The organism is Mycobacterium sp. NGS49, from assembly GCF_059812565.1.
Window position 1 is genome coordinate 57,672 of record NZ_JCALCX010000009.1, and the last position, 56,202, is coordinate 113,873.

General features: G+C 67.2%; 56 protein-coding genes and 1 pseudogene (1 of these 57 cut by a window edge). 32 read left to right on the forward strand and 25 right to left on the reverse strand.

What is annotated here, in order from left to right:
• Window positions 1-563 carry the 3' portion of a glycosyltransferase gene (locus AC5Y7D_RS11365; RefSeq protein WP_499923967.1) on the forward strand. It extends 730 nt beyond the left edge of the window, so 563 of the gene's 1,293 nt are visible here — the last part of the coding sequence; its start codon lies beyond the left edge, outside the window; its stop codon occupies window positions 561-563.
• On the opposite strand, the gene AC5Y7D_RS11370 is transcribed toward AC5Y7D_RS11365, so the two are convergent.
• The 12 genes and pseudogenes from AC5Y7D_RS11370 to AC5Y7D_RS11425 form a co-directional block, all read right to left on the reverse strand.
• The gene (locus AC5Y7D_RS11370; protein ID WP_499923969.1) at window positions 492-1,079 is read right to left on the reverse strand and encodes a MarR family winged helix-turn-helix transcriptional regulator; all 588 of its coding nucleotides are present in this window, start codon (window positions 1,077-1,079) and stop codon (window positions 492-494) included. The genes AC5Y7D_RS11365 and AC5Y7D_RS11370 overlap by 72 nt on opposite strands.
• 55 nt (window positions 1,080-1,134) lie before the next feature.
• Window positions 1,135-1,440, reverse strand: a pseudogene (locus AC5Y7D_RS11375) (DUF3140 domain-containing protein); the annotation flags it as partial.
• A 53-nt stretch (window positions 1,441-1,493) separates the two neighbouring features.
• A complete protein-coding gene (locus AC5Y7D_RS11380; RefSeq protein ID WP_499924173.1) occupies window positions 1,494-1,691 on the reverse strand; it encodes a hypervirulence associated TUDOR domain-containing protein in 198 nt (65 codons plus the stop codon).
• A gap of 54 nt (window positions 1,692-1,745) precedes the next feature.
• Window positions 1,746-2,114: a DUF2784 domain-containing protein gene (locus tag AC5Y7D_RS11385; RefSeq protein WP_499923972.1), complete on the reverse strand. Its 369-nt coding sequence runs from the start codon at window positions 2,112-2,114 to the stop codon at window positions 1,746-1,748.
• A 39-nt stretch (window positions 2,115-2,153) separates the two neighbouring features.
• Window positions 2,154-3,149, reverse strand: a complete 996-nt coding sequence (locus AC5Y7D_RS11390) for a DUF5914 domain-containing protein (protein WP_499923974.1) — start codon at window positions 3,147-3,149, stop codon at window positions 2,154-2,156.
• Window positions 3,146-4,675, reverse strand: coding sequence for an FAD-dependent oxidoreductase (locus AC5Y7D_RS11395; RefSeq protein ID WP_499923975.1), 1,530 nt, complete (start codon window positions 4,673-4,675; stop codon window positions 3,146-3,148). Before AC5Y7D_RS11395 ends, AC5Y7D_RS11390 begins: the two co-directional genes overlap by 4 nt.
• Entirely contained in the window at window positions 4,672-5,391 is a 720-nt protein-coding gene (locus AC5Y7D_RS11400; protein ID WP_499923979.1) for a class I SAM-dependent methyltransferase, read from the reverse strand. The genes AC5Y7D_RS11395 and AC5Y7D_RS11400 overlap by 4 nt, the downstream gene beginning before the upstream one ends.
• Window positions 5,392-5,393: 2 nt before the next feature.
• On the reverse strand, window positions 5,394-5,705 hold the full coding sequence (locus AC5Y7D_RS11405) for a lycopene cyclase domain-containing protein (protein WP_499923980.1): 312 nt from the start codon (window positions 5,703-5,705) through the stop codon (window positions 5,394-5,396).
• A complete protein-coding gene (locus AC5Y7D_RS11410) occupies window positions 5,702-6,025 on the reverse strand; it encodes a lycopene cyclase domain-containing protein (protein WP_499923983.1) in 324 nt (107 codons plus the stop codon). Before AC5Y7D_RS11410 ends, AC5Y7D_RS11405 begins: the two co-directional genes overlap by 4 nt.
• The gene (locus AC5Y7D_RS11415; RefSeq protein ID WP_499923986.1) at window positions 6,022-6,975 is read right to left on the reverse strand and encodes a phytoene/squalene synthase family protein; all 954 of its coding nucleotides are present in this window, start codon (window positions 6,973-6,975) and stop codon (window positions 6,022-6,024) included. The genes AC5Y7D_RS11410 and AC5Y7D_RS11415 overlap by 4 nt, the downstream gene beginning before the upstream one ends.
• Window positions 6,972-8,492, reverse strand: a complete 1,521-nt coding sequence (gene crtI / locus AC5Y7D_RS11420; protein WP_499923989.1) for a phytoene desaturase family protein — start codon at window positions 8,490-8,492, stop codon at window positions 6,972-6,974. Before crtI ends, AC5Y7D_RS11415 begins: the two co-directional genes overlap by 4 nt.
• 19 nt (window positions 8,493-8,511) lie before the next feature.
• Window positions 8,512-9,573 (reverse strand): polyprenyl synthetase family protein, encoded by a 1,062-nt coding sequence (locus tag AC5Y7D_RS11425; protein ID WP_499924174.1) that lies wholly within the window; start codon window positions 9,571-9,573, stop codon window positions 8,512-8,514.
• 347 nt (window positions 9,574-9,920) lie between these two features.
• On the opposite strand from AC5Y7D_RS11425, the gene AC5Y7D_RS11430 reads away from it, so the two are divergent.
• The 3 genes from AC5Y7D_RS11430 to AC5Y7D_RS11440 are packed head-to-tail and all read left to right on the forward strand — an operon-like array spanning window position 9,921 to window position 11,678.
• Window positions 9,921-10,619, forward strand: a complete 699-nt coding sequence (locus AC5Y7D_RS11430; protein WP_499923990.1) for a phosphodiesterase — start codon at window positions 9,921-9,923, stop codon at window positions 10,617-10,619.
• On the forward strand, window positions 10,612-11,247 hold the full coding sequence (locus AC5Y7D_RS11435) for an NAD-dependent epimerase/dehydratase family protein (protein WP_499923992.1): 636 nt from the start codon (window positions 10,612-10,614) through the stop codon (window positions 11,245-11,247). Before AC5Y7D_RS11430 ends, AC5Y7D_RS11435 begins: the two co-directional genes overlap by 8 nt.
• A 29-nt stretch (window positions 11,248-11,276) precedes the next feature.
• Window positions 11,277-11,678, forward strand: coding sequence for a hypothetical protein (locus AC5Y7D_RS11440; protein WP_499923995.1), 402 nt, complete (start codon window positions 11,277-11,279; stop codon window positions 11,676-11,678).
• Between the two features lie 9 nt (window positions 11,679-11,687).
• Here the strand turns inward: AC5Y7D_RS11440 and AC5Y7D_RS11445 are convergent, their stop codons facing one another.
• Complete coding sequence (locus AC5Y7D_RS11445) at window positions 11,688-13,040, reverse strand: TIGR01777 family oxidoreductase (RefSeq protein ID WP_499923997.1); 1,353 nt, start codon at window positions 13,038-13,040, stop codon at window positions 11,688-11,690.
• Window positions 13,041-13,095: 55 nt separating this feature from the next.
• On the opposite strand from AC5Y7D_RS11445, the gene AC5Y7D_RS11450 reads away from it, so the two are divergent.
• Window positions 13,096-14,058, forward strand: a complete 963-nt coding sequence (locus tag AC5Y7D_RS11450) for an SDR family NAD(P)-dependent oxidoreductase (protein ID WP_499923999.1) — start codon at window positions 13,096-13,098, stop codon at window positions 14,056-14,058.
• Here the strand turns inward: AC5Y7D_RS11450 and AC5Y7D_RS11455 are convergent.
• From AC5Y7D_RS11455 to AC5Y7D_RS11465, 3 genes are all read right to left on the reverse strand, one after another.
• Window positions 14,055-15,299: a glycosyltransferase family 4 protein gene (locus AC5Y7D_RS11455; RefSeq protein ID WP_499924001.1), complete on the reverse strand. Its 1,245-nt coding sequence runs from the start codon at window positions 15,297-15,299 to the stop codon at window positions 14,055-14,057. The genes AC5Y7D_RS11450 and AC5Y7D_RS11455 overlap by 4 nt on opposite strands.
• Window positions 15,300-15,393: 94 nt before the next feature.
• On the reverse strand, window positions 15,394-16,971 hold the full coding sequence (locus AC5Y7D_RS11460) for a 1,4-alpha-glucan branching protein domain-containing protein (RefSeq protein WP_499924003.1): 1,578 nt from the start codon (window positions 16,969-16,971) through the stop codon (window positions 15,394-15,396).
• Complete coding sequence (locus tag AC5Y7D_RS11465; RefSeq protein ID WP_499924005.1) at window positions 16,971-17,774, reverse strand: class I SAM-dependent methyltransferase; 804 nt, start codon at window positions 17,772-17,774, stop codon at window positions 16,971-16,973. Before AC5Y7D_RS11465 ends, AC5Y7D_RS11460 begins: the two co-directional genes overlap by 1 nt.
• 217 nt (window positions 17,775-17,991) lie before the next feature.
• Between AC5Y7D_RS11465 and AC5Y7D_RS11470 the strand changes: the two genes are divergently transcribed.
• The 6 genes from AC5Y7D_RS11470 to AC5Y7D_RS11495 all read left to right on the forward strand — a co-directional run bounded on the left by AC5Y7D_RS11470 (window position 17,992) and on the right by AC5Y7D_RS11495 (window position 22,529).
• Entirely contained in the window at window positions 17,992-18,783 is a 792-nt protein-coding gene (locus AC5Y7D_RS11470) for an electron transfer flavoprotein subunit beta/FixA family protein (protein ID WP_499924007.1), read from the forward strand.
• Window positions 18,784-18,812: 29 nt separating this feature from the next.
• On the forward strand, window positions 18,813-19,769 hold the full coding sequence (locus AC5Y7D_RS11475; protein WP_499924009.1) for an electron transfer flavoprotein subunit alpha/FixB family protein: 957 nt from the start codon (window positions 18,813-18,815) through the stop codon (window positions 19,767-19,769).
• Window positions 19,770-19,899: 130 nt separating this feature from the next.
• Complete coding sequence (locus AC5Y7D_RS11480) at window positions 19,900-20,736, forward strand: GNAT family N-acetyltransferase (RefSeq protein WP_499924011.1); 837 nt, start codon at window positions 19,900-19,902, stop codon at window positions 20,734-20,736.
• Window positions 20,733-21,557, forward strand: coding sequence for a lysophospholipid acyltransferase family protein (locus AC5Y7D_RS11485; protein WP_499924013.1), 825 nt, complete (start codon window positions 20,733-20,735; stop codon window positions 21,555-21,557). The genes AC5Y7D_RS11480 and AC5Y7D_RS11485 overlap by 4 nt, the downstream gene beginning before the upstream one ends.
• Window positions 21,558-21,620: 63 nt before the next feature.
• Window positions 21,621-22,121, forward strand: coding sequence for a DUF427 domain-containing protein (locus AC5Y7D_RS11490; protein ID WP_499924016.1), 501 nt, complete (start codon window positions 21,621-21,623; stop codon window positions 22,119-22,121).
• 24 nt (window positions 22,122-22,145) lie between these two features.
• Entirely contained in the window at window positions 22,146-22,529 is a 384-nt protein-coding gene (locus AC5Y7D_RS11495) for an SRPBCC family protein (RefSeq protein WP_499924018.1), read from the forward strand.
• 3 nt (window positions 22,530-22,532) lie between these two features.
• Here the strand turns inward: AC5Y7D_RS11495 and AC5Y7D_RS11500 are convergent, their stop codons facing one another.
• The gene (locus tag AC5Y7D_RS11500) at window positions 22,533-24,014 is read right to left on the reverse strand and encodes a cryptochrome/photolyase family protein (protein ID WP_499924020.1); all 1,482 of its coding nucleotides are present in this window, start codon (window positions 24,012-24,014) and stop codon (window positions 22,533-22,535) included.
• 142 nt (window positions 24,015-24,156) lie between these two features.
• On the opposite strand from AC5Y7D_RS11500, the gene AC5Y7D_RS11505 reads away from it, so the two are divergent.
• Window positions 24,157-25,338: a cysteine desulfurase family protein gene (locus AC5Y7D_RS11505; protein ID WP_499924021.1), complete on the forward strand. Its 1,182-nt coding sequence runs from the start codon at window positions 24,157-24,159 to the stop codon at window positions 25,336-25,338.
• Entirely contained in the window at window positions 25,335-26,414 is a 1,080-nt protein-coding gene (gene mnmA / locus AC5Y7D_RS11510) for a tRNA 2-thiouridine(34) synthase MnmA (protein ID WP_499924023.1), read from the forward strand. Before AC5Y7D_RS11505 ends, mnmA begins: the two co-directional genes overlap by 4 nt.
• Here the strand turns inward: mnmA and AC5Y7D_RS11515 are convergent.
• Window positions 26,411-27,049 (reverse strand): sensor domain-containing protein, encoded by a 639-nt coding sequence (locus AC5Y7D_RS11515; RefSeq protein WP_499924025.1) that lies wholly within the window; start codon window positions 27,047-27,049, stop codon window positions 26,411-26,413. The two genes, mnmA and AC5Y7D_RS11515, sit on opposite strands and share 4 nt — an antisense overlap.
• A gap of 93 nt (window positions 27,050-27,142) precedes the next feature.
• Between AC5Y7D_RS11515 and AC5Y7D_RS11520 the strand changes: the two genes are divergently transcribed.
• The 9 genes from AC5Y7D_RS11520 to AC5Y7D_RS11560 all read left to right on the forward strand — a co-directional run bounded on the left by AC5Y7D_RS11520 (window position 27,143) and on the right by AC5Y7D_RS11560 (window position 38,922).
• Entirely contained in the window at window positions 27,143-28,156 is a 1,014-nt protein-coding gene (locus AC5Y7D_RS11520; RefSeq protein WP_499924026.1) for a uroporphyrinogen decarboxylase/cobalamine-independent methonine synthase family protein, read from the forward strand.
• Between the two features lie 71 nt (window positions 28,157-28,227).
• Window positions 28,228-28,695 (forward strand): SRPBCC family protein, encoded by a 468-nt coding sequence (locus tag AC5Y7D_RS11525; protein WP_499924028.1) that lies wholly within the window; start codon window positions 28,228-28,230, stop codon window positions 28,693-28,695.
• Entirely contained in the window at window positions 28,692-29,003 is a 312-nt protein-coding gene (locus AC5Y7D_RS11530) for an ArsR/SmtB family transcription factor (protein WP_499924030.1), read from the forward strand. Before AC5Y7D_RS11525 ends, AC5Y7D_RS11530 begins: the two co-directional genes overlap by 4 nt.
• 108 nt (window positions 29,004-29,111) lie before the next feature.
• Window positions 29,112-31,178: an NAD-dependent DNA ligase LigA gene (gene ligA, locus AC5Y7D_RS11535; RefSeq protein WP_499924032.1), complete on the forward strand. Its 2,067-nt coding sequence runs from the start codon at window positions 29,112-29,114 to the stop codon at window positions 31,176-31,178.
• A 97-nt stretch (window positions 31,179-31,275) separates the two neighbouring features.
• Window positions 31,276-31,872 carry a TetR/AcrR family transcriptional regulator gene (locus tag AC5Y7D_RS11540; protein WP_499924176.1) on the forward strand — a complete coding sequence of 199 codons (597 nt, stop codon included), beginning with the start codon at window positions 31,276-31,278 and terminating at the stop codon, window positions 31,870-31,872.
• 143 nt (window positions 31,873-32,015) lie between these two features.
• Window positions 32,016-32,459 carry an MmpS family transport accessory protein gene (locus AC5Y7D_RS11545; protein ID WP_499924034.1) on the forward strand — a complete coding sequence of 148 codons (444 nt, stop codon included), beginning with the start codon at window positions 32,016-32,018 and terminating at the stop codon, window positions 32,457-32,459.
• Window positions 32,456-35,362 carry an MMPL/RND family transporter gene (locus AC5Y7D_RS11550; protein ID WP_499924035.1) on the forward strand — a complete coding sequence of 969 codons (2,907 nt, stop codon included), beginning with the start codon at window positions 32,456-32,458 and terminating at the stop codon, window positions 35,360-35,362. Before AC5Y7D_RS11545 ends, AC5Y7D_RS11550 begins: the two co-directional genes overlap by 4 nt.
• 249 nt (window positions 35,363-35,611) lie before the next feature.
• Window positions 35,612-36,034, forward strand: coding sequence for an MmpS family transport accessory protein (locus tag AC5Y7D_RS11555; RefSeq protein WP_499924036.1), 423 nt, complete (start codon window positions 35,612-35,614; stop codon window positions 36,032-36,034).
• Window positions 36,031-38,922 (forward strand): MMPL/RND family transporter, encoded by a 2,892-nt coding sequence (locus tag AC5Y7D_RS11560; protein WP_499924037.1) that lies wholly within the window; start codon window positions 36,031-36,033, stop codon window positions 38,920-38,922. Before AC5Y7D_RS11555 ends, AC5Y7D_RS11560 begins: the two co-directional genes overlap by 4 nt.
• A 15-nt stretch (window positions 38,923-38,937) precedes the next feature.
• On the opposite strand, the gene AC5Y7D_RS11565 is transcribed toward AC5Y7D_RS11560, so the two are convergent.
• Entirely contained in the window at window positions 38,938-39,594 is a 657-nt protein-coding gene (locus AC5Y7D_RS11565; RefSeq protein WP_499924038.1) for an ACT domain-containing protein, read from the reverse strand.
• Window positions 39,595-39,709: 115 nt separating this feature from the next.
• Here AC5Y7D_RS11565 and gatC point away from each other — a divergent pair, with 115 nt between their 5' ends.
• From gatC to AC5Y7D_RS11595, 6 genes are all read left to right on the forward strand, one after another.
• Window positions 39,710-40,021: an Asp-tRNA(Asn)/Glu-tRNA(Gln) amidotransferase subunit GatC gene (gatC, locus tag AC5Y7D_RS11570; RefSeq protein ID WP_499924039.1), complete on the forward strand. Its 312-nt coding sequence runs from the start codon at window positions 39,710-39,712 to the stop codon at window positions 40,019-40,021.
• On the forward strand, window positions 40,018-41,502 hold the full coding sequence (gatA, locus tag AC5Y7D_RS11575) for an Asp-tRNA(Asn)/Glu-tRNA(Gln) amidotransferase subunit GatA (protein ID WP_499924041.1): 1,485 nt from the start codon (window positions 40,018-40,020) through the stop codon (window positions 41,500-41,502). The genes gatC and gatA overlap by 4 nt, the downstream gene beginning before the upstream one ends.
• Before the next feature lie 122 nt (window positions 41,503-41,624).
• Window positions 41,625-42,656, forward strand: coding sequence for an ATP-dependent 6-phosphofructokinase (locus AC5Y7D_RS11580; RefSeq protein WP_499924042.1), 1,032 nt, complete (start codon window positions 41,625-41,627; stop codon window positions 42,654-42,656).
• 298 nt (window positions 42,657-42,954) lie between these two features.
• Window positions 42,955-43,872 carry a MinD/ParA family ATP-binding protein gene (locus AC5Y7D_RS11585; RefSeq protein ID WP_499924043.1) on the forward strand — a complete coding sequence of 306 codons (918 nt, stop codon included), beginning with the start codon at window positions 42,955-42,957 and terminating at the stop codon, window positions 43,870-43,872.
• Between the two features lie 43 nt (window positions 43,873-43,915).
• A complete protein-coding gene (gatB, locus tag AC5Y7D_RS11590; RefSeq protein ID WP_499924044.1) occupies window positions 43,916-45,424 on the forward strand; it encodes an Asp-tRNA(Asn)/Glu-tRNA(Gln) amidotransferase subunit GatB in 1,509 nt (502 codons plus the stop codon).
• Between the two features lie 233 nt (window positions 45,425-45,657).
• Window positions 45,658-46,191, forward strand: a complete 534-nt coding sequence (locus AC5Y7D_RS11595; protein ID WP_499924177.1) for a flavin reductase family protein — start codon at window positions 45,658-45,660, stop codon at window positions 46,189-46,191.
• A gap of 25 nt (window positions 46,192-46,216) precedes the next feature.
• Here the strand turns inward: AC5Y7D_RS11595 and AC5Y7D_RS11600 are convergent, their stop codons facing one another.
• Complete coding sequence (locus AC5Y7D_RS11600) at window positions 46,217-47,338, reverse strand: PQQ-dependent sugar dehydrogenase (RefSeq protein ID WP_499924046.1); 1,122 nt, start codon at window positions 47,336-47,338, stop codon at window positions 46,217-46,219.
• A 263-nt stretch (window positions 47,339-47,601) separates the two neighbouring features.
• On the opposite strand from AC5Y7D_RS11600, the gene AC5Y7D_RS11605 reads away from it, so the two are divergent.
• Window positions 47,602-48,444 (forward strand): DoxX family protein, encoded by an 843-nt coding sequence (locus AC5Y7D_RS11605; RefSeq protein ID WP_499924047.1) that lies wholly within the window; start codon window positions 47,602-47,604, stop codon window positions 48,442-48,444.
• Window positions 48,445-48,500: 56 nt separating this feature from the next.
• Here the strand turns inward: AC5Y7D_RS11605 and AC5Y7D_RS11610 are convergent, their stop codons facing one another.
• Window positions 48,501-48,839: a PH domain-containing protein gene (locus AC5Y7D_RS11610; RefSeq protein WP_499924049.1), complete on the reverse strand. Its 339-nt coding sequence runs from the start codon at window positions 48,837-48,839 to the stop codon at window positions 48,501-48,503.
• 280 nt (window positions 48,840-49,119) lie between these two features.
• Between AC5Y7D_RS11610 and AC5Y7D_RS11615 the strand changes: the two genes are divergently transcribed.
• From AC5Y7D_RS11615 to ilvC, 3 genes are read left to right on the forward strand one after another with little or no spacing between them, the layout of a single operon-like run.
• The gene (locus AC5Y7D_RS11615; RefSeq protein WP_499924051.1) at window positions 49,120-51,000 is read left to right on the forward strand and encodes an acetolactate synthase large subunit; all 1,881 of its coding nucleotides are present in this window, start codon (window positions 49,120-49,122) and stop codon (window positions 50,998-51,000) included.
• 49 nt (window positions 51,001-51,049) lie between these two features.
• Complete coding sequence (ilvN, locus tag AC5Y7D_RS11620) at window positions 51,050-51,565, forward strand: acetolactate synthase small subunit (protein ID WP_499924053.1); 516 nt, start codon at window positions 51,050-51,052, stop codon at window positions 51,563-51,565.
• A 51-nt stretch (window positions 51,566-51,616) separates the two neighbouring features.
• Entirely contained in the window at window positions 51,617-52,618 is a 1,002-nt protein-coding gene (ilvC, locus tag AC5Y7D_RS11625) for a ketol-acid reductoisomerase (RefSeq protein ID WP_499924179.1), read from the forward strand.
• Between the two features lie 171 nt (window positions 52,619-52,789).
• Here ilvC and wrbA read toward each other — a convergent pair whose 3' ends face one another.
• The 4 genes from wrbA to AC5Y7D_RS11645 form a co-directional block, all read right to left on the reverse strand.
• Window positions 52,790-53,389: an NAD(P)H:quinone oxidoreductase gene (gene wrbA, locus AC5Y7D_RS11630; protein WP_499924054.1), complete on the reverse strand. Its 600-nt coding sequence runs from the start codon at window positions 53,387-53,389 to the stop codon at window positions 52,790-52,792.
• 646 nt (window positions 53,390-54,035) lie between these two features.
• Window positions 54,036-54,455 (reverse strand): hypothetical protein, encoded by a 420-nt coding sequence (locus AC5Y7D_RS11635; RefSeq protein ID WP_499924055.1) that lies wholly within the window; start codon window positions 54,453-54,455, stop codon window positions 54,036-54,038.
• A gap of 73 nt (window positions 54,456-54,528) precedes the next feature.
• Window positions 54,529-55,707, reverse strand: a complete 1,179-nt coding sequence (locus AC5Y7D_RS11640; protein ID WP_499924056.1) for a hypothetical protein — start codon at window positions 55,705-55,707, stop codon at window positions 54,529-54,531.
• Window positions 55,708-55,709: 2 nt separating this feature from the next.
• Window positions 55,710-56,009, reverse strand: coding sequence for a hypothetical protein (locus AC5Y7D_RS11645; RefSeq protein ID WP_499924058.1), 300 nt, complete (start codon window positions 56,007-56,009; stop codon window positions 55,710-55,712).
• Window positions 56,010-56,202: the final 193 nt, after the last annotated feature.

Sequence of the window (56,202 nt, forward strand, 5' to 3'; positions counted from 1 at the left end):
TCGAGGAGCCCATAGTCCTGGTCAGTACGTCCTCGATCGCCCAGGCCGACGCCAAATTGGGTCACATTGCGCTGCGCGCGTTGGCCGACGCGCCCGTGCACGTGGTGGCGACCTTCCCGGCCGGCGTGCCGGCAGGCCTGCCGAAGACGCCGAATGCGACGGTGTGCGAGTTCCTCCACCACGGCCCGGTGCTCGATCGTGCGGTATGCGTGGTGACGCACGGCGGGATGGGGACCACGGTGAAGGCCCTGGACCGCGGGGTACCGGTCTGCGTCGTGCCGTTCGCCCGTGACCAGGGCGAGGTTGCCCGTCGAGTCCAGGTGGCCGGGTGTGGTACCCGACTGCCGCCCAGACGACTCACGCCGGCACGACTACGCACCGCGGTGCTGAAAGCGGCGACGATGGCCGGTGGTGCCCGCCGCGTTGCCGCTGGTTTCGCTGCGACCGGCGGTGTGGCGCGAGGTGCCGACCTGATCGAGCAGCGACTGCTCTCAGCCCCGCTGCGCCTCGGACCGAGCGGCCCGGCGTCGGGTGGTCGAAGCGCCTCGACCGAGTTCCGCTGAGCCATCGTCGTCAGGGGTGTCGTCCGCGGACAGCTCGTCTTCGAACGTCGACATCGCCTCGATCATGCCCATGAACACCCGGTGCGCGGCCAGCAGGTCCTTGTCCGGCATGTCGGCCAGAGCCGCCCTGATATGTGCGCCGAGGGGGCTGAAGAACGTGTGCGCCAGAAGCATGCCGCGGGTTTCGTAGCGCAGCAGCCACTTGCGGCGGTCCTCGGGGTCGGGTTCGCGCCGGATGTGGCCCGCCTCGATCATCCGGTCGACCAGGTAGGTGATGGCCGGGGGTGACACATCCATGCGTTGGCGCAGTTGTGCCAGGGTCAGGGGAGCGCCCGCAGTTTCGGCCACCATGATGTGCAGGAGCGCGTGGAAGTCGTTGTTGCTGACGTCGTTGACGCGGGCGTAGTGCCGGCCGACGCGATCGGAACGGGCGGTGATAGCCCGAATATCGGCCGACAGCTGCTTTTCCAGCTCCGCCCGATTCGGCGCCGGCTCGCTCGCGCCGCGCATGGTCACTTTCCCGCACCCTTCATCAGACATTCAGAGTACGGCGTGCTGTCCCGGAAGTGCGTCAGCCGGTCGCCCGCTTTCCCTTGGTCGGGTCGTGACCCCAGTTCATCAACGAATAACGCCATGCCGTGTCGTCGATATCACCGCTGGGGCGCTGAGCGAGATGCCGCTTGGCGTAACCGGTGACCTTGCGGATGTGGGCGTAGTCGTCGTCGTTCAGGTCGGCGCGTTTGGAGCGCAGGATCGCGACGATGCGCATGCCGCTGGCGTGGCCGGTGGACTCCTTGCCTGCTTCCTGCTGACCCACACTCTGTGACTGCTTTGTCTCGAGCCACTCTTCGAGTTCGCGCGCCGTCATATTGACCTGTTCGTGGAATTCCTGCCAAGTGGTGCGTCGTCACTTGCGGATATGGCCGAGGTTCAGCCGTCCCGGCGCCGCAGCGCGCTCGGCTTGTGCACCGCGTCTTGCCCGGTTTTATCGCTGCGCACCAGATATTGCGGTTCTTCCCGGGAAGCCCGCACGGTACGCCCCGCCGCCTCGGTGTCCTTGGTGATCTTGCGCTCCACCTTGCCCTCGACGGTGTTGCCGTGGCTCTTCCATTCGACGCTGTCGCCCATGCGCAGGTCTTTGTCGGTCAATTGAGTTCGCTTCCCTCGGAGTCGGTTAGCCTCTCAGCCGGGTACCCGTCGCCTCTGGATGATTAACGCGATCCAGGAAAGCGCGGCGGCGGTGAAGGCCGCCGCTTGAGCGGTTCCGGTGCGGTCGGCCGGCAACACAGCGCCGTCGACGTAGCGTCCGATGAATCCCTTGTCCGGTAAGGGACCCATGCCGGCTCGGGCGCGCGCCCATTCTTCCAGTGCAGTCAGCGGGCACCGAAGCTCCAGCGTCACGACGCCGACACCCCAGGACACGGCGAGCAGGTGCAGCCAGAAGGTGCGCCGCCAGCGCAACGCCAGAAACCCACCGCTCGGCAGGTAGGCGAGATAGCCGAAGTGCGCGGCCACCGTCGCGGCGACCACCGCGAAATATCTTCTCTTCATCGCCGATTCAGCCTAGTGGAAATCAGGCCGATGCGATGCTCAGCCGCCGCTGCGCAATCGGTAGCGGCGTTCTGCGTAGGCCAGGTCGTCGCGCCAGAGCCGGTTGGCCGCGTAGCGCATCAGCGGCGTCACCACAGGCGCCACCTTCAGCGCCGCTTTGAACCCGGGGCGCTGCGAGTGCGCAACGACCGCTTCGATCACCGCGACGCGGGGGGCCCCGTCGGGTCCGGGACCGATTGGGGTGGCATGGGTTTCGACGACGCTGCCGGCCCCCTCGCCCTCGACGATGCGCATCACGATGGTCCTTGCTTCGGGGCAGCTGAATTCGGCGATAGTGGGCACACCGAAGCGGCCGATCCGGAAGGTGACCGAAACGACGAATCGGTCGTCTTCCTCGGTCGGGGTGGTAAGGACCTCGAGTTGGGTGAACGAGTAGGGGTGGAACCAGTTGCCGTGCCACGGGTCGAGGCGGTTGGCGATCACGTCCTGCGGTTCACATGTTCCGACGACGCGGGCGACCGCGGCGATCGTGGTTCCGCCGGGCCGATCCGGGATCACCGGCACGTCCAGTGGGATGTCGCCGCCGACGGTATCCAGCCGCACCCAGGCCAGCACCCCGTCGTCGTAGCTGGGCAACGGAGCCCAGCCCAACTTGCAGGCGCCGCCGTCCAGGGCCAGCCCGTGCCAGCGACAGAACAACACACCGTCGGACACCGTGCCGGTAGCCAGATCTGCACCCAGATGCGGGCAACTGGCCGGGCCCACCGTCAATCGGCCGATCCGGTCGCGCCAGGCGACGAGCTCCACACCGGCAACGCGGGTTCCATGGGGGCGATCGGGCCGTACGTCGCGACTCGCCGCCAGCACGTACCAGTTTCCGGTGCGGCGGCGTTGCGAGCGGTCCAACGCGGCGTTGATGATTGCCGGCTGAGCCTGACCGTAGGTGGGACGTTGCTCAGTCCACACCGCACGCGGGACCAGTTGCAGTGGCCAGTCTTTGGGCCAACGATCACGGAACTGATCGCTGACGCTCATGAGCGCCCCCGAATCTGTTTCTCCGCCAGTGACCTCAACAGCGTAGAACGGCCGCGAGTGGGAACGGTGTACAGGTCATGACCGGATACGCCCCATCGTGCGAGCAGCTGGTTGGCGGCCACCCATCCGGTGGTGGCGGCGCGCTCCATCAACGCGACCGGCAGATCCACCCGAATCCCGTCGCCGGCCAGCACCAGCCCGGGGTGCGGCGTCGCGACGGTGGGGCGCCGGGTGTAGGTCCCCGGTGTGAACAACGGGCAGTCGCTGCGCCGCAGTACGCTCTGGTGAATCACCTTCGCGGCTGCCGTTTCCGGGTAGAGCTTGTGCAGTTGCTCGATCGCTGCGTCGCTGGGTGTGGCGGAGTCCATTGCGTAGGAGTGCAATTCGACGACCGAGCCGCCGGTGCGGCGGGCCCAGGCGGCCGCCTCGCTCTCGTACCGCTCGAGCACGCTGATGTTGTCTAGGGGCGGATGGCCCGCGGTGCCCAGGAACGGCGGCCGGTCTGGGTTCACCGGCCGGTCCAGCCAAAGTCGATGGACCACAAACGAGGGTGCGCTGCGCAGCCGCCGGATCTGTGCCCGCCACAGGTCGTTGCCCAGACCGGCGGAGGCGGCCAGGATCTGTTGCAGACCGTTGAAGTGGACCGCCAGCACCACCGCGTCGGCGTCCATCGCATCGTCGCCGGTTTGCACGCGCAACCCTGAGTCAGCGGTATCGACGCGCTGCACCGGTGTGCCGAGCCGGAAGCGGACCCCGAGGTCACTCAGGTAGTCCCGCAACGGATTCCACAGGCTGACGTCGAAATTCGCGTTCGCGACGTCGAAGATCAGTCCCTCGCTGGAGCCCAGGAAGTAGATGTGGAACATCGCCGCCAATTCCCCGGCCGAGAGCTGCGTCGGTTCGGCGAAGAAGCTGCGGGAGAACACCTCGAATGCGAGGTGACGCGCCGACTCGGGGAAATTGATGCTCTTGAGGAAGGTCTCGGCGTCCATGTGATCCAGCTGGTGATAGATCTCGGGCACCGATACCGCGGCCAGCGGAGCGCTGGCCCGCGCGTCGATGCGGACCAGGTCGGAGAGCCGGAACGTGGGGCTGCGCAACGCGAACACCAGCGCGTTCCAGGGCGGGGTGCGGGGTAGGCCGCGGAAGGTGTCGCGCCGCCCCGCACCGTCGATCAGGGGGTAGTCGTCGACGGGTGTCAGCATGCGCAGTTGCGGATCGACCCGGCTCAACAATGCCCGCAGGTTGTAGTACTGGCGGAAGAAGGCGTGGAAGCCCCGGTTCATCGCGACGTCGGCGCCGTCCTGCTGCTCGGTCCAGCCGCCCACCCGTCCGCCCAGATAGGGTTCCTTCTCCACCACCTCGACGTCGACACCGCGCTCGGCGAGCCCGGTGGCGGCCGCCAGGCCGGCAATCCCCGCCCCGACGACTACGACACGGGGGCGCGAGGACAGCGAGCGCGCATCGCCCAGCCCGGGCGTTGCCCGGTGACGCTCGCGGCGACGGTCGGTCCGGGGGTCGGTCACAGCGGCACCTTCCCGATAAAGGTATGGACGATGTTGCGTTCCCAGCCTGGCATGGTTTCGCTGCGGACTGTGGTGAAACCGGCCTCGGACATCCGCCGCCGGAAGCGCTGCGCCCCGTCGAAGCTCAGAACGCTGCGCCACAAGTGCCGATACAGGGTGGTGCTGCGGGTGCGCCACCACCCAGAGGGAATGATGATGGCCCAGCACACAGCATGCCAGATGCGTTGAGCCGCAGCGGAATCGCGCACCGAGTACTCGTGTACCGCGAGCGTTCCACCGGGCCGGAGGAGTTGCCGGAAGGTGCGCAGTTGGCTGTCCGGGTCGGCCAGGTTGCGCAGCAGGTAGGCGGCCAGAATGCCGTCGAACGGCCCGGCGATGCCATGCTCGCTCAGTTCTTCGATGGGGGTGTGGACGAAGCGTACTGACGACGGCCAGGGCTTGGCCCGCGCCGCTTCCAACATGCCGCGGGATGCGTCGACTGCCACGATCTCGGCTTCGGGGGCAGCTGCCAGTAGCGCGGCCGTCGACGCTCCGGTTCCGCACCCTGCATCGAGCAACCGCAGCCCGCGCCCGTTTCGCGGCAGGCTCATGCGCTGCACCGAACGCCGCAGATTCGCGTGATAGCCGGGGTTGGCACCCACCAGCCGGTCGTATGCGTCCGCGCCGACGTCGAACGCATCCGGCACATCGCCTCGAGCAAGACCCGCTTTATCCATGATCACCGCCGTACACGTTGATACTCCCACAACAACAGCACTCCGGTGACCAGCGCGAAACCGAACAGGAAGTCCTCGACCGGGATGTCGAACGGAAATCGCAGGCCGCTGGTCTGCCGCTCGTCGTAGATGACCACCGGGGCGCTGAGCTTGGTCAGCCAGCCGTCGACCGGAACCTGGAATCCCAGCACGATCAGCATCGACAACCAGTAGGCCAGCTTGCGGAACAAACCGGTGTGCAACACCGTGAACTCGAGTGCGCCTACCGCCAGCACCGACACCACGGCCGGAACGGTGTAACCCAGTCCGGTCATCGACGTCTGCTCCAGTCGAGGATGGTGCTCACGGCGCTGTAGGTGAGCAGGCCGCACACGGGAATCACCAGGAAGAACAGCACCTCCTCGATTGGTATGCGAGGGGGCAACTCGATGCCGGTGATGTATTTGCCGTTGTACCACCATATTCCGGCCGCGATCGCGATGGCATCCCACACCAGGAACACCGCCGCGAAGGGCACCACCGCACGGAGCAGTCGGCCGGGCTGGCGGTACACGCCCTTTCCGAACACTTCCAGCGGCAGGGTGATCAGCAGGCACAGTCCCAGCACGACCAGATACTGCCAGTGATCGCTCACGCCGCACCGGACCGCCGGCCGTCGGGCAGTGAGCGGCGGATCCGCCAGGCCTCGAACAGGGCACCGCCGGCGACCTTAAGACGGCGCGCCTTGCCGACGGTGGCGCGGTGGCTGAATACCGCGAAGTCGCTGTCCTCGATGCGGTCCAGGATTTCGGAGTAGAGCGTCAGCGCCGTTGTCACACACGGGCGCGAACGCGGCGCCAGCAACGGAATGCCCTCAGCGGCGAACCGGTAGATCTCCCGGGTGATCTTGTGCTGCTCCGCCAGTGCGTCGCGTACCCGGGCGTCGGTGCGGCGGTGCATGTGGCACCAAAGCATCAACTCACGGTCCACACCGTGTGCGGCGAGTTCGTCGGCCGGCAGATAGATCCGGTCGCGCATCAGGTCTTCGTCGACATCCCGCAGGAAGTTGGTCAACTGGAACGCGCGGCCGAGCGCTTCGGCGTAGGGCGCCGCCTGGTCGGTGTCGGTCACCGTTCCCAGTACCGGAAGAACTTGCAGCCCAATGACTTCGGCGGAACCGCGCATATAGCGGTTGAGCGCTGCGCGGTCCGGATAGTCGGTGACGGTGAGGTCCATGCGCATGGAGTCGAGGAAGTCAACGAACAGCTCGGCCGGAATCTGGTACCGGGACACCGTGTGGTGGACCGCTGCCAGCACCGGCTCGTCGCCCTGCTCTGCACCGGCGAAGAAGCGGTCGGAGAACAGCTGCAGCCGCTCGCCGCGCGCCGCGGCATCCAGAGTGGGATTGAACTCGTCGAGAATGTCGTCGGCCAGCCGGGCGAAGGCATACAGCGCATGCACCGCCGGTCGCTGGTCGGGAGCCAGCAACCGGGTCGCCAGGAAATAGGTGCGGCCGTTCTGCGCGGCAATCTTGCGGCAACGGCGGTATGCGGCACGCATTCCTGGATCGGTGATTCCGGCCGCGTCGAGCTCGGTACGGATCATGGCAGCGGGGCTTTCAAATCCACCCGAACCGCGGACCGGTCCGGGGTGCCGGTGATGCGGTCGGCCGCCAGCCGGCCGGAGATCAGGGTGGTCGGCACACCCACGCCGGGCGTGGTGGACGAACCGGCCAACACCGCGTTTTCGATGCCGCGCACCATGTTCGCTGGACGGAACGGGCCGGTCTGGGCAAAGTTGTGCGCCAACGCGAACGGGGTGCCCGCGGCCATACCCGCCCGCGCCCAGTCGGCGGGTGTGTCGATGTGCAGCACCTCGGCGTCGTCGCGCAGGCCGGGCAACAGTCGCTGTTCCACCGCTTCGAGCATGCTGTCAGCATAGGGTCCGGTGGTATTCGACCAGTCGATGCGACCGCGGTCCAGGTTGGGCGCCGGTGCCAGCACGAACAACAGATCACGTCCCGCCGGGGCGAGACCCGGATCGGTGGCCGTCGGACGGGTCACCAGCAACGATGGATCCTGCATGAGTTGGCCGTCGCGGATGATGTCGGTGAACGTCTGGTCCCAGGCGTCGCCGAAGAGAATGGTGTGGTGTGGCGGGGGCGGCTCGACGGCACGACATCCCACGTGCATCACGACGGCCGACGGTGCTGCGCGAAACGACAACAGCCGCTTGGGCCGGCGGCCCAGCAGTTCGTAGGTCAGGGGCAACTCTGTGCTCAGCACCACCGCATCACAGGCGATGCGCTCGCCGGCGGCGGTGATCACCGCGTTGACGCGGTCACCACTGCGCTCCAGCGAAGTGACCGTCGACCCGTAACGGAACCGTACCCCGGCGTCCTCGGCCGATGCGGCGAGCGCGTCGGGCAGTGCCCGCACGCCGCCACGGGGAAAGAAGACGCCCGAGACGGTGTCCATGTAGGCGATCACTGCGTACACGGCCAGTGCGTCCTGCGGCGCCACACCGGCGTAGAGCGCCTGGAAGGTGAACACTCTACGCAGTCTCGGGTCGCTGATGTAGCGCTTGACCATCGTTTCCCAGCGGCGGAACCCGCCGAGCCCGGCGAGCCGGGCCAACTGCGGGGTCAGCATGGACAGCGGGGAATCGAAGTTCGAAGCGATGAAGCCCTCGAACTCGGTGCGGTACAGCCGCTCCAGCCAGTCCCGCAGTCCGCGGTAACCGGCGGCCGCCTGCGGGCCGGCGAACTCCCGGACCGCCTCGGCCATCCGCTCGGCGTCGGTGTGTACGTCGATGCCGGCGCCGTCGGCGAACATGGCCCGATAAGCCGGGTCCACCGGCAACAGGTCCAGTCGCTGGGACAGGGAGTCGCCGACGGCGGCGAACGCCTCGTCGATGAGGTCGGGCATGGTGAGCACCGTCGGCCCGGTGTCGATCCGGTAGCCGCCGATGTCACGGCGCCCCGCGCGTCCGCCCGGCCAGTCCTCCCGTTCGACCACCGTGACTTCTCGCCCCCGGCCGGCCAGATGCAGCGCCGCCGACAGTCCGGCGAAACCCGCACCCACCACGACGACCCGGTCGGTCCGACCATTCACCGTACGCATCAAAACCACTCCTGTGCGATCATGCGGCCCGCTTGGTGCAGACGCCGGCCATGGTGGCCAGCGCACCGTTGATCGGCCCGTCGATTCCGCTGCTGTCCAACGCTTTTTGCGCGATCGCGACGCGATCTGCGATGAGTTCTTCGATCCGCTGCACCGCTCCGGTCGCGAAAATCAAGGCGCGCCAATGGTCGAGGTCGGCATCGGTGAGGTGGTCCCGGTCGACCAACTCGGCGAACTGTCGCCGGGTGGAGGTGTCAGCCAGTTCATAAGCCGCCACCATAACGCTGGTGGCCTTGCGCTCCAGCAGATCGCCGCCATTGGGCTTGCCCGTGGTGTTCGGCGACCCGAAGATCCCCAGGATGTCGTCACGCAGCTGGAAGGCTTCACCGACAGCGCTGCCGTACTCGCCCAGCCGCGCCAACGTGTGCTCACTGCAGCCGGCCATGGCGGCGCCGATCTCCAGTGGGCGGCGCACCGTGTAGTTGCCCGACTTCAGCCGGGCCACGTTGAGCACCGCGTCCAGCGTGGGTGGTTTGCGGAGATTCAGGGTCAGGTCGGCGAACTGGCCGACGGCCAGCTCGGTGCGCATCGCGTCGTAGCGGGGCCAGGCACGTTGCAGCTGATGACGGCTCAGGCCGCAGTCGCGCAGCATCTGCTCGGCCCAGATCAGGCACAGGTCGCCGAGCAGGACTGCGGCCGACTCGCCGAACCGGCGCGAGGAGCCGGACAGTCCGCGCTGGCTGTGCCACCGGGCGAATTGGATATGCGCGGCCGGCAGCCCGCGCCGCGATGGCGAATCGTCCATGACATCGTCCTGCAGCAGCGCGAAAGCGTGCAGCAACTCCAGGCTGGCGGTCGCCGACAAGGCCGCGTCGCTGGCCGGTGCACCGCACAGCCAGCCCAGGTACATGAACGCCGAGCGCAGGCACTTGCCGCCTTTGACGAAATCCAGGAGGACCTCACCTGCCGCGTCCACTCCGCAGTCGCCCAGCGTGTCTTCGCACCGGGCCGCGACGAACGTCTCCACCTCGTCCAACACGGCACGGCGCAGGCTCGCTCGCCACGCATCGAATTGGTCCATAGCGGTCAGTCCCGTTGCTCCGTTGCGGGTGACCTCGGCGAGGGCCACCCTGGGAAACTCCCGGACATCTCCCACGGATCCCACGGCTACTCCCTCATAACGGCCGTCAGCCGCTGATACCGGACGGCTCAGATCCACGCGCTGGTACCCCCTTGACGAGAAGCCGAAACCACCCTTCGGCGGCGGCCGGTTCGGATAATTTTCTTCAATTTTTTAACCGTTAACTTACTGAAAGAATCTGGAGTGCGCCAGTCGTGCGGATCGACCGTCGACTATTGAGCACACGTAGCAGAGCCCGATCCGGTTCAAGCAGGTTTTCGTCTGCAAAGAAAGGGAACCCGCCGCCGGTGAACGTTTCCGATCTCGTCGCCCTGCCGTTCCAATGGGGATCCGCCGTCCGCGGCAAGAGGTTTCTCCATCCGCTTGGTGTCATCGCCGAGGGTTCCCTGCGACGAATCGCTCCGGCGGGTGAGGGCCTGCCGGTTCCCGACTCCGACGCCGTCGTGCGATTCTCCAAGGCAACCGGTACCCCCGGACGAACACCCGACCTCATCGGGCTGGCCATCCGAATCGAATCCGGCGCGCAGCCGTGGGACATCCTGCTGGTGTCCGCCGGATCCGGAGTACTGACCCGGGTCCTGGCGCTCCGACCGGTCACATCCTGGTCGGGGCAGACGATGACCACGTTGATGCCGCTCGGTTTCGCAGGGCAGAGGTGGTGGCTGCGGGCACGAATCGTCAGCGAGATCGACGGAGCCGGGGTATCGCTGGAGGATGTTCGCCAGCGCATCGAGAGCGGCGGCGTGGACATCGTGCTCGACCAGGCGTGTGGTAGCTCCCCCTTCGCGGAGCTGGCCCGGATCACGGTGACCAGAGTCGTCGATTTAGAACCGGGACAAGACATTTCATTTGACCCCGTACTGAACACCGCACCCGGGGTGAAGCTCCATCCGGGCTGGCTGGCCGATTTGCGGGCGAGCGCCTATGCGCGCAGCCGGGACGGCCGGGAGGCCGGCGGATCAGCAGGGACGACCGGCGTTGACTAGGCGGATAGCCGTCACCGGGGCCAGCGGCAATGTGGGCACAGCGCTGCTGGGTGCCCTCGCGCACGCCGATGCCGAGGTCGTCGGCATCGCGCGACGGCAGCCCTCATCGAAGGATGTGTACCGGCGCGTCGAGTGGCATCAGCTCGATGTAGCCGACGACGACGCTGGAGCAAAGCTGTACAAGATTTTTCGCGACGTCGACTGCGTGGTGCACCTGGCCTGGGGGTTTCAGCCCACCCGCAATGCGCGGTATCTGTACCAGGTCGGTGTGAGCGGGACATCCGCCGTGCTGGCCGGGGCGCACCGCGCGGGGGTGTCCCACCTGGTCCACATGTCCTCGTTGGGCACGTATGCGCCGGGCCGCTACGGGCAGAAGGTGGACGAGTCGTGGTCGACCGCCGGTCTGCGCACGTCGACCTACAGCCGGGCCAAAGCCGCCGCGGAGCAGCTCCTCGACGAATACGAGGCCACCCGGACCGATGGAGTCGGCATCACTCGCCTGCGTCCCGGTTTGATCCTGCAACGCAATGCCGCCGCCGGGTTGCGGCGCTACACCCTGCCGGCCTACATCAGTCCCTCGTGGCTGCGCCGGCTTCCGCTGCTGCCGCTGGACCGGTCGTGTCCATGATTCACGCCGATGACGTGGCGGACGCTTGCGTGAGAGCGATCGAGAGGCGCGCGTTAGGACCGTTCAACCTCGCCGCCGAGCCGCCGGTGACCCGCGACGACATCGCTGCGGCCTTGGGCGCCATGCCCGTTCACGTGCCCGCCGGCCTACTCGGTCCACTGGTGCAGGCATCATGGCGGGCCCGGCTGCAGCCGATCGACCGCGGCTGGTTCGACATGGCGTTCGCTGCGCCGCTGTTGAGCACCGAGCGGGCACGTCGCGAATTGGATTGGTCGCCGCAGTGGTCGGCGCTGGAAGCGTTTGCCGACTTGATCGACGGGCTGCTACACGACAAGGGCAAGCCGAGCCCCGTCCTGTGGCCGCGGTCGTTGCGCACCGCGCTGATGCGCGACGTGTCCCACGGGCCCGTCACCACCCGGCGGGTGCCCTAGCCGGCGCGTCTAGCCCGGGCTGCGTCCGAGCAGGTGGCGCAGCGCGGAGTCCAGGTCGGGCTGGCGGAACGGGTGCTCGGCCCGCCGCAGTCGGGCGGGGTCGACCCGCTGACTGGCCAACGCGACTTCCTGCGCGCCCTGCGCGCCCAGCAGCACTCGGGGTCCCAGCGGCGGCACCGGCAGGATGGCCGGCCGATGCAACACATGCGCCAGGGTGCGGGTGTAGTCGGAATTGCGAACAGGTTGTGGCGCAACGGCATTGATCGGCCCGGCCAGCTCGGCATCCCACCACCCGCGGTGATAGACGTCGATCAGGTCGTCGATTCCGATCCACGAGAACCATTGCCGGCCGTTGCCGAGCCGGCCGCCCAGCCCGGCGCTGAACAGCGGCCGCATCAGCTGCAAGGTGCCGCCGGCGGGGGACTGGACGATACCCGTGCGCACCTTGACCACCCGGGCGCCGGCCTGCTCGGCGGGAGCCGTCGCCTCCTCCCAGTCGGCCACGACGTCGGCGAGGAATCCGTCGCCGCGCTCGGTGTCTTCGGTGAGAATCTCATCGCCCCGGTCATACCCGTAGATGCCGATCGCCGAGGCGGAGAGCAGCACCGGCGTGCCGGTGCGTGCCACCAGCTCGGCCAGCCGCCGGGTGGGTCCGATTCGGCTGTCGCGGATGGCTTTACGGTGTTTCTCGGTGAATCGACCGGCGATGGAGGCGCCCGCGAGATGAATCACCGCGTCCACGCCGGCCAGCAGCTCCGGATCTGGGTCATCGGGATTCCACTGCCGTTGGTCGGCGCCGTGCGGGGCGCCGCGGACCAGCCGGATGACACGGTGGCCCCCGGTGCTCAGGAACGCCGCCAGCGCGGTGCCGACCAGTCCCGACGAGCCGGTCACGGCGACGGTCGAGGGCGTCAGACCCGCTCGGGCGGCGCGTGCGTGTGCCGCCAGGTCGTCGGCCAGCTGCCGGTGCCGGTAGACGAACATGGCGCGCAGGGCGCGGCCGGGCACCGGAGTATCCACCCGGTCGATGACGCGGGTGCGGTCTTCGCCTACTTCTTCGAAGTCGTGGGTGTGCCGCCAGTGCCCGATGATCCGTGGCGGCAGGGACGCCAGGCCATCGCTGCTGAGAACATCGACGAAACGCGCCGGCGGGTCATAGGAATCGGGCTGATGCTGGGCCACCCACCGCAGGCCGCCGGGCAGGCCCAGAATGGCGCGGCCGTCCTTGACCGAGTCGGCCTCGCACACCAGCCGCATCGGCGACCAGGGCGGCGAGAGCCGGGTGAAGGCACCTGGCCGGGTGTGCCAGGCGAATACCTGGTCGCGGGGTGCATCGATCACGCTCGAGTAGGTCAGGCCCATCCTTGTGACGTTACCGACCCTTCGCCGGGCTTGCCGATACGGCATTGTGGTCGGCATGGGTGTTCGCGACGGGATCGTTTCGCTGCTCGACGCCGTGCTGGACCGTGCGGTGGTTCCCGGCTATACGCGGATCGGGTACCGGCTCAGGACGTTCGATTGGGCCGATGATCCGCCGGCCGGTGCGTTGCGTGGTCGCACGGCGCTGGTCACCGGCGCCAATCGCGGCATCGGCAAGGCCATTGCCGCCGCATTGGCGGGTCTGGACGCGACCGTTCTGCTGACGGTGCGCGATCGGGCCAAGGGTGAACAGGCCCGCGCAGAGATCATTGCCGAGCACCCGGACGCCGACATCCGGGTCGAGGTGTGTGACATGTCGAACCTGGCCGCCGTGCGCGACTTCGCCGCCGACCTGGCTGGGCGGATGGCCGGGCTGGACGTGCTGATCCACAACGCGGGGTTACTGCCCGCCCAGCGTGTCGAGACGAGCGAGGGGCACGAGGTCACGCTAACCACCCACGTGCTGGGCCCGCTGCTGCTGACCGAAGGCCTGCTGCCGTCGCTGCGCGCGTCCAGCGATCCGCGGGTGATCCTGATGTCCTCTGGGGGGATGTACACCCAACAGTTGCCGGTCGACGACCCCGAATACCGCACGGGTCGCTACCGCGGCGCCATCGCCTATGCCCGCAGCAAGCGGGTGCAGGTGGCGTTCACGCCTATCCTGGCCCGCCGCTGGGCGGGCGTCCGCGTCTACTCCATGCATCCCGGCTGGGCCGACACACCCGGAGTGGCGTCCTCGCTGCCCGGTTTCCGGCTGGTCACCGGACCGTTGCTGCGCACCGCTGCCGAAGGCGCCGACACCGCCGTCTGGCTCGCCGCCACCCGACCCGCACCGCCGACGGGGTTGTTCTGGCACGACCGGCGACCGCGGCCGCAGCACTACCTGCCGACCACCCGCTACAACGATGCCGATCTGCAGCGCATGTGGCGTTACTGCACTGACGCGGTCGGCCTGGACTAACGATCGGGCAGAGCGTGCTCGACGACGGGCCGCCGCGGCTGGGGCTGCCGCTCGCGGCGCTTGGCGGCCACGTACACCTGCGCCGTCTCGTGGGCCACGGTCCGCCAGTCGAAGTCAGAGGTCAGTCGCTGCCGGGCGGCGCGGGCCCGGTGCTGCGCGGCGGCCGGGTCGTCGAGCACGCTGCGCACCGCCGCGGCCAGTGCGGCCACGTCGCGCGGGGGGAACGACATGCCGGTGACGCCGTTGATCACCGCCTCGCCCAGACCGCCGGTGTTGGACGTCACCAGCGGGATGCCGGCCGCGGCGGCCTCCAGCGCGGCGAGCCCGAACGGTTCGTAGTGGCTGGGCAGTACCGCGGCGTCGGCCCGGTGCAAAGCGGCCAGCAATTCCTCGTGATGGAGGTGCCCGGTGAATCGGGTTGCCTTGCGCACCTTGTGTTTACGGGCCTGCTCGACGAGCCAGTCCTGTTGGGTGCCGTCACCGGCGATGGTCAGGGTGGTTCCCGGGTGGGTGCGCCTGATCCGCGGTAACGCGGCGATCGCGTCGTGTACGCCCTTCTCGTATTCCAGGCGCCCGACGTAGAGCAATTCGGCGGGTCCGGTCCGCGGACGGCGCGGGCCGAACGGCCAGCGCGCCGCGTCGATGCCGTTGCGGATCACCGTGGTCTCGGACAGGCCGGGACCGAAGAGTTCGGTGATCTCGTCGCGCATCGAGGCCGAACACGTGATGAGCGAATCCGATTCGCGCACCAGCCACGACTCGACCGCGTGCACCTGCCGGCTGATCGCCCCGCTGACCCAGCCGGAGTGCCGGCCCGCCTCCGTCGCGTGAATCGTGGAAACGATTGGCACGTCGTAGAATTCGGCAAGCGCCAGGGCCGGATGTGCCACCAGCCAATCGTGTGCGTGCACGACATCGGGGCGCCACCGCCGTTGGCTGCCGAGACTTTTCACCGACAGGCCGGCCCGGATCATGGCGTGGCCCATGGCCAGCGTCCAGGCCATCATGTCCGTGCCGAAGGTGAACTCGTGCGGGTCCTGGGCGGCGGCGATCACCCGCACGCCGTCGTGGACTTCGTCCGTTGTCGGATGAGTACTCGGGTCGGTACCGGTGGGCCGGCGGGACAGGACGACTACTTCGTGACCGGCCTCGGCCAACGCGGTCGACAGGTGGTGGACATGCCGGCCCAGGCCACCGATGACCACCGGCGGGTATTCCCACGAGATCATCAGGATTTTCATGCGCGTGCCCTTTTCCGGCGCGAGCGACCGCAAAATGCCGTTCGTCGCGGCGTGTCGGCGGCAACACGCGCGCACTCGCGGCGCAGGAGGGCCGTCACTTCGGGAGCCTCCGGGCGTCCAGGGCGCCGAACAGGCCGTCGGCCCGGTTCCAGCCCTGCGCCAGCCGCTGGGCGGTGTCGCGCCGGCCCGACGCCAGTGCGCCGGCAATCTCCCGGGTGGCGTGGGCATGCAGATGGGCGCGGTAACGCGCATAGTCGGCCGCGGAGTCCTTGCTCACCATGAACGGCCAGTCGCTGGACACCGTCAGCAGCGTCTCCCGCAGGATCTGGTCGGCAACGTGATCGCGCGGCATGGGTCCGTCCAGTGATGCAGTCTGGGCCAGCGCCTTATCGACGATGGTCAGGGCCGTGTCGACCACCTCGGTGTTGAGCTGGACCAGATCGGCCACCTGCTCGCCGTTCCATACCTGCCAGTCCTTGCCCGAACCCCAGGAGCCGGGGGGCAGTTCGACCGCGGAACCGACGAATCCGGCCGTCATCGCATCGCTGAGCGTCCCCACCTGAACGCCCGCCTCCGGAAGGGCGCGCAGTACGCGGGACAGCCAGGTCGGGCCCTCGTACCACCAGTGGCCGAACAGTTCGGTGTCGAACGCGGCGACTACGTGGGCGGGCCGGCCGATCCGCTCGGACTCCGACAGCAGCCGGTTGCGCACCACGTCGACGAAGTCGGCGACATGGACGTCGACCGCGTGATCGGCGCGCTCGGGATCGTAGGGCGCCTTACTCTCCGAGGCCACATTGCGACCGGTGACCCGGGCCGGCTTCAGCCCGGTCAGGTGGTCATAGGTGTGGAAGTCGCGGTAGGCGACGTGGCCGGGATAGCCGGACTTCGGCGACCACACCCGGTAACTCACCTGTAGGTCGCGCCCGAAGGCGATGACATCGCTGGTGCCGACCGGGCGGCCGAGCGCCGTATCGCCGTGCAGTGAGGGGCCGTCGACCATGAAGTGGCTCACACCTGCGGCGGCATAGTCGTGCTCCATGCCGGGGGCATAGGCACATTCCGGCGCCCAGATCCCGGTCGGCCGGCGGGCAAGCCGCAGCCTGGCGTCGGCCAGGCCTTCGCGCAGGGCGAACTCCCGTAGCCGCGGAGCGAGCAGCGGCTGGAACGGGTGGGCCAGCGGACCCCCGAGCAGCTCGACGGTGCCGGTGTCGATCAGGCCGCGCAGCAGCGGGCTGCCGCCGTGGCGCCACCTCGTCGCGAAGTCGGCGAGCGCCTGATCGGCTTCCTCGCATTCGCGAATACCGTAGGCGCGCAATGCTTCCGGGGTGCAGGACGGGTAGTCGGCCGATTTGGAGCGCGGCGCCGACCGCACGCTGGCGGCTTCGGCCGCGCGCAACCGCCAGTTGGCCAGCCAGTGGTGCATGCCGTCCAGGCAGTACGGGTCGTCGAGCTGGGCGTTGACCACCGGCGTCATGCCAAGGGTGATCAGGCCGCCGCGATCCTCGTCGGCCAGCGCGCTAAGCACCCGAAACAGCGGCAGGTAGGCGGCCGCCCAGGACTGGTAGAGCCATTCCTCTCCGACCGGCCACCGGCCGTGATGGGCCAGCCAGGGCAGGTGCGTGTGCAGCACCAGGGTGAACATGCCGGGTACCCGGTGGGGTGAGGTCATCAACGGCGTACCGCGATTGCGACCAGATCCAGGCTGTCGTCGATCTCACGGACGGCCCTGTCGACGAGGTCGAAATCGGTGGTGGCCACCGCCGCGACGTCCGCCACCAACTCCGGTGACCACGGCGCATCGGCCACCGCCCGTTCGATCTGCGCATCGATGATCGAACCACCGTGCCGCGCATCCATCTCCCGCAGCCGCGGGCCGTGAAACAGCCCGCTCATCGACACGTCGCGAAAACCGCCGTTGACCAGCAACTCGGTGAGTTCGTCGGCGTCGAGCTCGCGCGTGTGGAAGGGGTTGATCGGGGTGTCGCGGCCCGGCGAGAAGGTAATCCGGTTAGGAGTCGACACCATCAGCAGGCCCGCCGGACGCAGCACCCGGGCGCACTCGCCGATGAACCGGCTCTGGTCCCACAGATGCTCGATGACCTGGAAGTTCACCACGACATCGACCGAGGCGTCGGGCAGCGGCAACTCGGTCAGGTTCGCGCGCATCACCTCTACCCGGGGATAGCGGTTGCGGACGTGGACCGCGGCGGACTCGTCGTAGTCGACGGCGACCACCCGGCGTGCGACGCCGGCGAGCAGATCCGCGCCGTAGCCTTCGCCGCAGCCGGCCTCCAGTACGTCGCGGCCGGCGCAGCGCGGCGCCAGCCGCTCGTAGACCACCTCGTGGCGGCGGAACCAGTAATTCTCGATGTCCAGGCCCGGGATGGTGCGCTCGCCCGTCAGCGCCAAGCCCGGATCGGCCGCTTCGGCGTGGTCGATCCGGTCCGGAGTATTGGGGACGATGGCACTCATTGTTAAGGCAGGCTAATGCCTGTCCCCGGATTCGCGAACCGGACGGTGAATCGAGGGGGAAGCCGCGGCGAATCGTCCCAGTACGACCCGCTATGGTGTGGGGGCAGACCGCAGTAAGTTACCGACTAGTAACATGGCGTATGCGGTCGCGAAACGCGTGACCGAGGTCCTGCAGCCGACCGCTGCCGGACTCCTTCGAGGAGGACGAACCACACTCATGACGAACATCGTGGTCCTGATCAAGCAGGTTCCGGACACCTGGTCGGAGCGCAAGCTCTCCGACGGCGACTGGACGCTCGACCGCGAGGCCGCCGACGCGGTCCTGGACGAGATCAACGAGCGCGCCGTGGAAGAAGCGCTGCAGATCCGGGAACGGGAGGGCGGCGAAGGGTCGGTCACCGTGCTGACCGCCGGCCCCGAGCGTGCCACCGAGGCGATCCGCAAGGCTCTGTCCATGGGCGCCGACAAGGCCGTCCATCTCAAGGACGACGGCCTGCACGGCTCGTGCGTGGTGCAGACCGCGTGGGCGCTGGCCCGCGCGCTGGGCACCATCGAAGGCACGGAGCTGGTGGTCGCCGGAAACGAGTCCACCGATGGCTCGGGTGGCGCAGTACCGGCCATCATCGCCGAGTACCTGGGCCTGCCGCAGCTCACCCACGTGCGCAAGCTGTCCGTCGAGGGCGGCAAGATCACGGCCGAGCGCGAAACCGACGACGGGCTGTTCAGCCTCGAGGCCGCGCTGCCCGCGGTGGTCAGCGTCAACGAGAAGATCAACGAGCCGCGCTTCCCGTCCTTCAAAGGCATCATGGCCGCGAAGAAGAAGGAAGTCACCGTCCTGACACTGGCCGAGATCGGCGTCGAGCCCGACGAGGTAGGCCTGGCCAACGCGGGTTCGTCGGTGCTGTCGTCCACCCCGAAGCCGCCGAAGACCGCAGGCGAGAAGGTCACCGACGAGGGCGAGGGCGGCAGCGAGATCGTCAAGTACCTGGTCGGCCAGAAGATCATCTGAGCCCAACTCAACGTAGAGAGCGAATAACCATGGCTGAAGTTCTGGTGCTCGTCGAGCACGCCGAAGGGGCCCTGAAGAAGGTCACTTCCGAATTGATCACCGCGGCCCGCGCGCTTGGCGAGCCGGCCGCCGTCGTCATCGGTGCGCCCGGCACCGCCGCACCGCTGGTGGACGGCCTCAAAGAGGCCGGCGCCGAGAAGATTTACGTCGCCGAGTCCGACGTGGCGGAGAATTACTTGATCACCCCGTACGTCGACGTCCTGGCCTCGCTGGCCGAGTCCAACGCGCCCGCCGCGGTGCTGCTGGCAGCCAACGCCGACGGCAAGGAGATCGCGGGCCGGCTGGCCGCGCGGATCGGTTCCGGCCTGCTGGTGGACGTGGTCGAGGTGCGCGAAGGCAACAAGGCCCTGCACTCCATCTTCGGTGGTGCTTACACCGTGGAGTCGCAGGTCAACGGGGACACCCCGGTGATCACCGTGCGCGGTGGTGCCATCGACGCCGAGCCGAAGGCCGGCGCCGGTGAGCAGGTCAACGTCGAGGTCCCGGCCCCGGCGGAGAACGCGACGAAGATCACCTCCCGCGAGCCGGCGGTGGCCGGCGACCGCCCTGAGCTGACGGAGGCCGCCGTGGTGGTTTCCGGTGGCCGCGGTGTGGGCAGCGCGGAGAACTTCAGCGTGGTCGAGGAGCTGGCCGACTCACTGGGCGGCGCTGTCGGCGCCTCGCGTGCCGCCGTCGACTCCGGCTACTACCCGGGGCAGTTCCAAGTGGGGCAGACCGGCAAGACCGTTTCGCCGCAGTTGTACATCGCGCTGGGCATTTCCGGGGCGATCCAGCACCGCGCGGGCATGCAGACGTCCAAGACCATCGTCGCGGTCAACAAGGACGAGGAAGCGCCGATCTTCGAGATCGCCGACTACGGCGTGGTCGGCGACCTGTTCAAGGTCACCCCGCAGGTCACTGAGGGCGTCAAGGCCCGTAAGGGCTGATCGACCGGTATACGCGGAAGCCCCCGCCGGGTGCGGGGGCTTTTGCGTTGCCGAACGCTTCATCTGGCGTGCATCGACACGTCAGCGGGCCGATGCCGGTTAGCTGAACGCCTGCTCCATGTTGGGTGCCATGAGCATCGCATCCGTTCTCATACCCAGCGACAAGCCCCGCGGCCCGGCGACACGGTCGTCGTCCGGGCCGCACTATTCCCTGTTGCTGTCCACCGATCCCACCCTCATCGAGGCCGCCCAGCGCCTGCGCTACGACGTGTTCACCAGTACCCCCGGCTTCACCCTGCCCAGCGGCGTCGACGGCCGTGATGTCGACCGGTTCGACGAGTACTGCGACCACCTCCTGGTCCGTGACGACGACACCGGCGAGTTGGTCGGCTGCTACCGCATGCTGCCGCCTTCCGGCGCCATCGCTGCGGGAGGCCTTTACACGGCAACGGAATTCGACGTCCGGGCCTTCGACGCGCTGCGGCCGTCGCTGGTGGAGATGGGACGCGCCGTGGTGCGCGACGGCCACCGCAACGGCGGGGTGGTGCTGCTGATGTGGGCGGGCATCCTGGCCTACCTGGACCGCTGCGACTACGACTATGTGACCGGCTGCGTCTCGGTGCCGATCGAGACGGACGGTGACGCGCCGGGCAGCCAGATCCGGGGCGTGCGGGACTTCGTGCTCGCACGCCATCCGGCGCGGTATCGGGTGCGGCCGTATCGGCCGGTGTGCGTCGACGGCAGGTCGCTCGACGACATCGCGCCGCCGGGCCGCCCCGCCGTTCCGCCTTTGATGCGGGGGTACCTGCGGCTAGGCGCCCGGGCGTGCGGTGAGCCGGCCCACGACCCGGATTTCGGTGTCGGCGACTTCTGCGTGCTGTTGGGCAAGGGCGATGCCGACACCCGCTACCTCAAGCGGCTGCGAGCGGTGTCGGCGGCCTCTGAGCTGGGCGGCGCGGGCCGGTGAACACGCCGGGCGGGCACTCCTGGCTGCCCCGCGCGTCGTGCGGCGTCGGCTGCCTCGACGAAGTAGCGGCGGCGCGGCTGCTGGTGAGGTTGCGGGCGGCACTGCGCATCGCGCTCGTCCTGCTGCTGGCGCCGGGCCTGCCGTTGCTCGGCATACCGCTGCCGGGCAGCACGCATGTCCAACGCGTCTACTGCCGGTTGATGCTGCGCTGTCTGGGAGTGCGAATATCAGTGTCGGGCAACCCGATTCGCAATCTGAGCGGCGTGCTGGTGGTCAGCAGTCACGTGTCGTGGCTGGATGTCTTCGCGATCGGCGCGGTGTTGCCCGGGTCGTTCGTCGCCCGGGCCGACATGTTCACCGGCCCCGCCAGTGGCATCGTCGCACGGATCCTGAAGATCATCCCGATCGAGCGGACCAGTCTGCGGCGGTTGCCCGCCGTGGTGGACGCGGTCGCCGGGCGGTTGCGGGCCGGACAGACGGTGGTGGCGTTTCCGGAGGGCACCACCTGGTGCGGCGCGGCGTTCGGCAGCTTCTACCCGGCCATGTTCCAGGCCGCGATCGACGCGGGACGTCCGGTGCAGCCGTTGCGGCTCACCTATCACCACGTCGACGGGCGGATGTCGACGGCACCGGCCTACGTCGGCCGGGACACCTTGCCGCGCTCGGTGTACCGGGTGGTCTGCGCTCGGCGCACCGTGGCCCGGGTCCGCGTCGAGTCGCTGCAGCTACCGGGCGCCGACCGGCGCGCGCTGGCCCGCCGGTGCCAGTCCGCGGTCCGCTCGGGCGCACCGGCGAAGCCGGATCACGCACTGGTGGCCTGAAAGCTCCTGCGCGCCTCGTGGACAATGCATCTCGGGGGGCGTCAACCGAGCGCGGAGGTACCCATGAGTCGTTGGCCGAAGCCGGATGTTGCGGGCCCGGGACAGGAATCCGTCTGGGACTATCCCCGCCCGCCGCGGCTGGAAGACTTCGCCGGTTCGATCACCATCGAGTTGGGCGGTCAGCAGATCGCGTCGACGCAGCACGCCTGGCGGGTGCTGGAGACCAGTCATCCACCGACGTACTACCTGCCGCGGGAGGCGTTCATCGAGGGTGTGCTGCGGCCCGCGGCCGGCTCCTCCTGGTGCGAGTGGAAAGGCCAGGCGAGCTACTTCGACCTGGTGACGGCGGCGCGGGTGGCCGCTCGCGCCGCATGGACCTACGAGCGGCCGAGCGCGGGGTTTGCGGCGATCGCGAACGCGATCGCGGTGATGGCCGCCCAAGTGGACCGTTGCACGGTCAACGGGGAAGAGGTGATCGCACAGCCCGGCGGGTTCTACGGGGGCTGGATCACCAGCTGGATCGTGGGCCCCTTCAAAGGCGTCCCCGGCTCGATGGGTTGGTAGGGCCCGAATGGGAAACCTAGGTCGATGACGCTCAGTGTGCACCGGGTGATCGCCGCAACCCCACAGGCGGCATGGGATGTGCTGGTCGACTTGGACGCCTGGCCCCGCTGGGGGCCTTCGATCAAGCAGGCCGAACTGGATCAGCCCGGCCGGCGCTTGGTCGCCGGCGCGACGGGCACTGTTCAGACCGCGCTACTGGTGCGGGTGCCGTTCGTGGTCACCGAGTTCGACCCGGGCAGATGTTGGGCCTGGAAAGTGGCCGGGATCCCCGCAACCTGGCACCGGGTGGAGCCCGACGACGGCGGTGCGCGCATCACCCTCGGGGTGCCGTGGTGGGCGCCACCCTATCTGGCCGTGTGCGAGATCGCGTTGCGCCGGATGGAGAAGCTGCTGGTGGAGGACGCGTAGGGGTTAGGGCGGGCTGTCAGCGAGGCGGCGCTGCTGCGCCACCACCTCGTCGAGATCGGTCAGGCGCCGCATCCCCGCCATCGGTTGCGCCATCCGCCGGTTGCGCCCCAGCGCTTCGGTGTTGCGCGCCAGAAACCACCAGTAGCCGCCGGTGAACGGGCAGGCATGCTCCCCGACCCGTTTGCCGGGCTGGTACCGGCAGGGACCGCAATAGTCGCTCATGCGGTTGATGTAGGCGCCGCCCGCCGCATAGGGCTTGGTCGCCATCAACCCGCCGTCGGCGTGCTGGGACATGCCGACCACATTGGCGACCATCACCCAGTCATAGCCGTCGACGAAGGACCGGTGGAACCAGTCGGTGACGGCGGCCGGGTCCCAACCGCGTTGCAGCGCAAAGTTGGACAGCACCATCAGGCGCGGAATGTGATGAACCCAGCCGTGATCGCGCACCTGGGCCAGCACGTCCTTGAGGCAGTTGGCCTCCACCGCATCGGCGTCGAGCTCCGCGAACCAGTCCGGCAGGCCGGCCTTGGCGTGTAAAGCGTTGCGGTGACGGTAGTTTCGACCGAAGTGCCAATACACGTGCCAGATGTAGTCGCGCCAGCCGATCAGTTGGCGGATGTAGCCCTCCACGCTGCCGATCGACGCAGCGCCGCTGCGGTAGGCGTCTTCGGCGGCGTAGGCGCAATCCAGCGGATCCAGCAGACCCAGGTTCATCGGCGCTGAAAGCGTGCTGTGGGCCATGAACCGGTCACCGGTGAGCATGGCGTCTTCGTGAGGGCCGAAGTGCGGCAGCCGGTCCCGGAGGAAAACATTCAGCGCCTGCTGCGCCTCCGCCGCGGTGACGGCGAACTCACGCGGCCCGTCGCGTCCGACGAACGACACCGCGCCGTCGCGCTGCCAGCGGTCCAGATCGGCGCGTACCTCTTCGTCGATCTGGTCCTCCTGAGGCCGCCAGGGTGGCGGAACACCCAGCGTGGCGGCACCTTTGGGGGCGGGTTCGCGGTTGTCCGCGTCGAAGTTCCACCGGCCCCCGACGGGCTGGTCACCGTCCATCAGCAGGTCGAACCGGCGGCGTGCCGCCCGGTAGAAATTCTCCAGGAGCAGGGTCCGCTGTGACGTTGCCCACTCGTCGAACTGCGCCTGAGTCGTACCGAATCCCCTGGCCGGCAGCACCTCGACCGACGGCAGTGACCGCACGAAACGGTCGGCCGCCCACGACGTGGGCCGGCACACGCTGAGCGGCTCCCTGATCCGCTCTAGTGCCTCCCGGTAGGTGCGCGTCTGCAAGAACACAGCCTGTTCACCGAGCTCGGCCGCGCGGTGGCGCAATGCCGACAGCACCAGATGAGCCTTGCGCCGGTGAAATCGGCGACGTTCGAACACGGCTTGAGACTCGATCAGCAACACCGGTTGGGCCGGATCGTCCAGGAAGTGGGGGCCGAGTTGATCGGCGAAGCACCACCTCCGGACGTCGGCGCTCATGCGGCTTGCGGCTGGGTCGGCGGCGCGATCAACTGTCCCCCTGTGGCATTACTGAACACTCTGTTCATTACGTTAACAGCTGCCGGACCCGGCCGTTCCGGCCGGAATCGCCGCCGGAGGGGCCGGTATCGTGGGGCGGGTCATGGTCTACCTCGATCACGCCGCCACCACCCCGATGCACCCCGCCGCCATCGAGGCGATGATGCCTGTGCTCGGCACCGTGGGCAATGCGTCGTCGCTGCACACCACCGGGCGCACGGCGCGCCGGCGCATCGAGGAATCCCGCGAGCTGATCGCCGACAAGCTGGGCGCGCGTCCCTCGGAGGTCATCTTCACCGCGGGCGGCACCGAAAGCGACAACCTGGCCGTCAAGGGCCTGTACTGGGCCCGGCGCGACGAGAGCCCGGGCCGTCGCCGCATCGTCACCAGCGAGGTGGAACACCACGCCGTGCTGGACAGCGTCAACTGGCTTGTGGAGCATGAAGGCGCCGAAGTCACCTGGTTGCCCACCGAAGCCGACGGCTCGGTGTCGGCCGCCGCGCTGCGCGAGGCGCTCGCCGGTGGCGACGACGTGGCACTGGTATCGGTGATGTGGGCCAACAACGAGGTCGGCACCATCATGCCGATCGCCGAACTGGCGGCCGTCGCCGCCGAGTTCGGCGTACCTATGCACAGCGATGCCGTGCAGGCGGTGGGCCAGCTGCCGGTGCACTTCGGAGCCAGCGGGCTCTGCGCAATGAGCGTGGCAGCGCACAAGTTCGGCGGCCCACCCGGGGTGGGCGCGTTGTTGCTGCGTCGCAGTGTCGCCTGCGTGCCGCTGCTGCACGGGGGCGGCCAGGAGCGTGACATCCGTTCCGGCACACCGGATGTCGCCAGCGCCGTGGGCATGGCCGCGGCGGCCGGGATTGCGGTCGACGGGCTGGACGCCAACAGCGCGCGGCTGCGTGACCTGCGCGACCGGCTGGTCGAGGGCGTGCTCGCACAGATCGAGGACGTGCGGGTCAACGGTGCCCACGACCCGCGGCGGCTGCCGGGCAACGCGCACTTCACCTTCCGCGGCTGCGAAGGCGACGCACTGTTGATGCTGTTGGACGCCAACGGAATCGAGTGTTCCACCGGGTCGGCGTGCACCGCGGGGGTGGCCCAGCCGTCGCATGTGTTGATTGCGATGGGGGCCGATGCGGCGAGCGCCCGCGGCTCCTTGCGGCTGTCGTTCGGGCACAACAGCGTCGATGCGGACGTCGATGCCGCGCTGCAGGTGTTGCCCGGTGCGGTGGCCCGGGCACGGCGGGCCGCGCTGGCCGCAGCTGGTTCGGCCCAGTGAAAGTTCTGGCCGCAATGAGCGGTGGTGTGGACTCGTCGGTGGCCGCGGCGCGCATGGTCGATGCCGGACACGACGTGGTGGGCGTGCACCTGGCCCTGTCGAGCTCGCCCGGCACACTGCGCACCGGGTCACGGGGCTGCTGCTCCAAGGAGGACGCCGCCGACGCGCGACGCGTCGCCGATGTGCTCGGAATCCCCTTCTATGTCTGGGATTTCGCCGAACAATTCCAAGCGGCCGTGATCGACGATTTCGTTTCGTCCTATGCCCGCGGGGAAACGCCGAATCCCTGTGTCCGGTGCAATCAGCAGATCAAGTTCTCCGCCCTGTCGGCGCGCGCGCTGGCGTTGGGTTTCGACCAGGTGGTGACCGGGCACTATGCGCGGCTGTGCGGCGGACGGCTGCGCCGTGCCGTCGACCGGGACAAGGATCAGTCCTACGTACTGGCGGTGCTGACCGCCGAGCAGCTGCGACACGCCGCCTTTCCGATCGGTGACACCGCCAAACCGCAGATCCGCGCCGAGGCCGCGAGGCGCGGCCTGGCCGTCGCGGAAAAGCCGGACAGTCATGACATCTGCTTCATTCCGTCCGGCAACACGCAGGCGTTTCTCGGCGCGCGGATCGGTGTTCGGCCCGGGGCGGTGGTCGATAACAGCGGCGCGGTGCTCGCTGAACACGACGGGGTGCACGGGTTCACCATCGGCCAGCGCAAGGGGCTGGGCATCGCGGGACCGGGGCCGGACGGCCGCCCCCGATATGTGACTGCGATCGACGCCGACACCGCGACCGTGCATGTCGGGAGTCTGGCCGAACTCGACGTCCATGCACTGATCGGCCGGGCGCCGGTGTTCACGGCCGGAGCCGCGCCGTCTGGTCCGATCGAATGCGCCGTACAAGTGCGCGCGCACGGCGAAACAGCCGATGCTGTCGCCGAATTGGTCGACGGCGAGCTGGTGGTTCAGTTGCGGAGCCCGCTTCGCGGCGTGGCGCGCGGTCAGACGCTGGTGCTTTACCGCTCCGATCCCGAGGGCGATGAGGTGATCGGCAGCGCGACCATCGCCGGCACCGGGCAGGCCTAGCCGCCCGGCACATTGGCGGCGATGTTTGTCATCACCATGTCCGACACCGATTCCGGAAAGCCGCAGAAGGTGACCTCCAATAGGGCCACCGACAGCACGCGGTAGTCGCGGCCGCACGAACCAGGGCGCATGTGCAGCGAGTCGCCGTCGGCGTCCCACGAGTTGACGAACAGCCAGCCCATTGCACTGTCCGCGCACCCCTTGACGGTGGACACCAGTCCGTCGAAGGCACGCCGGGCGGTGCCGGCGTCGGGATAGCTGGCGGCACCCTCCGAGATCAGCCGGCCGTCGGGGGGGTCCTGGAACGTGGTCTTGTGGAAGGCCTTGACCTCGGGGCCGAAAGTCGCCGTCTCGGCGAACACGAACCGGCATTCCGCCGGAGCGGTCGCGACCAGCTCCTCGATGTCGACCGGGTACCTGCCGTCCATCGAGGGAATGATCGTCAGATGTTCGCCCGCGCCGGTGATGGCCCGCATCCGAGATTGGTCCAACAGCACCGCCCCTGCGTCGAGCACCCCCAGCGGAACAGCGCCGAAAGCCGGCAACGCTTCGCCGTTCACCACCCGCGTGCACGCCGTCAGCAGCATCGCGATACACGTCATCGAGATGCCGGAAAGCCGTCTCATTCTCGCCATCCGCCGCCCTTCTGGCTCGAACTTACCCGTGTGCAACAGCGCTAAACACCCCTGGCCGGCGGCGGTTCGGGGGAGGTCGAATACGGTTGCCCGATGAGTGTTTTCGCACGGGGTACCGGCACCGGCTCCTGGCCGGGTACCTCGGCGCGGCAGGCCGCCGAGGTCGTGGTCGGCGAATTGGCCGGCGCGCTGGCCCATCTCGTCGAGTTGCCGGCCAGGGGAGTGGGCGCCGACCTGCTCGGGCGGGCCGCCGCTCTGCTGGTCGACGTGGCCCTGGACACGGTGCCGCGTGGCTACCGCATCGTCTCCCGGCCCGGTGCGGTCACCCGCCGGGCCGTCAGCATGCTCGACGAGGACATGGACGCGCTGGAGGAGGCCTGGGAGACGGCTGGGCTGCGCGGCGGCGACCGGGTGGTCAAGGTGCAGGCGCCCGGGCCGGTGACTCTGGCGGCGGGCCTGGAGATGAGCAATGGCCACCGGGCCATCACCGATGCCGGGGCGGTGCGTGACTTGGCCGTATCGCTGGCCGAAGGCGTCGCCGCTCACCGTGCGGCGCTGTCCCGCCGGCTGGACACACCGGTGGTGGTGCAGTTCGACGAGCCGACGCTGCCTGCCGCGCTGGGCGGCCGGCTTACCGGGGTCACCGCACTGAGCCCGGTGCCGCCGCTCGACGAGGCGGTTGCCGAGGCGCTGCTGACCACCTGCGTCGAAGGGGTCGGCAGTGACGTCCTGCTGCACAGCTGCGCTCCCGACCTCCCGTGGAACATGCTGCAGCGCACCGGAATCGATGCGGTTTCGGTGGACGTCAAGGTGCTGCGGGCCGCGGAGTTGGACGGCGTCGCGGCATTCGTCGAGCCGGGCCGCGCCATTGTGCTGGGCGTGGTCGAGAGCAGCGTTCCGGAGCGCCGGCCGTCCGTCGAAGAGGTGGCCACCAGGGTGGTCGCGGTGACCGACCGCCTCGGTTTCGGGCGGTCGCCGCTGAGCGGGCGCGTCGGCGTCAGCCCGGCATGCGGGTTGGCGGGTGCGACGCCGCAGTGGGCCCGCACCGCAATCGGGCTCGCCCGCGATGCCGCGGAGGCTTTCGCCCGGGATCCTGACGCGATCTGAGCCATATGCAACCTTTTGGTTGCGTTTCCGATCGAATCGTGGTGAGCTGATAGGCAACCAGGAGGTTGCGCATGAGCATCGATCGGATCGAGAAGCAGGTGGTGCTGCGGGCGCCACTGCAGCGGGTGTGGGCGGCGATCAGCGACTCCGAACAGTTCGGACGCTGGTTCGGCGCCCGCTTCGACGGGCAGTTCGTCGAGGGCCAAGCCGTCACGGCGACCATCACGCCGACCGAAATCGACCCAGAGGTCGCCAAACGTCAGGAGCCTCATGCCGGCGCCACGAGTCGCTGGCAGACCGTCGCCGTGGAGCCGCCCCGGCGGTTCGCCTACCGCTGGACAGTCGATCCTGAGAGTGAAGACGTCACCACGCTGGTGGAGTTCACCCTCGCCGAGGTTGCCGACGGAGTCCTGCTCACCATCGTCGAATCGGGCTTCGATGCGATACCCGAGGCGCGCCGCCGTTCCTTCTTCGAGGACAACTCCGAGGGCTGGGCGATGCAAACGGACCTGGTGCGCCGCTTCGTGGAACACGCGTGAGTCCGGTCGCGCAGCTGTTCGACGCCCTCGGCGACAGCAACCGGCTGCGCATTGTGGTGCGGCTGTGCGAGGTGGGCCCGAGCTCGACAACCCAAGTGACACAGGTCATTCCGGTCACCCGACAGGCGGCCAGCAAGCACCTGCAACTGCTGGAGTCCGCGGGCGTGGTCACCAGCAGCCGGCGTGGCCGGGAACGCGTATGGACGGTGCGGACGGAGCCGCTGGCCCAGGCCGGCGACTACCTCGCCCAGTTGTCGCGCCGGTGGGACGCGGCGGTGGACCGGCTGCGCGCCTACGTGGAGGAGTAAGGCCCTTGGTTGCGCCGAGATTGCCGGGAGGGCTGTGATTTCCACCTCGGTGCGACCCTGGCGGCAATCTCGGCGAGGGGTGTCACCGCGTGACGATAGCCTGCCAGAGTGACGTCTCCCGAGGTGCTCCGCGAGTGGCAAGACCTGGCCGAGGAGGTACGCGAGCACCAGTTCCGCTATTACGTGCGTGATGCGCCGGTCATCACCGACACGGAATTCGACCGGCTGCTGCGCCGGCTGGAGGCACTGGAGGCCGAGTACCCCGAGCTGCGCACGCCTGACTCGCCCACCCAGCTGGTCGGCGGCGCCGGGTTCGCGACGGAATTCGAGGCGACCGACCACCTCGAGCGAATGCTCAGCCTGGACAACGCGTTCAGCGCCGAGGAACTGGGCGCCTGGGCGGCCAGGGTGCACGCGGAGGTGGGTGACGATGCCCATTACCTGTGCGAGCTCAAGATCGACGGCGTCGCATTGTCCTTGGTCTACCGGGACGGACGACTGGCCCGGGCGGCGACCCGCGGCGACGGGCGCACCGGCGAGGACGTCACGCTCAACGCCCGCACCATCGACGACGTGCCGCTGCGACTGACCGCCAGCGACGAGTACCCGGTACCCGACGTCCTCGAGGTGCGCGGCGAGGTGTTCTTCCGGGTCGAGGATTTCGCGGCCCTCAACGCGAGCCTGGTCGAGGAGGGCAAGGCGCCGTTCGCCAACCCGCGCAACAGCGCCGCCGGCTCGCTGCGCCAGAAGGACCCGGCCGTCACCGCCCGCCGCAGGCTGCGGATGATCTGCCACGGGCTGGGGCACACCGAAGGTTTCCGGCCGGTCAGCCAGCACGCCGCGTACCTCGCGCTCAAGGACTGGGGATTGCCGGTCTCCGAACACACCAGCCTGGTCAACGGCCTGGCCGCCGTGCAGGACCGCATCGAGTACTGGGGCGAACACCGCCATGAGGTGGACCACGAGATCGACGGCGTGGTCGTCAAGGTCGACGAAACGGCGTTGCAGCGACGGCTGGGATCCACTTCGCGGGCCCCGCGCTGGGCGATCGCCTACAAATATCCGCCCGAGGAAGCCCAGACGAAGCTGCTCGACATCCGGGTCAACGTCGGCCGCACCGGACGGGTCACCCCATTCGCCTTCATGACGCCGGTCAAGGTGGCCGGCTCGACGGTCGGTCAGGCCACGCTGCACAACGCCTCGGAGGTCAAGCGCAAAGGCGTGTTGATCGGCGACACCGTGGTGATCCGTAAGGCCGGCGACGTGATCCCCGAGGTGCTGGGACCGGTGGTGGACCTGCGTGACGGTTCGGAACACGAATTCGTCATGCCCACCACATGTCCCGAATGCGGCACGCCGCTCGCGCCGGAGAAGGAGGGCGACGCCGACATCCGCTGCCCCAACTCGCGGGGCTGCCCGGCGCAGTTGCGCGAGCGGGTTTTCCATGTGGCCAGCCGCAACGCCCTGGACATCGAGGTGCTCGGCTACGAGGCCGGCGCCGCGCTGTTGCAGTCCGGTGCGATCGCCGACGAAGGCGACCTGTTCGGTCTCAGCGAGGAGGCGCTGCTGCGCACCGAGTTGTTCCGGACCAAGGCCGGCGATCTGTCGGCCAACGGCCGACGACTGCTGGCCAATCTGGACAAGGCCAAGACCGCGCCGCTGTGGCGGGTGCTGGTCGCATTGTCGATCCGCCACGTCGGGCCCACGGCGGCGCGCGCGCTGGCGGCCGCCTTCGGCAGCCTCGACGCGATCGCCGAGGCGACCACCGAGCAGCTGGCCGCCGTCGAAGGGGTGGGCACCACGATCGCGGCCGCGGTCACCGACTGGTTCACCGTGGACTGGCACCGCGACATCGTCGACAAATGGCGCGCGGCGGGTGTCCGGATGGCCGACGAACGCGACGAAAGCGTGCCCCGCACCCTGGCCGGGCTGAGCATCGTGGTGACTGGCTCGCTGACCGGGTTCTCGCGCGACGACGCCAAGGAAGCGATCGTCAGCCGTGGCGGCAAGGCCGCCGGGTCGGTGTCGAAGAAGACCTCGTTCGTGGTGGTCGGCGACTCGCCCGGCTCGAAGTACGACAAGGCCGTCGAACTCGGCGTACCGATACTCGACGAGGACGGGTTCCGGAAACTACTAGCCGAGGGCCCGGTCACCGACGTGGAGGCAGGAGACTGAGCCATTGCTGTGCTGCCTCTGCCCAGACGGCGAGGGGCAGTAGCTTTGCAACTTCGGTACACCAGTGCAGGCCGATCCGGAGCTTATCGTGGACGCTATGAAAGAGCCTGGCGAGCGGGACATCGCGGATCCGCAATGGTCGCCCCGCGAGGCCGAGTTGCTTGCGGTAACGTTGCGGCTCCTGCACGAACTGGGCTATGACCGCTTGACGGTGGACGCTGTCGCCAACACCGCTCGCGCCAGCAAGGCCACCGTGTATCGCCGCTGGCCGTCGAAAGCCGAGTTGGTTCTGGCAGCCTTCATCGAGGGAATCCGGCAGGTGGCGGTCGCGCCGGATACCGGCACACTGCGTGGCGATCTGCTGTGGCTTGGTCAGATCATCTCCCACCAAACGCAGGCCAACGCCGGTGCCATGCGCGCGGTTATTGCCGAGGCGGCGCACAACCCCGCGCTCAACGACGCTATTCAGCGCCAGTTCATCGGACAACGCAAAGCTGTCATCGGGCAGATTCTTCAGCAGGCGATCGACCGGGGCGAGATCGAGGCGGCTGCCATCGCCGACGATCTGTGGGACCTGTTGCCGGGGTATCTGATCTACCGGTCCATCGTTCCTGCCCGCCCACCGACCGATGACACGGTTCAAGCGTTCGTCGACTGTTTCCTCCTACCGGGACTCACCCGATCCGTGAGGTGACCTACCTGGTCTCGCAATGCACCTGACCGGCGCAGGTGAGATTTCTCTGCACGACGATCAACAGTACGGTACGGTACCGTACTATCAGCGGTACGGGTCCGCTGCGCGCGTCGCGCTCCTACTGATCGTCGAAAGGCCAATGAGTGAAGGGAATTTCAATTTGGTCTGTCGTCAGCCGGGGGTGGATGGTGATCGTCGCATCAGCCGTGGTCATGGCGGCGGGCTTCGCCATCTACCGGCTGCACGGGATCTTCGGCTCTTCCGGCGACAATTCGGTCGCCGGTATCTCCAATGAGATAGTGCCGTTCAACCCCAAGCAAGTGGTGCTGGAGGTATTCGGCACTCCGGGCGCCGTGGCGACCATCGACTATCTCGACGTCGATTCTCAGCCACAGCAAGTCGTGAACGCGCGTCTGCCTTGGTCGTTCACGATTACCACGACTCAACCAGCCGTTCTCGGAAGTGTTGTGGCACAGGGTAATGGCGCCACACTTGGCTGCCGAATCACCGTCAACGGTGCAGTCAAGGACGAACGTACGGTCAACACCTTGGATGCCTACACCTACTGTCTGGAAAAGTCCGGATGAGCGTCACCGACTGCTCGCGGCCCCGGATACCGCAGCTCATCCGCAGACTCTCGGTTCCGATCTTGCTGTTCTGGGTGGCGCTGGCGGCCCTGACGAACATCGCAGTGCCGCGCTTGGAGAAGGTTGCCGAGCGCTACAACGTGGCACTGAGTTCACCCGATGCACCCGCTCTGCAGGCGACGATGCGCATCGGGCAAGTGTTCAGAGAATTTGACACCGACAGCACCGCGATGGTGGTCGTGGAAGGCCATGATCCCCTCGGCGCCGACGCTCACCGCTACTACGACACCCTGATCCACAAGCTAGAGCAGGACCATCAGCACGTCGAGCACGTGCAGGACTTCTGGGGCGACACCCTGACCGCCGCGGGCGCGCAGAGCGCCGACGGAAAGGCCGCATATGTCCAGCTGAACCTGAAGGGTAATCAGGGCTCGGGGGCGGCCAACGAGTCGGTCCGGGCTGTCCGCCAGATTGTGGAGAAAACGCCGCCGCCGCCGGGGGTCGGGGCGTACGTCACCGGGGCGGCGCCGCTCATGGCGGATCAGTTCGACGTCGGCAGCAAAGGGACCATCAGGGTCACTCTGATCACGATCGGGGTGATCGCGGTCATGCTGCTTTTCGTTTACCGTTCGTTCTTCACCATGTTCCTGATGCTGTTGACGGTCATCGTCGAGATGGCCTCAGCCCGCGGATTCGTCGCATTTCTCGGAAACGCGGGGATGCTCGGGTTGTCGACCTACGCGACCAATCTGCTCACGCTGCTGGTCATCGCTGCGGGTACCGACTACGCAATATTCGTCGTCGGACGTTATCAGGAAGCCCGTGCCGCCGGTCAGGATCGGGAAGCCGCCTACTACGACATGTTTCACGGGACAGCCCATATTGTCCTGGGGTCAGGCCTGACCGTGGCGGGCGCCGTATGCTGTCTGATCTTCACCCGACTTCCTTACTTCCAGAGTCTGGGCATTCCGGCAGCGTTGGGTGTTCTTGTGACTCTCGCTGCCGCGCTGACGCTGGCGCCGGCCGTCCTCACTCTCGGTGCCCGAGCGGGAGCCTTCGAACCCAAGCGGAAGCCCAACGCTCGCGGATGGCGTCGGATCGGCACCGCGATCGTCCGCTGGCCCGGTCCGGTTCTCGTGGTGGCGGGTTCGGTGGCAATGGTCGGATTGCTCGCGTTGCCCGGGTATCGAACCAGCTATGACTCGAGCCCCTACCTGCCTGCCGGCGTCGCGTCCAACGTCGGTTACGCAGCCGCCGACCGGCACTTCTCCCGCTCCAGGCTGGAGCCCGAACTGCTGATGATCGAGGCGGATCACGACTTGCGTAATCCTGCCGACATGCTGGTGCTGGACAGGCTGGCCAAGGCCGTCTTTCACGTACCCGGCATCGCACAGGTACAGACGGTTACCCGGCCGCTGGGAGATCCGCTTGCCCACAGTTCGCTGGCTTTTCAGATCAGCTCCCAGAGTGCCAACCAGATTCAGAACCTGCCCTATCAACGCGATCGCGCGAACGACTTGCTCAGGCAAGCTTCCGAAGTGTCGAAATCGATCGATATTCTCAAGCAGCAGTACGTCCTTCAGCAGGAACTGGCTGCAACCACTCACAACGAGGCCGAAGCGTTTCACGCCACGGTCGTCACTCTCAATGGCCTGCGCGACAAGATCGCGAACTTCGATGATTTCTTCAGGCCGATTCGTAGCTACTTCTATTGGGAAAGACATTGCAGCGACATCCCGAGCTGCTATGCACTGCGGTCGGTCTTTGATGCGCTTGACAGTATCGACCAGTTGGCGTCGAAGTTCGCCGAACTCACGGCCATCTTGGACAGAATGGACGCGCTTCAGCCGAAGCTGGTGGAACTGATACCGGACCAAATCGCCAGTCAACAGGCGAATCATGATCTGGTCTTGGCGAACTACGCCACCATGTCGGGCATTTACGCGCAGACAGCAGCAGCAATCGAAAACGCGACGGCGCTGGGCCACGCCTTCGACGTCGCCAAGAACGACGACACCTTCTATCTGCCTCCGGACGTGTTCAACAGCGACGACTTCAAGCGCGGTCTGAAGAAGTTCATGTCGCCGGACGGCAGGGCCGCTCGCCTGATCATCACCCATCAAACCGATCCCGCTACGCCGGAGGGCATCTCGCATATCGAGCCGATCAAGAAGGCGGCGCAGGAAGCGGTCAAGGGCACGCCGTTGAGTAGCGCCAAGTTCTATCTCGGGGGGACCGCGACCACCTATAAAGACATTCAAGACGGGGCCAAGTACGACCTGATGATCGCCGCCGTCGCGGCGTTGAGCCTGATTCTGTTGATCATGGTGATATTGACCCGAAGCCTGGTCGCCGCGCTCGTGATCGTCGGCACCGTGGCCCTGTCGCTGGGCGCCTCGTTCGGGCTGTCGGTGCTGGTATGGCAGTACTTGTTCGGGATCAAGCTGTACTGGGTAGTGCTTGCGCTGGCGGTGATCCTGTTGTTGGCGGTGGGCTCCGACTACAACCTGCTACTGATCTCGCGATTCCGCGAGGAGATCCGCGCCGGGTTGAAGACGGGCGTCATCCGCGCGATGGCCGGCACCGGGTCGGTGGTCACCTCCGCCGGCCTCGTCTTCGCGATTACCATGTGTGCGTTCGTGTTCAGCGGTTTTCAGGTACTCGGTCAGATTGGGACCACCATCGGCATCGGGCTGTTGTTCGACACCCTGATCGTGCGTTCGTTCCTGACGCCGTCCGTCGCGACGTTGCTTGGGCGGTGGTTCTGGTGGCCCCAACGGATACGACCCCGGCCGGCCAGCGTGATGCTGCGACCATATGGGCCGCGGTCGGCCGTCAGGCAGTTGCTGCTGTGGGAAGACGACGATCCGGCGGTGCTGCAGACATCCGGCCGGCACGGCTGAACAGGCTGTACCGAACAACTGCCGACTCGCGGTCAGGCAGCTGGTCCGCGCCGCTGATGTTTGCACGCCACATCGCCGAGTTCGGCGTTCAGCGATGACCGCCGGAAAGTGTACGCTCACGTCTATTGTGTAGTGCGCACCGGTGTCGTACTGTCGTAGCCAACGACCACACAGGGCGTGCTGTCCGGGCGTCAGGGTAACGTCTGATCATCGAAAGGTCAACGGGTGGAAGCATTTTCACTCTCAAATATGGTCAGGCGAGGGTGGATGATCCTGGTGGCGGTGGCCGTCGTCGCGGCCGCCGGATTTGCTATCTACCGACTGCACGGCATGTTCGACACCGGCAAACGGGCCGCGGCCGTTCAGGGCGTTTCCAACGAAATCGTTCCGTTCAATCCCAAGCACGTGGTTCTCGAGGTTTTCGGTGCCGCCGGCGCCGTGGCGACCATCAACTACCTGGACGTCAACGCCCAACCACAGCAGGTCGTCGACGCACCGCTGCCGTGGTCGTTCACCATCACCACCACCGAGCCGGCCGTCCTGGGAAACGTTGTGGCACAAGGTAACGGCGCCACACTGGGCTGCCGGATCGTTGTCAATGGCGAAGTCAAGGACGAACGCACGACCAACACGCCTTACGCCTACACCTTCTGTTTGGACAAATCCGGATGAGCAACGAGCAACTGCCCCGAATTCCGCACACCATCCGCCGGCTTTCGGTGCCGATCCTGCTGTTCTGGGTAGTGCTGGCCGGGGTCTCCAACGCACTGGTGCCGCAACTGGAAGAGGTGGGCAAGACCCACAACGTCGCGCTGATCATGGCGGACGCGCCGTCGCTGCAGGCGACCAAGCGCATCGGCCAGAAGTTCCGGGAGTTCGACACCGACAGCACGGCCATGGTCGTCCTGGAGGGCGATCAGCCGCTCGGCGCCGACGCGCACCGCTATTACGACACGTTGATCCACAAGCTCGAAGGTGACCGCAAGCACGTCGAGCACGTCCAGGACTTCTGGGGCGACACGCTGACCGCCGCCGGATCGCAGAGTACCGACGGCAAGGCCGCCTATGTGCAGCTCAACCTCGCCGGCAATCAGGGCTCGGCCCTGGCCAACGAATCCGTCGTCGCGGTAAGGGAAATCGTCGAACACACGCCGCCCCCGACCGGGGTCAAGGCCTACGTCACCGGCGCTGCTCCACTGATCGCCGATCAGTTCGACGTGGGCAGTAAGGGGACGGCGAAGGTCACCGGCATCACCGTCGGCGTGATCGCGCTGATGCTGCTCTTCGTGTACCGGTCGTTTCTGACCATGCTGCTGGTATTGGTGACGGTCCTGATCGAGATGGCCGCCGCCCGCGGCATCGTCGCCTTCCTCGGCAACGCCGGCGTCATCGGATTGTCGACCTATGCGACGAACCTGCTCACCCTGTTGGTGATCGCTGCCGGGACCGACTACGCGATCTTCGTCGTCGGACGGTACCAGGAAGCCCGCAGCGCGGGTGAGGATCGAGATACGGCTTACTACACCATGTTTCGCGGGACGGCCCACATCGTGCTGGGTTCGGGCCTGACCGTTGCCGGTGCGGTGGCCTGTTTGAGCTTCACCCGGCTGCCGTACTTCCAGAGTCTGGGTATCCCGGCCGCGCTGGGCATCCTCGTCGCCCTGGTCGCCGCGCTCACCCTGGCACCGGCCGTGCTCACCCTCGGTGCGCTGGTCGGCATCTTCGAACCCAAACGCGCGATGCGGACCCGCGGCTGGCGGCGCATCGGGACGGCCATCGTGCGCTGGCCGGGGCCTGTGCTGACGGTGGCGTGCGCCCTGGCCTTCATCGGCCTGCTCACCCTTCCCGGATACAAGACGAGTTACGACACCCGCCCCTACATGCCCGAGAGCGCGGCGGCCAACGTCGGATACGCCGCTGCCGAGCGGCACTTCTCCCGGGCCCGGCTGGAGCCCGAACTGCTGATGCTCGAGAGCGATCACGACATGCGCAACCCGGCCGACATGCTGATCCTGGACCGGGTCGCCAAGGCGGTGTTTCACCTACCCGGCATCGCGCAGGTGCAGTCCATCACCAGGCCGCTGGGCACGCCGCTGAATCACACCTCGCTTGCCTTTCAGATCAGCGCGCAGAGCGCCAACCAGACCGAAAACCTGACATATCAACGGGATCGCGCCGACGACATTCTCAGACAGGCCGGCGAGCTGTCGAACTCCATCAACATTCTGCGCCAGCAGTACACCCTGCAGCAGGAACTGGCGGCGACCACCCACAGCGAGGCGCAGAGCTTCCGCGACACCATCGCCACCATCAACGACCTGCGCGACAAGATCGCCAACTTCGACGACTTCTTCCGCCCGATCCGCAGCTACTTCTACTGGGAGAAGCACTGTTTCGACATTCCCGCCTGCTTCGCGATCCGGTCGGTCCTCGACGCGCTGGACGGGATCGACCAACTCAGCGCCCGATTCGAAGACCTCACCGCCACGCTGGACAAGCTCGACGCGCTGCAACCCAAACTGGTGGCGCTGATACCGGAACAGATCGCCAGCCAGGAAACCAATCGCGACCTGACGATGGCCAATTACGCCACCCTGTCCGGAATCTACGCGCAGACCGCCGCGGCGATCGAGAACTCGACGGCGCTGGGTCGTGCGTTCGACACCGCCAAGAACGACGACACCTTCTACCTGCCGCCGGAGGTTTTCAACAATCCCGACTTCAAACGAGGCCTCAAGCTGTTCCTCTCACCCGACGGCAAGGCCGCCCGGATGATCATCACCCACGAAGGCGATCCCGCCACGCCAGAGGGCATTTCCCATATCGAGCCGATCCGAAAGGCCGCGCACGAAGCCGTGAAGGGCACGCCGATGGCGGAGGCGAAGTTCTATCTCGGCGGCACCGCCGCCACCTATCAGGACATCCAGGACGGCGCCAAGTACGACCTGATGATCGCCGGGATCGCGGCGCTGAGCCTGATTCTGCTGATCATGATGATGTTGACCCGCAGCCTGGTGGCAGCGCTGGTCATCGTCGGCACGGTGGCACTGTCGCTGGGCGCGTCCTTCGGGTTGTCGGTGTTGATGTGGCAGTACATCTTCGGGATCAAGTTGTACTGGGTGGTGCTGGCGCTGGCCGTGATCCTGCTCCTGGCCGTCGGATCGGACTACAACCTGTTATTGATCTCCCGGTTCCGTGAAGAGGTCGGCGCCGGCCTCAACACCGGCATCATCCGGGCGATGGCCGGATCCGGCTCCGTGGTGACCTCGGCGGGCCTCGTCTTCGCCGTCACCATGTGCGCGTTCTTATTCAGCGGTTTCCAGGTGCTCGGTCAGATCGGGACGACCATCGGGCTGGGTCTGTTGTTCGACACGCTGATCGTGCGTTCATTCATGACGCCGTCGATCGCTGCGCTGCTCGGACGCTGGTTCTGGTGGCCGCAACGGGTGCGCCCGCGTCCCGCCAGCGCGATGCTGCGACCGTACGGGCCACGTCCGGCGGTGCGGCAACTGCTGCTGTGGGAGGACGACGATCCCGTGGTGAAACCTGCACCGCGCTAGTTTGTCGGTGACCCCTCAGCGCAGCAGGGTGGCGACGATGCCCGCCAGGTAACCGAGGCGAGCGACCTCCGAGGGCCGGAACTCCGGACCGGGCCGCCCGAGCACCACCGCGGTGTGCGGGTCGCCCAGCGGGGCCGCGACCATGGTGGTGTTCATGTCGCGCCAGGCCCGCGGAACCCATTCGGCGTTGCCGTCCAGCGTCGACGCCTTCTCGATCGGCAGCCAGGGCGCCGAATCTGCCCGGGTTTCCGGTGCCCCCGCACTGCCGGCGAGCCGGTGCAGCGTGCCCTGCGTGTCACGCAGCACCGTGCACCAGCTCACCCGCAGGATTCTGGGCGCCTGGTCCACCAGAACCTGCAGCCTGGACGCGTTGTCGCCGGCTGCGGAGACGCGGTCGAGCAACTCCAGCTCGCGGTGTGCCTCGAGCAGACCGGTGTGCGGGCGCACGCTGTCCACCCGGACCCCGGGCAGGGATTCCGCCGCGGTGATCAGCGTGTCCGGCATCGCACCCGGGGGGAGTTCGATCACCAGGTCGTCGATCGCGTAACCGGAACTGCGCTCCACGACGTCCAGCGAGAGGATGTCGGCCCCCACCGAGCCGAGCGCGACCGCGAGTGACCCCAGACTGCCTGGTCGGTCGACCAACTCGATGCGCAACAGATATGAAGGCACGGCCAACACTGTTGCACAGGCACGCACGGGCGGCATTTCGGCCGCGGCCGTCGGGCGCCCCCTGCGGCGAACGCGCCAGTAGCGGCACGCCCGCGGCGGGATAGGCTTTGCGCTCGTGTCCCAGATCTCCCGCGACGAGGTGGCCCACCTGGCCCGGCTGGCCCGGCTGGCATTGACCGAGACCGAGTTGGACAGCTTCGCCGGCCAGCTCGACGCCATCTTGACCCATGTCAGCCAGATCCAGGCCGTCGACGTCACCGGCGTCGAGGCCACCGACAATCCCCTCAAGTCCATCTTCAAAGACGTCGACGTGACTCGCCCGGACGAGATACAGCCCTGCCTGAGCCAGCAGCAGGCGCTCGCCGCCGCCCCGGAGGCGGTCGAGGGCCGCTTCGCCGTCCCGCAGATCCTGGGGGAGAGTCAGTGACGGACATCATCCGACTCGACGCGGCCACCCTGGCCGCCAAGATCGCCGGCAAAGAGTTGTCTTCGGTTGAAGTCACCCAGGCCTGCCTGGACCAGATCCAGGCGACCGACGACCGTTACGGCGCCTTCCTGTATGTGGCCGCTGAACAGGCTTTGTCTGCGGCCGCGGCGGTGGACCGGGCGGTGGCGGCCGGCGAACAGCTCCCGTCTGCGCTGGCCGGGGTGCCGCTGGCGCTCAAGGACGTGTTCACCACGGCCGACATGCCGACGACCTGCGGCTCCAAGATCCTGGAGGGCTGGCAGTCGCCCTACGACGCCACCCTGACCGCGCGGCTGCGGGCGGCCGGCATCCCGATTCTGGGCAAGACGAACATGGACGAGTTCGCCATGGGCTCCTCGACGGAGAACTCCGCGTACGGTCCGACCCGAAACCCGTGGGACGTCGAACGCGTCCCCGGCGGCTCCGGGGGCGGCAGTGCCGCGGCCCTGGCCGCTTTCCAGGCGCCGCTGGCCATCGGCTCCGACACCGGCGGCTCGATCCGGCAGCCCGCGGCACTGACGGCCACCGTCGGCGTCAAACCCACCTACGGCACGGTGTCCCGGTACGGGCTGATCGCCTGCGCGTCATCGCTGGACCAGGGCGGGCCGTGCGCGCGCACCGTACTGGATACCGCTCTGCTGCATCAGGTGATCGCCGGACACGACCCGCGCGACTCCACCTCGCTCGACGCGCCGATACCCGACGTGGTGGGTGCGGCAAGAGCGGGTGCTTCTGGTGACCTGTCCGGCGTGCGAGTCGGGGTGGTGCGCCAATTGCATACCGGCGAGGGCTACCAGCCGGGGGTACTGGCCTCGTTCGAAGCCGCCGTCGAGCAACTGAAGGCACTGGGCGCGCAGGTGAGCGAGGTCGACTGTCCGCACTTCGACTACTCACTGCCCGCCTACTACCTGATCCTGCCCTCGGAGGTGTCCAGCAACCTGGCCCGCTTCGATGCGATGCGGTACGGATTGCGGGTCGGCGATGACGGCACCCACAGCGCCGAAGAGGTGATGGCCATGACGCGGGCGGCCGGCTTCGGGCCGGAGGTGAAGCGCCGCATCATGATCGGCACCTACGCCCTGTCGGCGGGTTACTACGACGCCTACTACAACCAGGCGCAGAAGGTGCGTACCCTGATCGCCCGGGATCTCGACGAGGCTTATCGGTCGGTCGATGTACTGGTGTCGCCGGCCACCCCGACCACCGCCTTCCGGCTGGGGGAGAAGGTGGACGACCCGCTGGCGATGTACCTGTTCGACCTGTGCACGCTGCCGCTGAACCTGGCCGGTCATTGCGGCATGTCGGTCCCGGCCGGGCTGGCCCCGGACGACGGGCTGCCCGTGGGCCTGCAGATCATGGCGCCCGCGCTGGCCGACGACCGCCTCTACCGGGTGGGTGCCGCCTACGAGGCGGCCCGCGGCGCCTTGCCGACCGCAATCTGAGTTCCGCGAGCAGTTCCGCGCGGAGGTCCGCGAGCAGTCGCAAAATCGCATGAAACCCTGGGTTTCTATGCGATTTTGTGTCTGCTCGCGCCGGGGGCCAGGCCACAGGGCAAGATGAGAACATGCGGATCGGAGTTCTCACAGGCGGTGGTGACTGTCCCGGCCTCAACGCCGTGATCCGGGCGGTCGTGCGTACCTGCGATGCCCGTTACGGCTCGTCGGTGGTCGGGTTTCAGGACGGGTGGCGTGGGCTGCTGGAGAACCGACGCATGCAGCTGAAAAACGACGATCGCAACGACCGGTTGCTGAGCAAGGGCGGGACGATGCTCGGGACCGCGCGCGTGCACCCGGACAAGCTCAAGGCGGGACTCGATCAGATCAAGCAGACCCTCGACGACAACGGCATCGACGTCCTGATCCCGATCGGCGGCGAGGGCACCCTGACCGCCGCGCACTGGCTCTCCGAAGAGAACGTTCCGGTGGTCGGAGTGCCCAAGACCATCGACAACGACATCGACTGCACGGACGTGACTTTCGGGCACGACACCGCCTTGACAGTGGCCACCGACGCCATCGACCGCCTGCACAGCACCGCCGAATCCCACCAGCGGGTCATGCTGGTCGAGGTGATGGGCCGCCATGCCGGCTGGATCGCGCTCAACGCGGGCCTGGCCTCCGGCGCGCACATGACACTGATCCCCGAGCAGCCCTTCGACGTGGAGGAGGTGTGTCGGCTCGTCAAACGTCGCTTCCAGCGCGGAGATTCGCACTTCATCTGCGTGGTCGCCGAAGGGGCCAAGCCCGTTGCGGGCTCGATTGCGCTGCGCGAAGGCGGACTTGACGAGTTCGGCCACGAGAAGTTCACCGGTGTCGCCGCCCAGCTGGGCGCCGAGGTGGAGAAGCGCATCAACAAGGACGTGCGGGTCACCGTGCTGGGCCACGTCCAGCGAGGCGGTTCCCCGACGGCCTACGACCGGGTGCTGGCCACCCGTTTCGGGGTCAATGCCGCCGACGCCGCGCACGCCGGGGAGTACGGCCAGATGGTTTCGCTGCGCGGCCAGGACATCGGGCGGGTGGCGCTGGCCGACGCCGTGCGCCAACTCAAGCTGGTGCCGGAGAGCCGCTACGACGACGCCGCCGCGTTCTTCGGCTGATGTGTTGGCCAACCGGTAGCCCAGGCTTCACCGGTTGGCAGGTTTTTCGTTTCTAGGAATCGGCTATACGTGGAGCATGTACAACCGCGGTCCGTATCGCGGAGTCATGGAACGGCCCGTCCCGCCGATCCGGACGCAGGATAGTCCGGATCAACCTTGGCGGGTGAGCCCCCAAAGTGGGGCCGCCACGGTGCCTCAGCCGCTCCGCCCGGATATCTCCGCCACCCGGCACAAACCCAGCCGACCCCCCGTCGAACCGCCCACTGCGGCAGGGCCCGCGATCAGAGTCGCGTACCCGGTGAGCCGTGAGCGCGTCCCCGGCGGGATGGCGCTGGACGCGATCGAACCAGAGGCTCCGGACCCCCCGGACTGGCGGCAACTCGTGCACCGCTATACCGGGCTTGACCTGGGTCCGAGCCGACGGGCCGCACACGAGGAGGCCCTGCGCGAGGTGATCCGCACCCCGGTGGGCGGAGCGTATTCCATCGCCGTGCTGAATCTCAAAGGCGGTGTCGGCAAGACCGCGGTGGTCGAAGCGCTCGGGTCGACGTTCGCCAGTATTCGCTCCGACCGGGTCATCGCCGTCGACATCGACGCCGGCGACCTGGCGGACCGACACGGTCGCCGCAACGCCCTGAGCTTGGCCGACCTGTTGGCCGACCGATCGGTCGCCCGTTACGCCGACGTGCGGGCCCACACGTACAAGAACAGTTCAGGGCTGGAAGTGCTGGGACCGCCGGACTACGCCAACAGCTGCTGGAGCATCAGTCGCCCGGATTTCGTCAAGGCGTTCTCGATTCTGCGAAACCACTACTCGCTGGTGCTGGTTGACTGCCCCAAGACCCTGAAATCCGGTGTGATGGAGGCGGTGCTGCCGGAATCGCGCGCCCTAGTGGTGGTCACCAGCACCACGATAGATGCCATGCAGAAGACTCAAGTCACGCTGGAGTGGTTGCGCCACAACGGATATCGAAAGTTGTTGGAGTCCACCGTGCTGGCGGTCAACCACGTCGAGCGGACCAAGCTGAGCGCCTTGGCCAGCAAGCACCTCGAAGACTTGTCGGCCCGCGTCTCAGCCACCGTGACGCTGCCCTTCGACCGGCATGTGCGGCACGGGACAGAGATCGGGCTGGATCGGCTGAGCAAGCAGAGCAGGCGCGCCTACCTGGAGATGGCGGCCGCGCTGGCCCGCACCATCCCCAACCGGCAGCCCTGACGGCCTGAGCCCGCCGCCGACTGCACCACTAGGATCGATGCCTATGACGGTTGCTGGGGTTGACCTGCTCGAATATGACGAGGTCATCGAACGTTTCGATCCGGTGCTCGGACTCGAAGTCCATGTAGAGCTGTCTACGGCCACCAAGATGTTCTGCGGCTGCTCGACCACGTTCGGCGCCGAGCCCAACACCCAGGTGTGTCCGGTCTGCCTGGGCCTGCCCGGCTCGCTGCCGGTGCTCAACCGGGTCGCGGTCGAGTCGGCGATCCGCATCGGCCTGGCGCTGAACTGCGAAATCGTGGAATGGTGCCGATTCGCCCGGAAGAACTACTTCTACCCGGACATGCCCAAGAACTACCAGATCTCGCAATACGACGAGCCGATCGCCATCAACGGTTATCTCGAGGCGCCGCTGGAGGACGGCACCACCTGGCGAGTGGAGATCGAGCGCGCGCACATGGAAGAGGACACCGGCAAGCTCACCCATATCGGCAGCGAAACCGGCCGCATCCACGGCGCGACGACATCGCTGATCGACTACAACCGTGCCGGGGTGCCCCTGATCGAGATCGTCACCAAACCCATCGTGGGCGCCGGTGCGCGCGCACCTCAGATTGCCCGCGCCTACGTGACGGCATTGCGAGACTTGTTGCGCGCGCTTGATGTGTCCGACGTGCGGATGGATCAGGGATCGATGCGCTGCGACGCAAACGTATCGCTCATGCCCGCCGGGACAACCGAATTCGGTACCCGAACGGAGACCAAGAACGTCAACTCGCTCAAGAGCGTGGAGGTCGCGGTCCGTTACGAGATGCAGCGCCAGGCTGCGGTGCTGGTGGCCGGAGGCCAGATCATCCAGGAGACCAGGCACTTCCACGAAGCCGGCTACACCAGCCCCGGCCGGGCCAAGGAGACGGCGCAGGACTACCGGTATTTTCCCGAGCCCGACCTCGAACCCGTCGCGCCCAGCCGCGAGCTGGTCGAGCGGCTACGCGAGAGTATTCCCGAGCTACCGTGGTTGAGTCGCAAGAGGATCCAGGAAGAATGGGGTTTCTCCGACGAGGTGATGCGCGACCTCGTCAACGCCGGAGCGGTCGAATTGATCGCCGAAACCGTCAAGCACGGAGCGGCGAGCAAAGAGGCGCGCTCGTGGTGGGGGAACTTCCTGCTACAGAAGGCCAACGAGGCCGGCATCGGGCTGGACGCCCTGGCCATTACCCCGGCGCAGGTCGCCGAGGTGATCGCCTTGGTGGACCAGGGGAAGCTGTCGAACAAGCTGGCACGCGAGGTCGTCGAAGGTGTGCTGGCCGGCGAGGGTGAGCCGGAGGCGGTGATGACCGCGCGCGGGCTGGCGCTGGTGCGCGATGATTCGCTCACCCAGGCCGCGGTCGACGAGGCACTGGCGGCCAATCCCGATGTGGCGGAAAAGATCCGCGGCGGCAAGGTGGCCGCCGCGGGCGCGATCGTGGGTGCGGTGATGAAGGCCACCCGCGGGCAGGCCGACGCGGCGCGAGTTCGCGAACTTGTCCTGGCGGCTTGCGGTCAGAGCTGACCGGCGACCTCTCGGCTGACCTGGCGGCGAGATGGCCGCGACGGTCGTGGTTCAGCCGAGATCGCGACCTCCATGGCAATCACGGCGCGGTTGAGTGCGCCGCCGCCCAACAGCCGTGGGTGGTCGACGACGCCGGCGCGTAGGACTTCCGTAGGAAAAGGCCCCGAAAGAGTCCGCAACGGGCGCGTCGGACCCATCATGGTGGGGTGATCGGTGAACCGTTCAACGACCTGATGTCGATGCTGGACTCCCCGGTGTTCCTGGTGACCACCCAGGCCGACGGTATCCCGTCGGGCTGCCTGGCCGCCTCCGGCGCCCAAACCAGCGTGCAACCCCCCAGTTTCATGGTCGGTCTTCCGCTGGGTAGCGGCACCCACGAGGTGGGCAGTCGATCCGACTACCTGGCGGTACACGTTCTGCCGCGCAGCCAGCTCATCCTGGCCGAACTGTTCGGCAGCCAAACCGACAATCTGTTCGCACGCTGCTCCTGGCGCGCCGGTCCCCTGGGGATGCCGATCCTCGACGACGCCGCCGCCTGGTTCGTCGGCAGGACCGTGAGCCGAAGTCCCGTCGGCGACCACGCGGCCTACCTGCTGGAGCCGGTCGCCACCTGGGCCCCCGAGAATGCCGACGAACTGCTCTACCTGTCCGATCTCGACGACGAGTACGAGCCGGGCCAGGAAGCACCGCAGCGCCTGTACACCGGTGAACGGCCGCAGGCTAAGCCCAGCTACGGCATGAGGTTCACCCTCGACGCCCCGTTCTAGGGGCTGGCGGGCGAGCGGAGCCGGCTCAGGTCTTGTCGTCGTTGTTGCGCGGGAACCCGCCGCCCTGCGGGAACAACGGGAACACCACATCGTCGAGCTTCTCGGCATCACCCGCGGTCTTGTTCACCGTGGCACCCCAGACGTTGCCGTCCGGAGACATCCGCAGCGCCCAGGCGTGCGCGTGGGTGTCCTTGCGAACGACGTCGGGCTCACCGGTGACCGCGCCGGTCTTGGGTGCGAGCCGCACCGCCACCGTCAGCTTGGTGTTGATGAGGTTCACCAGCACCGTGCCGTCCATGGCGGCGCACCCGGCCACGCCGGGCTTGTCCGGCCAGGTCCACACCGTGGACACTTCGGACTTCTTGGTGATGCGCTGTAACCGGTCGGCGCCCGGCGTGCGGTCGGCGACGTACAAGGACCCGTCTACAGGATCGATGCACAGGCCACCGCCCGAGCCGATGCCCGACAATGCTGTCGTCGGCGGCGCCTGGCCGAGCGTGGTCGGCTGCTCGATGCGCAGCACCTTGCCGGCCAGCGATCTCGGGTCGGCGGCCATCGCCGGGTTGCCGGCGTCTCCGGTCATCACGACCAGCGTGGTGGGCGTCGTGAAGATCAGTGCGCCGGTATTGCCGGTGGCGCCTTTGGGGATGCCGGTCAGGATGTCTTTGGGTACGTCGTCTTCGGCGATGCGGATGACGCGGTTGTCGGTGGGCGTGCTGACGTAGGCATACATCAGCCGGTCCTGGGAGAAGGTGGGCGACAGCACGATGTCCATCAGGCCGCCGTCTCCCGACGGGTCGACCGGGATCACCATCTTGATCTTGGGTTCGGCGCTGACGGAGATCTCCTTGACGGCGCCGGTCGTTCGTTCGGCGACCAGCGCGGTCTTGCTGTCCCCGCCCATGATCAGGCCGCTGGTGGATTCCAGGCAGCCCTGCATCACCCCGGGTGCCGGGCACGCCTTCGGAAAGGGGGTGGGTGGCAGCGGCGGCGGCGGGGGAGGCGTGGTGCTGGGCGGAGGCTTGAGTTCCGGATTGGTCGTGAACGGCTGCGACTGGGCGTCGTTGAACCGCGCGCAGCCGCTGGACAGCAGCATCGCCGCGCACAGCGCGGCCAGCGCGCATCGAACCGACCGCCTCATCCGCATGATCGACAGGCTACGGAATCGGCGGCGAGGGCCGCCACTTGCCGCCGACGACGCGGCCGTGGCCGCCCCGCCGGCGCTTCGACGAACGCCGCCAGCACACGCGTGCCACAACGGCTGAGGGCGCTCGCAACGTGGCCGAAACCGTCTTCGGCATGGTGGTCGCCGTGCTCAGCCGAACATCCGGACGCCTGAATACGGATTTAACTGGCGAAAGCGCCGCTCAAATCCCCGATCTAGCTGCAAAAGCCCTTACCCTGACACGGGTGACCAGTTCGAATGAATCACCGTGGCAGCGGCCGGACGAACTTGCCGGTCCGACTCCAGGACGCCCCGCCTCGGCGAGCCTGGTCGACCCCGAAGACGATTTGACTCCCGCCGGATACTCAAGCAGCTTTCCGAACACGGGAACCACCACCATCATTCCGCCGTACGAACCCAGCACGGGCAGTTCGTCCTACAACCTTATGGACGCTCAAGAGCCGCTGCCGTACGTGCAACCGCAACCGGCCAGCCGGCACATTCCGCCCGCTGCGCCAGCCATCGACATCGACGACGAGGACGAGCGGCTACGCGCCAGCGCCCGGCGCGGCACCCAGAATTTCGGCTTGCTGGTGCTGCGGGTCGGTCTCGGCGCCGTGCTGATCGCGCACGGGCTGCAGAAGCTGTTCGGCTGGTGGGGCGGGTCAGGCCTGCACGGGTTCCGGAACTCGCTGTCCGACATCGGTTTCCAGCACGCCGACATCCTGGCCTACGTCAGTGCGGGCGGCGAGATCGTCGCCGGTGTGCTGCTGGTGCTCGGGTTGTTCACCCCGATCGCCGCCGCGGGTGCCCTGGCTTTCCTGATCAACGGTTTGCTCGCGTCGGCCTCGGCGCGACCCCGTTCGAACACCTTCACGTACTTCCTGCCGGACGGGCACGAGTACCAGATCACCCTGATCGTGATGGCGGTCGCCGTCATCCTGGCCGGTCCCGGTCGCTACGGCCTGGATGCCGGTCGCGGCTGGGCTCATCGGCCGTTCATCGGGTCGTTCGTGGCGCTGCTGGCCGGCATCGCCGCGGGTATCGCCGTGTGGGTGCTGCTCAACGGCGTGAACCCGCTGGCCTGACGGCTGGATGGCGGCGACCCGCGGCGCCCGGCTGCGCCGCGCTTGCGATCACCGCGTCAGCGGTACGGGTTGGGAACCCGTCCCGAGCTGGCTTCGGTCAGCTGCGGCAGGGTCGCGAAGGTGACCGCCGGCAAGCGCAGTTCAGACCCGTTTTTCAGGTGCGCCCGGGCCCACGACCCGCGGTGGAACCGCAGACCGTCGATATCGTCCCAGGCCACCGACTCGCTGCCCAACAGCGTCCGCACCGTGACGCCCTGGTCGTCGGCGACGGTACGAAGCCGGACGATCAACGCCGACAACAACAACGGAATCACCAGCACCGGAGCGCTCAGCGGCCAGGCCGTCACCGGAACCAGCAGGCACAGGGTCACGAACCCCACGGCGATATGCGCCATCGGCGATAGTTTGATCACGACAGGCGACTCGGTAACCACCCTCGCATCATTGCACCGCCGGTCGGTCCGGGCGACGGACCGGGCAGCGGATTTGACGGTTGAGCAGTGCGAAGGCTACCGTCGGACGTTATGAAGTCCGGAATGCTCGTAGTAATCAGTCGGCGCGTTGGTGCCTGACTAGCTCTATCGAGCACCAACGCAGCCCTCGTACAGCAGCCAGCTGGCGAGGGTTTTTTCTTGCCCCGAGACGCCACAGAAGAAATAAACCGAAGAGGAAACAGTGAGCGCACCCACCAAGCCACCGGCACCGGCCTCGACGCCAGCTTCGCAGCAGGCGGCCGAGCTCGCCTCGGATGCCGGCAAGGCCGCGGCCAAGCCGGCTACCGGACAACCGAAACGTATTGCGCCCCATCAGCTTACCGGTGCGCAGGCGGTTATTCGGTCGTTGGAGGCGCTCGACGTCGACGTCATCTTCGGGATTCCGGGTGGCGCGGTGTTGCCGGTCTACGATCCGCTGTTCGACTCCCAGCAGCTGCGCCACGTCCTGGTGCGCCACGAGCAGGGGGCCGGTCACGCCGCCAGCGGTTACGCGCATGCCACCGGCCGGGTCGGGGTGTGCATGGCGACCTCGGGGCCCGGCGCCACCAACCTGGTGACCCCGCTGGCCGACGCGCAGATGGACTCCATTCCGGTGGTTGCCATCACGGGTCAGGTCGGCCGGCAGCTGATCGGGACAGACGCTTTCCAGGAGGCCGACATCTCGGGCATCACGATGCCGATCACCAAGCACAACTTCCTGGTGCGCACTGGTGACGAGATCCCGCGCGTGATCGCCGAGGCCTTCCACATTGCCGCGTCCGGGCGACCAGGTGCGGTGCTCGTCGACATCCCCAAGGACGTGCTGCAGGGCCAGTGCACCTTCAGCTGGCCGCCGCGGATGGAACTGCCCGGCTACAAGCCGAACACCAAACCGCACAACCGGCAGATCCGCGAGGCCGCCAAGCTGATCGCGGCAGCGCGCAAGCCGGTGCTGTATGTCGGTGGCGGCGTCATCCGCGGTGAGGCGACCCAGGAACTCCTGCAACTGGCCGAGCTGACCGGGATCCCGGTGGTCACCACCCTGATGGCGCGGGGCGCTTTCCCAGACAGCCATCGGCTGAACATGGGCATGCCCGGTATGCACGGCACGGTGGGTGCGGTGGCGGCGCTGCAGCGCAGCGATCTGCTGATCGCGCTGGGCACCCGGTTCGACGACCGGGTGACCGGGAAGCTCGAATCCTTCGCTCCCGAGGCCAAGGTCATCCATGCCGACATCGATCCCGCCGAGATCGGCAAGAACCGGCACGCCGACGTGCCGATCGTGGGCGATGTCAAGAACGTCATCACCGATCTGATCGAGATGCTGCGGCACTACGAGGTGCCCGGCAACCTCGACATGACGGAGTGGTGGGAGTACTTGGAGGGCGTCCGCAAGACGTACCCGCTGAGCTACGACCCGCAGAGCGACGGCAGCCTGGGCCCGGAATTCGTGATCGAGAAGCTGGGCCAGATTGCCGGTCCGGACGCGATCTACGTCGCGGGCGTCGGGCAGCACCAGATGTGGGCCGCGCAGTTCATCAAGTACGAAAAGCCGCGCACCTGGCTGAATTCCGGCGGTTTGGGCACCATGGGGTTCGCCATCCCGGCGGCCATGGGCGCCAAGATCGCGCTGCCGGACACCGAGGTGTGGGCGGTCGATGGCGACGGCTGCTTCCAGATGACCAACCAGGAACTGGCCACCTGCGCCATCGAAGGCATCCCAATCAAGGTTGCGCTGATCAACAACGGCAACCTGGGCATGGTGCGCCAATGGCAGACCCTGTTCTATGAACAGCGTTACTCACAGACCGACCTGGCCACCCACTCGCACCGCATCCCGGATTTCGTCAAGCTCGCCGAGGCGCTGGGTTGCGTCGGAATGCGTTGCGAGCGTGAGGAAGATGTCGAAGAGATGATCAACCGGGCGCGTGAGATCAACGACCGCCCGGTGGTTATCGACTTCATCGTCGGCGCCGACGCGCAGGTCTGGCCGATGGTTGCGGCCGGCACCAGCAACGACGAGATCCAGGCCGCGCGCGGCATCCGTCCCCTGTTCGACGACATCACCGAAGGGCACGCCTGATGACCGCCAGCGACGATGCAGCACGCAGTAATGAGGAGGAGCGGCGCATATGACAAGCGGTTCGCCCAAGACGCACACGCTTTCGGTCCTGGTCGAAGACAAGCCGGGTGTGCTCGCCCGTGTCGCGGCGCTGTTCTCCCGGCGCGGATTCAACATCGAGTCGCTGGCGGTGGGTGCCACCGAGCAAAAGGACATGTCGCGGATGACGATCGTGGTCTCCGCGGAGGAGACACCGCTCGAGCAGATCACCAAGCAGCTCAACAAGTTGATCAACGTGATCAAGATCGTCGAACAGGACGAGGACAACTCGGTGGATCGCGAGTTGGCGCTGATCAAGGTGCGCGCCGACGCCGGCAGTCGCAGCCAGGTGATCGAAGCGGTTAATCTGTTCCGCGCCAACGTCATTGACGTATCCACGGAATCGCTGACCGTGGAGGCAACCGGTAACCGCGGCAAGCTGGAGGCGCTGCTGCGGGTGCTGGAGCCGTTCGGTATCCGCGAGATCGTCCAATCGGGTGTGGTGTCGATGGCCCGCGGCCCGCGCGGCATCAGCACAACCAAGTAACTTTTCGCTGCAAAACAAGAAGGAGTAATACCCGTGCCGCAGGCATTAGAGATGTTCTACGACGACGACGCAGACCTGTCGATCATCCAGGGCCGCAAGGTCGGCGTGATCGGTTACGGCAGCCAGGGCCACGCGCACTCGCTGAGCCTGCGTGATTCCGGCGTCGAGGTCCGAGTGGGGCTGAAAGAAGGCTCGAAGTCCCGCGCCAAGGTCGAGGAGCAGGGCCTGGAGGTCGACACACCCGCCGAGGTGGCCAAGTGGGCAGACGTGATCATGCTGCTGGCTCCCGACACCGCGCAGGCCGAGATCTTCACCAACGACATCGAACCCAACCTGAAGGCCGGCGACGCACTGTTCTTCGGTCACGGCCTCAACATCCACTTCGGTCTGATCAAGCCGCCCGCCGACGTCACCATCGCCATGGTCGCCCCCAAGGGCCCCGGCCACCTGGTGCGCCGTCAGTTCGTCGACGGCAAGGGCGTGCCCGCGCTGATCGCCGTCGAACAGGACCCGACCGGCAACGGCCAGGCGCTGGCACTCTCCTACGCCAAGGCCATCGGCGGCACCCGCGCCGGCGTCATCAAGACCACCTTCAAGGACGAGACCGAAACCGACCTGTTCGGTGAGCAGGCCGTATTGTGTGGTGGCACTGAGGAATTGGTGAAGACGGGCTTCGACGTGATGGTCGAGGCGGGCTACCCGCCGGAGATGGCCTACTTCGAGGTGCTGCACGAGCTCAAGCTGATCGTCGACCTGATGTACGAGGGCGGTATCGCCCGGATGAACTACTCGGTGTCCGACACCGCGGAGTTCGGCGGTTACCTGTCGGGCCCGCGCGTTATCGACGCCGGTACCAAGGAGCGGATGCGGGAGATCCTGCGCGACATCCAGAACGGTGACTTCGTCAAGAAGCTGGTGGCCAACGTCGAGGGTGGCAACAAGCAGCTCGAGCAGCTGCGCAAGGAGAACGCCGAGCACCCGATCGAGGTCACCGGCAAGAAGCTGCGCGACCTGATGAGCTGGGTCGACCGGCCGATCACCGAGACGGCGTAGTTCCTCGTCCGAGCAGCAGACGCAAAAGCACCTTGGAATTCGCGTTCCAAGGTGCTTTTGCGTCTCTTCGCCCAGCCTCAGGCGAGCCCGCCGCGGGTCTGCGCCCAGATTGAATCCTGGTACAACGTCCGCGGCGTGTTGTGTGCGTAGGTTCAGTGTCGCGGGCCAGGCTCAGGAGCTCAGCCGGTCGGCAGTCTGAACCACCCGCCGCGCCAGGTGATCCAGCGCGTCGCCCGTGGCGGAGTCGAAGTCGTTGATGTTGTCGTGCGTCGAAACCAGGCTCGCCCCATACGGATTGCCGTCGACGAACTTCAGGGGATCGGTGTATCCGGGGGGCACGATGATGCCGCCGAAATGCATCAGCGTGACGTAGAGCGTCAGCAGTGTGGTCTCCTGGCCCCCATGCAGGGTGTTAGACGAGGTGAATCCGGCGTACACCTTGTCGGCGAGTTTGCCTGCGGCCCACAGCCCGCCGAGCCCGTCCAGGAAATCACGGAGCTGTGCGGCAACCGATCCGAACCGAGTGGGGGAGCCGAAGATCACCGCGTCGGCCCACTCGATGTCCTCACCGGTGGCGGCCGGAAGATCCTTGGTTGCTTCATAATTCGCCGTCCAGGCGGGGTTACGAGCGAACGACGCCGGATCGCGGGTTTCGGCGACATGCCGGACCCGAACTTCGGCGCCTGCGCCTTCGGCTGCCGCAGCGACGCGCTGCGCCATGGAGGTGCCGTGCCCGGTCGCGGAGTAGTAGATGATCGCGAGTTTGGCCATGATGCCAGCCTAGGTGTGGCAAGTGCCGCGTCGGTATCGACCAAGACGTGCTCAGCGTTGGTCGGCAAGGCGTAATTCCCTGACGACATCGGCGTCCAGCTCGCCGGGGCGAGGCTGCTGCGGTGCCGTCGCGGAATGTCGGGGCACGCCGCGGTAGAGCTGTTGTCGGTCCTCACGCGGCTGCCGCCGCCGCACCGCCTGACTCCCGTTGCGGCACTGCGCCTTCAGCAAACCAACTTTCCGGAAGTGCTCCGCCGACCCGGCCCGCTTCGACGAACTCTCCCAACAGGTGAGCTATCTCGGTCGCGCGAAGAAAGCGAGACAAACTGTTGTCGGGCCTGAAGGGTTGCAGCGAGGTTGTCGTGGATGATCACCGATTCCACCTCCGCCAGCGGCACCAGATCGTAGAGCGCACTGGTGAGCAGCTCGGTGCGCAGCGTGTCTTGTACGGTCGATCCAGGCTGGCTCTCTGCGTGCCTGTTCTGATCGGGTTGAGTCGTGTTCGCCATGCTTAAGCACTGTCTTTGGGCTGTCGCGGTTTCGGCACCACGGAATGTCAACGGCATTGTTGAAGCTCGCCTGGTGGCTCTAAAGGCAAGCCTCGACTTGTCCCGCTCATGCCGTTGACGTGCATGCCGCATGGCAGTTAATCGGCTGCTTCACCTCTGAGCCGGTGGGCTTGGCGTTCTCCGGCGGGAGTGAGTCCCAGCCAGATCGTAAGGTCCCACGATGCGCGCTCGTCGTAGTGCTGGACGAAGAGATCGTAGACGCGGTCCATGGTGGCGTCGATCGAGAGGTCCCAGGGGACTATGCGCTCATCGGAAGCGCCGAGAACGTCTCCGATCTCCATGAGTCCATCGGTAAGCAGAGATCGAATCGTCTGCAGGGCGAGGTCCTGTTGGGCCGCGAGGCTGTCGGCGAGCTTTTCGCGTGATATGACCCCTGCAATGTGCGCCATTGGCAGGCAGTTGCCTCGCGCATCGGACAGCAATTGGCGGCGCAACGAACCTTCGGCGCTGCGCCCGGTCGAGCCTTGTTCGCCGGAGCCGTCGTCAGGTTGATTCATCTTGGTCGCTTCCGCAATGCTAATAGGTCGTCGTACCCTCTTCTGCGACGTGGCGCAGTCGACATCGGGGGCGTCATCCCGGGGTGAATTCGTCTAAGTCGGGTAGCTCGTCTTTGCCCAGCACCGGGGGGCCGTGGTGGCTGTGGGGTGGGTGAACAGGGTGCGGGACGGATTCTGGCGGTACCGGGCCGATACCGATCATTGGCGGTGCGCGGCGGGGCGCCGGCGCGGCGGGTGGACGCGTAGCGCTTGGGGGTTCGACCGGCGCGCGGGCCGGTGGCGTCGCGGGTGGCGCCGGACTGACAGGCGCCGGAATGTCAGGGACACCACCGCGCGGATTGATATGGATCTTCGTGTACCCGCGCTCACCGGGTATGTCGATGTCAAGTACGGGCCTTCCAGTGGACTCGGCGGACCAGCGTTGTCCGATCACGGTTCCGTCGGGTAGACGGTATCGAATCCCCTTGTTGGGATCGCCATAGCCGTTCGGGATTTCTTCCCCGTTTTGTTGGGCCCAGTTCCAGAGGTTCTGAAGGTCTTCTGGCGACCGGACTTCCCTGATGAACGGTTGGTCGCCTGCAGGAAGCTTGTCCAGCACCGTGCTGATAGCGTCGGCGCTCGGACCGTTGGCAGGTTCCGGCTTTGGCGCCGGCGTTGGGTCCTGTTTCCAGTGGTGGTCGACGGCTTGGACGCGGCTTTGCTTTGGCGGCACAGCGCGGACGGGCATCGGCGGGAAGGTGTGGCGGATGCCAGCTACGGAAGCGGTGACGTTACCGGCCACGTGCTGATCAAGTCCGACCAGTTGAGTGGCACGCTGCCGGATTTCGCCGGCGAAGGTTTGCGCTTGGGCTTGGCGGGCAACGCGCTGCGCGGTTGACCCGCTCCTGAAGCGGTCGGTGACCGACAGATCTTCGCCGACATCGAATCCGGCGGTACGGGCATCCTCGACTGCGTAACGCACCCGCGAGCGCGCCGCGTACAAGTCGGAGGCTCCGTTGCGGGCCACCTTGGCTGCCTCATGTAACTGATCGGCCGCCGCGCTGGTGGTGAGCATGTCGCAATGCGTCTCGGTGCGCAGCCCATCGGCTGCTGCGCCTTGCCAATCCACTGCTAGCGCGTCTCGCCAGACCTGGTTGGCCACCCCGTAGCAGCGCCCGGCGACAGCCTCCCAGTGGTCAGCGGCCTCGGTGAGATGTTCGGTGGGCCAGGCCAACAGCTGCGCAAGGGTGGGAAACGCAGCGACCGCCGACATTGCTAGTCGCGGTTCGCCGGCTGCGCCACGGCGGCCAGCATGTTCGCCGAAGCGGCCTCGTTGGCCAGGTAGCCGGTGTCAGCCTCGGCGACGTAGCTGGCCCGGAGGTCCACACGAGCGGCCAGCGCCGCTGAAAAAGCTGTGACATCGCCGTCGGCGCCGCTGACTGCAGCAGCGCTGGCCTGACATGACAAACCCAGCCGCGCCGGCGCCGTCGTCTCGTTAAGGTCGTCCACCAACGCGCCCCATCGGGTGGTCAGAGTCTGCAGCGCACCCGGATCGACGCGGAGATGCTGCTGCACGGCGGCAGCTTAGCCACCCTCTTCGTCGCTCGCACTTCACCAGCGGGATCGGTTGAACCGCCTCTGCGCTACGAAATCAGTGTCGCGGTGGTCCTCAATCGTCTCCGCCAACAACACATTTAGCATCTCAGGGCCAATGGGCCGCGCTTTGCCGGCGGTATGTGTTGCTGGGCGGACTTCGAAGTCTGTTCAG

Coding starts and splice junctions, on each gene's coding strand:
- AC5Y7D_RS11380 (WP_499924173.1), bottom strand. CDS start 1,691: ATGGGCGACAGCGTCGAATGGAAGAGCCACGGCAACACCGTCGAGGGC.
- AC5Y7D_RS11385 (WP_499923972.1), bottom strand. CDS start 2,114: ATGAAGAGAAGATATTTCGCGGTGGTCGCCGCGACGGTGGCCGCGCAC.
- AC5Y7D_RS11390 (WP_499923974.1), bottom strand. CDS start 3,149: ATGAGCGTCAGCGATCAGTTCCGTGATCGTTGGCCCAAAGACTGGCCA.
- AC5Y7D_RS11400 (WP_499923979.1), bottom strand. CDS start 5,391: ATGGATAAAGCGGGTCTTGCTCGAGGCGATGTGCCGGATGCGTTCGAC.
- AC5Y7D_RS11405 (WP_499923980.1), bottom strand. CDS start 5,705: ATGACCGGACTGGGTTACACCGTTCCGGCCGTGGTGTCGGTGCTGGCG.
- AC5Y7D_RS11415 (WP_499923986.1), bottom strand. CDS start 6,975: ATGATCCGTACCGAGCTCGACGCGGCCGGAATCACCGATCCAGGAATG.
- crtI (WP_499923989.1), bottom strand. CDS start 8,492: ATGCGTACGGTGAATGGTCGGACCGACCGGGTCGTCGTGGTGGGTGCG.
- AC5Y7D_RS11425 (WP_499924174.1), bottom strand. CDS start 9,573: ATGGACCAATTCGATGCGTGGCGAGCGAGCCTGCGCCGTGCCGTGTTG.
- AC5Y7D_RS11445 (WP_499923997.1), bottom strand. CDS start 13,040: ATGGGCCTGACCTACTCGAGCGTGATCGATGCACCCCGCGACCAGGTA.
- AC5Y7D_RS11450 (WP_499923999.1), top strand. CDS start 13,096: ATGGGTGTTCGCGACGGGATCGTTTCGCTGCTCGACGCCGTGCTGGAC.
- AC5Y7D_RS11455 (WP_499924001.1), bottom strand. CDS start 15,299: ATGAAAATCCTGATGATCTCGTGGGAATACCCGCCGGTGGTCATCGGT.
- AC5Y7D_RS11460 (WP_499924003.1), bottom strand. CDS start 16,971: ATGACCTCACCCCACCGGGTACCCGGCATGTTCACCCTGGTGCTGCAC.
- AC5Y7D_RS11465 (WP_499924005.1), bottom strand. CDS start 17,774: ATGAGTGCCATCGTCCCCAATACTCCGGACCGGATCGACCACGCCGAA.
- AC5Y7D_RS11470 (WP_499924007.1), top strand. CDS start 17,992: ATGACGAACATCGTGGTCCTGATCAAGCAGGTTCCGGACACCTGGTCG.
- AC5Y7D_RS11475 (WP_499924009.1), top strand. CDS start 18,813: ATGGCTGAAGTTCTGGTGCTCGTCGAGCACGCCGAAGGGGCCCTGAAG.
- AC5Y7D_RS11480 (WP_499924011.1), top strand. CDS start 19,900: ATGAGCATCGCATCCGTTCTCATACCCAGCGACAAGCCCCGCGGCCCG.
- AC5Y7D_RS11490 (WP_499924016.1), top strand. CDS start 21,621: ATGAGTCGTTGGCCGAAGCCGGATGTTGCGGGCCCGGGACAGGAATCC.
- AC5Y7D_RS11495 (WP_499924018.1), top strand. CDS start 22,146: ATGACGCTCAGTGTGCACCGGGTGATCGCCGCAACCCCACAGGCGGCA.
- AC5Y7D_RS11500 (WP_499924020.1), bottom strand. CDS start 24,014: ATGAGCGCCGACGTCCGGAGGTGGTGCTTCGCCGATCAACTCGGCCCC.
- AC5Y7D_RS11505 (WP_499924021.1), top strand. CDS start 24,157: ATGGTCTACCTCGATCACGCCGCCACCACCCCGATGCACCCCGCCGCC.
- AC5Y7D_RS11515 (WP_499924025.1), bottom strand. CDS start 27,049: ATGGCGAGAATGAGACGGCTTTCCGGCATCTCGATGACGTGTATCGCG.
- AC5Y7D_RS11520 (WP_499924026.1), top strand. CDS start 27,143: ATGAGTGTTTTCGCACGGGGTACCGGCACCGGCTCCTGGCCGGGTACC.
- AC5Y7D_RS11525 (WP_499924028.1), top strand. CDS start 28,228: ATGAGCATCGATCGGATCGAGAAGCAGGTGGTGCTGCGGGCGCCACTG.
- AC5Y7D_RS11540 (WP_499924176.1), top strand. CDS start 31,276: ATGAAAGAGCCTGGCGAGCGGGACATCGCGGATCCGCAATGGTCGCCC.
- AC5Y7D_RS11550 (WP_499924035.1), top strand. CDS start 32,456: ATGAGCGTCACCGACTGCTCGCGGCCCCGGATACCGCAGCTCATCCGC.
- AC5Y7D_RS11555 (WP_499924036.1), top strand. CDS start 35,612: ATGGTCAGGCGAGGGTGGATGATCCTGGTGGCGGTGGCCGTCGTCGCG.
- AC5Y7D_RS11560 (WP_499924037.1), top strand. CDS start 36,031: ATGAGCAACGAGCAACTGCCCCGAATTCCGCACACCATCCGCCGGCTT.
- AC5Y7D_RS11580 (WP_499924042.1), top strand. CDS start 41,625: ATGCGGATCGGAGTTCTCACAGGCGGTGGTGACTGTCCCGGCCTCAAC.
- gatB (WP_499924044.1), top strand. CDS start 43,916: ATGACGGTTGCTGGGGTTGACCTGCTCGAATATGACGAGGTCATCGAA.
- AC5Y7D_RS11595 (WP_499924177.1), top strand. CDS start 45,658: ATGTCGATGCTGGACTCCCCGGTGTTCCTGGTGACCACCCAGGCCGAC.
- AC5Y7D_RS11600 (WP_499924046.1), bottom strand. CDS start 47,338: ATGCGGATGAGGCGGTCGGTTCGATGCGCGCTGGCCGCGCTGTGCGCG.
- AC5Y7D_RS11610 (WP_499924049.1), bottom strand. CDS start 48,839: ATGGCGCATATCGCCGTGGGGTTCGTGACCCTGTGCCTGCTGGTTCCG.
- ilvN (WP_499924053.1), top strand. CDS start 51,050: ATGACAAGCGGTTCGCCCAAGACGCACACGCTTTCGGTCCTGGTCGAA.
- ilvC (WP_499924179.1), top strand. CDS start 51,617: ATGTTCTACGACGACGACGCAGACCTGTCGATCATCCAGGGCCGCAAG.
- wrbA (WP_499924054.1), bottom strand. CDS start 53,389: ATGGCCAAACTCGCGATCATCTACTACTCCGCGACCGGGCACGGCACC.
- AC5Y7D_RS11635 (WP_499924055.1), bottom strand. CDS start 54,455: ATGAATCAACCTGACGACGGCTCCGGCGAACAAGGCTCGACCGGGCGC.
- AC5Y7D_RS11640 (WP_499924056.1), bottom strand. CDS start 55,707: ATGTCGGCGGTCGCTGCGTTTCCCACCCTTGCGCAGCTGTTGGCCTGG.